The sequence below is a fragment of the Mesorhizobium tianshanense genome (assembly GCF_007830515.1).
GTDB lineage: Bacteria > Pseudomonadota > Alphaproteobacteria > Rhizobiales > Rhizobiaceae > Mesorhizobium > Mesorhizobium tianshanense.
Genome location: NZ_VLKT01000008.1, coordinates 1 through 54,547, shown reverse-complemented (window position 1 = coordinate 54,547; position 54,547 = coordinate 1). Strand labels below are relative to the sequence as shown.

Below are 54,547 nucleotides of genomic sequence, written 5' to 3'. Positions count from 1 at the left end.
TCCTTTGCCGGCTTTGCAATGCTCGTTGCCGCCGGCCTGTTCGGCAGCCGCGACCCGCTCTCCAACCCGCTGCCCCTTGCGATATGGACGCTGCTTTGGGTTGGTCTGGTTTTGCTGCAGGGGCTGCTCGGCAATCTCTGGTCATGGCTAAACCCCTGGTACGGGCCATGGCGTGTCGTTTCGCGGCTGTTCGGGGAGCGGGAAATGAAGCGCCCGCCCGCATGGCTCGGCTACTGGCCGGCTTTTGTGCTGTTCTTCGCCTTCGCCTGGTTCGAGCTGATCGACCCGGCGCCCGACGATCCGGCGCGGCTTGCCTGGGCCGCCGGCCTCTATTGGCTGCTGAGTTTTGCCGCCATGATGATGTTCGGCTATCGCGACTGGAGCCGCAGCAGCGAGTTCCTGACCGTCTTCTTCACCATGGTGGCGCGGTTCGCCGTTATCGAGCGCGACGCAGGCGGCCGGCTCAATTTCTGCTGGCCAGGCGCCAAGCTCATCTATGCCGCGCCGCTGTCGCTCAGCGGCACCGCTTTCCTGCTGCTAGCGCTGTCGTCGGTGTCCTTCGACGGGTTGTCGAAAACCTTCTTCTGGTTCGGCCTGTTCGGCATCAATCCGCTGGAGTTTCCGGGACGTACAGCGGTGATCGGCATCGGCAGTCTCGGCCTGGTTCTGATGTTTGTCCTGCTCGCAGCCGCGTTCATCCTTGCAATCGTCCTTGGCCAACATCTTGCCGGCAGCAAGCATTCCCTCGGTCAGGCCGCCGGGCTGCTGGTGTGGTCGATCGTGCCAATCGCGCTCGCCTATCATGTCGCGCACTATCTGACGGCGCTGCTCGTCGATGGCCAATATGCGGTGGCTGCGCTTTCCGACCCGTTCGCGCTGGGCTGGAACCTGTTCGGCACCGCCGATATGCAGATCGAAGCCGGCGTCGTTGCCGGCGCCGGCTCGGCATGGTGGCTGTGGAATGTCCAGGCCGGCGTCATCATCGGTGGACACATGCTCGCCGTGCTCGTCGCCCATGGCCTCGCCTGGCGGTTGCACCCAGTTCCCGCCCGCGCCGCGCTCAGCCAGTTTCCGCTCACCGTGCTGATGATCGCCTATACGGTTTTCGGCCTGTGGTTGCTTGCCACGCCGGCGGCCGGATGAGACAAAGGCCGGCCTTTATACCCGTCGATTGATCCTTGGGGAAAGCCCGCTTGCCACATCAGGGCTTTGGTGATTTAGTTTGTACACATGCAATTTCGGCCACTTGCCAAGAGTGGCTCGCCTCGCTCCAGCCATTGGTCAAAACTAAAAAACAGGGGAACTGCCGTGACTGACAAGAATGGGTTTTTCGATCTCTCCAAAACCGGTCTCACCCGCCGCACGGCGCTGAAGGGATTGGCCGCGGGCGCCGGCCTTGCCGTCGCGCCTGGGTTCGTCCGTTACAGCCAGGCGCAGAGCTCGGCGCCGATAAAAATCGGCTTCCAGTCCCATCGCACCGGCATCGGCGCCGCCTATGGTCGCTGGTATGAAAAGACCACCGCCGCCGCGGTCAAGGCGATCAACGATGCCGGCGGCATCAACGGCCGGCCGGTCGAGGTGATCATCGAGGATGACGGCACCGATCCCGGCCGCGGTGCCGAAGTGGTCGGCAAGTTCGCCACCCAGCACAAGACCGACATCGTCTACGGCACGCTGTTTTCGCACGTCGTCATCGGCTCGGCGCCCGCCGCCGGTGAGGCCAAGATGCCCTATTTTGTCGTCAGCGAAGGTCACCACGTCGCCTCGACCAAGCTCAATCGTTACGTCTTCCAACCCGGCATCACCGACGTGAAGAGCCAGATCCAGGCGATGGCGCCGTGGATCGCGGCGAACGCCGGCAAGAAGGTGACGCAGATTTTTCCTGATTTCGCCTTCGGCTACGACCATCGCGACTACCTGCCCCCGGCGCTGAAGGCGCAGGGCGCCGAGGTCATCGCCCAGATCGCCATCCCGCCGACGGAATCGTCCTTCACCAAATATTTCCCGCAGATCCCGGCCGAGACCGAGGTGATCTACCACGTCATGGTCGGCCCGGCGGTGCTCACCTTCGTCAAGGAGCTCGGCGAATTCTACGGCTCCAACCGGCCGCAGCTGTTCGGCTTCATCGATTCGCTCGAAGCCACCGACATCAACAGCCCCGGTCTCGAATTCCTCGACGGCAGCCATTTCTGGGAGGGCTCGCCGCGCTACGCCCAACCAGATGATTCCGCCGCGCAGAAGGCTTATCGCGCCGCCGTCGGCATCGATGACAATGGCGCTGCCGTCGGCGATCCGAAGGACGTCTCCACCGCCGCGCACATGTTCGGCTGCTGGGAAACGCTCTATGTCGTCAAGAAGGCGATGGAGGATGCCGGCTACAAGGGGCCGGAAGACCGCGCGAAACTGGTCGAGGCGACCGAGGCCTTGACCGAGTTCGCCGAGGGGCCCGAGCATCCGCAGGGGCCGAAGACCTTCAACGGCAAGATCCACCAGTGTTTCGGCATCCAGAACATCTCCAAGGTCGAAGGCGGCAGGCTGAATGTCGTCCACAAGACCAAGATCGAGGACGGCCTCTACGAGCCGGAAGGGGATTACACGACCCAGCCGCTGTGACGCGCCTTACCCTCCCCTTTGTGGGGAGGGTCGGCACACAAGCTTCGCGTTTGAGACGGGGTGGGGGTCGCGACGATCCGAGCCCCACTCCCCCCACCCGACCGCTTCGCGGTCACCCTCCCCACAAAGGGGGTAAGGGCTCCCTGAATGGCCTTCGGACCTCATCTTCTCCTTGCCGCCCTTGAAGGCCTCGTCACCTCCGCCGTGCTGGCGCTGACTGCGCTCGGCCTGTCGCTGGTGTTCGGCGTCATGCGCGTCGTCAATGTCGCCCATGGCGAGTTCTTCATGCTGGGCGCGGTGCTTGCCTGGGCGATCACCACGGCGATTTCAGGCCATCCGTCGCTCGGCTTCCTGGCCGCCCTGGTGCTGGCGCCGCTGATCGTCGGCCTGATCGCGCTCGTCGCCGAACGGCTGGTGCTGCGCCGGCTGAATTACAATCCGGAAGCCACCATCGTCGCCACCATCGGCATGCTCTATATCATCCAGCAACTGGCGCTGACCTTCTACGGTCCGGAGGCACGGCCGGTGGAGCCGCCCTTCAGCTACCGCATTCTTTTGCCGTGGTTCGGCTACTCCGGCTACAAGCTGTCGATCATCGCCGCGTCCGCGCTTCTGCTTGTCGCGACGTGGTTCGTGCTGACACGCACCAAAATCGGCCTCGTCATGCGCGCCACGCAGTATGACAGCGAGACGGCGCAGGCCTTCGGCATTCCGGTCACCAGAGTCTACGCCGGCGTCTTCGCGCTCGGCGCCATGCTGGCGGCGGTGGCCGCGGTGCTGATCGTGCCGATCAGCCAGGCACATTATCTGATGGGGCAGGACCCGCTGCTCCTGTCCTTCATCGTCGTCATCATCGGCGGCCTCGGCTCGCTGCGCGGCACCGTCGTCGCCGCCGTGCTGATCGGCCTGTCGGACGGCATCATCTCGGTGTTCTTCTCGCCGACGCTGGCCAAGATCATCGCCACCCTGCTGGTTGCCATGGTGCTGGTGTTCCGGCCGCAAGGCCTGTTCGGGACGGCATCGCGATGAAGGAAGCTTCGCCGGCAAAGGCTTATGCCCTGCATTTGGGCGTCATCGCCCTGCTTTTCGCCTTGAGCTTCGTCCTGCCGGAGTATCACCACGGCCTGCTCGCCCGCATCATGGTGCTGGCGGTCTTCGCCATGGGCTACAACATGCTGTTCGGCTATGTCGGACTGCTCAGCCTCGGCCACGCCATGTTCTTTTCGGCTGGGCTCTACGGTGCAGGCCTTGCCGTCATCCATCTCGGCTGGAGCGTGCCGGCCGCCTTCACCGCCGGCCTCGCCTGCGGCGCGCTTCTCGCGCTGGTGATCGGTCTGCTTGCGCTGCGCACCACCGGCGTCGCCTTCATGATCGTTACCATGATGTTCGCGCAGGTCTTCTATCTCATAATCCTCTATTTCGCGTCCTGGACCGGCGGCGACCAGGGCCTGGTGGTGCCGCAGTCGGCGCGTGTCCTCGTCGTTGGCAGCACGTCGCTCGGCCTCACCGAACCGACCGTGCGCTACATGAGCGCACTCGCCCTGTTCTCGATCGTGCTGCTGGTGACGCTCGTCATCGTCCGCTCCAGATATGGCCGTGTGCTGGTTGCCATCCGTGAGAACGAGGAGCGGACCAAAATGCTCGGCTACGACACGCTTTCCAACAAGCTCGTCGCGGTCGTCGTCTCCGGCACCATCTGCGCGGCTTCGGGCGCCGCTTACGCGCTGCTGTTCGGCTATGTCGGCTCGACTTTCGCCTCGGTGCAATATTCCATCCTGCCTCTGCTCTGGGTGCTGCTCGGCGGTGCTGCCACCACGCTCGGTCCGCTGATCGGCACGCTGTTCATGTACTATGTCGTCGACATCACCAGCGGCTACACCTCGGCCTATCTGCTGATCGTCGGCATCGCCCTCATCCTGCTGGTGCTGTTCTTCCCCAAGGGCATTCTCGGCACCATCCGCCAGCGCTGGCTCGGGTGGCTGCCATGATGCCGCTGCTGACCACCAAAGGCCTGTCCCGCCATTTCGGCGGCCTGCGCGCCGTCGACGGCGTCGACTTCACGCTCATGCCGGGCGAGATCCGCGCCGTCATCGGCCCCAACGGCGCCGGCAAGACCACCTTCGTTAGCCTGGTGAGCGGTCGCATCCAGCCCTCATCGGGCATGATCGTCTTCGACGGCGCCGACATCACCAACCTGCCGGCCTACGCGAGGGTCCGCCTCGGCGTCGCCTACACCTTCCAGATCACCAGCGTCTTTGCCAATCTCACCGCCTACGACAACGTCGCGCTGCCGGTGCAGCGCACGCTGACCGATGGCCGCTCGAAAGGCGCCGTGCATGCCGGCGTCATGGCGGCGCTGGAGCGCACCGGCCTTGCCGACCGCGCCCACATGCCGGCCGGGCAATTGTCCTATGGCCATCAGCGCCTGCTTGAAGTGGCCATGGGGCTGGCGCTGAAACCGCGCCTGCTGATCCTCGACGAGCCGACGCAGGGGCTGGCCGACAGCGAGATCGATAATTTCATCGGGCTGGTGCGCGAGATCGCCAAAAGCGCCACCGTGCTTCTGATCGAGCACAACATGCCGGTGGTCATGCATCTGGCCGACCGCATCACGGTCTTCAACGTCGGCAAGATCTTGGCCGAGGGCACGCCCGAGCAGGTCCGCGCCAATGCCGAGGTGCAGGAAGCTTATCTCGGAGCGACGCCCCCATGACTGAAACACGGGCTGAAGCGCTGACCATCTCCGGGCTCGACTGCTTCTACGGCGAGGTCCAGGTGCTCTACGGCCTCGACCTCATGCTGAACAAGGGCGAGGTGCTTTGCCTGTTCGGCCGCAACGGCGCCGGCAAGACGACGACGCTGAAGGCGATCATGGGCCTCGTTCCATCACGCGCCGGTTCGATCAGGCTCGAAGGGCGGGAATTGACCGGCCTGCCGGCGCACGACGTGCCGAAGGCCGGCGTCGCCTATGTGCCGCAGGGCAGGCGGCTGTTCGCCGAGATGACGGTGGCGGAAAATATCGAGATCGGCCTGATGGCCCGCGGCAAGGGCAAGGCGACGCGCGAAAACGTGCTCGACCTCTTCCCGCTGCTGCGCCAGCGGCTCAGGCAGCGCTCCGGCACGCTGTCGGGCGGCGAGCAGCAGATGCTGGCCATGGCACGGGCGCTGTGCCTCGAACCGCAGGTGCTTCTGCTCGACGAGCCGACCGAAGGATTGATGCCGGCGATGATCGCCAGGATCCGCGAGACGGTGTCGAAGCTGCGCGACCTTGGCGTCTCGACGATCCTGGTCGAGCAGCGGGTCGATGCCGTGCTGTCCGTCGCCGACCGGGTCTCGTTCATCGAGAACGGCCGCAACCGCGAGACCGTCGATGTCGAGGAGCTGCGCGCCGATCCGTCGGCGGTCCGCCGCTATGTCGGCGTCGGCTGATTAGCCAAGGAACAGAAAACCCGCGATCAGGAATGTCGGGATCAGCACCGCGCCAGACCACGCCATATAGCCGAAAAAGCCCGGCATCTTGACGCCGCGATGCCTGGCGATGGCGTACACCATGAAGTTCGGCGCATTGCCGATATAGGTGTTGGCGCCCATGAACACCGCCCCGGCCGAGATCGCCGCCAGGGTCGAGGCGAAGGTGGTCATCAGGTGCTGTGGGTCGCCGCCGGCGAGCTCGAAGAACACCAGGTAGGTCGGCGCGTTGTCGAGGAAGGACGACAGCGCCCCGGTCAGCCAGAAATAGGCAACGTCGTTTGGTTCGCCCGTGGGCGAGCTGACAAGCGCGACCAGCGGCGCCAGCGCACCGTCGAGGCCGGCCCTGAGAATGGCGACGACCGGCACGATGCAGATGAAAATGCCGGCGAACAGCTTCGCCACCTCGGCGATCGGCTCCCAGTGGAAGTTGTTCGCCTGCCTGTGGCTCTTGCGCGAGACCGCGAGCGAAAGGAAGGCAAGCGCCAGGATGATGGCGTCACGCACGAGGTTCTGTAATTCGAGGCCCACGCCCTGGACGGAGAAAGCCACGCCCGGCTTCCAGGTCGCAGAAAGCAGGATCGCGCCGATCACCCCGGCCAGCAGCGGGACGTTGGCCAGGCCGCGGATGCGTACCTTCGAGTCTGGCGTCGGGTCCTTGATCTTCGGCGCGCCGGCCTCGCGGCGATGCAGGATCATGTCCATGGCCAGGAAGACAGCCAACACCAGGCCGCCGACGAACAGTGTCTCCTGATAGAGATTCGCAGTGGTCCAGAAGAAATCGACGCCGCGCAGGAAGCCGACGAACAGCGGCGGGTCGCCGAGCGGCGTCAGTGAGCCGCCGATGTTGGACACCAGGAAAATGAAGAAGATGACGACATGGGCGTTGAACGGCCGGTTGTCGTTGGCGCGCAGGATCGGCCGGATCAGGATCATCGAGGCGCCGGTCGTCCCGATGACCGAGGCGAGCATCGCCCCGATCAGCAGCAGTCCGGCATTCACCAGCGGCGTACCATGGATGTTGCCGGCGACGAGGATGCCACCCGAAATGGTGAACAACGCGAACAGAAGGATGATGAACGACATGTATTCGGTGAGCAGCGCATGCAGCACCGCCTCGGTGGCCGAAGGCATGCCGAACGCAACCGCCAGCGGCACGACCGCAAGCGCCGCCCAGATGACGGTGATCTTGCCGTAGTGATGCTCCCAGACACGGTGGAAGAGCAATGGCCCGGTGGCGATCGACAGAAGCAGGCCGACAAAGGGCAGCGCCCACCACAGCGACATTGTCTCGCCCGGCAGTTCATGGGCCTCGGCTGCGAACGCTATTTCTGGAAACAGGGTTGCGACTGTCACCACAGCGCCCGCCGCCAAAGCCGCCGCAAACCGCATAAAGCCCCCTTTGGAATTGTGTCGGATGCGATTGGTGTTCAAGCCAGTGTCACGCCGGCATCGCGCATTCGGTTCAGCATTGTCTCGAGGGAGCCATTGAGATTGATGCCGCGGCAAGCGTCGAGCCGCACTGTGGTATGAAAGCCGTGCTTGACCGCATCGAGCGCCGAAAAGGCGACGCAGAAGTCGGTCGCTAGGCCGACCAGGGTTAGTGTGTCGATGCCGCGCTCGTGGAGATAGCCGGCAAGGCCGGTCGGCGTCGTCCGGTCGTTCTCGAAGAAAGCCGAATAGCTGTCGATCTCCGGGTGGTAGCCCTTGCGGATCACCAGTTCGGCCTTGGTCCAGGCAAGGCCCGAATGGAAATCCGAGCCGAGGCTGCCTTGGATGCAGTGGTCCGGCCACAGGGTCTGCTGGCCATAAGGCAGATCGATCGACTCGAAGGGCTGCTTGCCGGGATGGCTGGAGGCAAAGCTCGAATGGCCGGCGGGATGCCAGTCCTGCGTCAGCACGACATGTTCTGTCCGTCGGATCAGGTCGTTGACCAGCGGCACGATCTCGTCGCCGCCGGCCACCGCCAGCGCGCCGCCCGGGCAGAAATCGTTCTGCAGGTCTATGATAACAAGCGCTTCGTCGGCCATGGAGCCTCCCTCTTGTCTGTCCCGGAAGCATGACCCGAACGGATGGTCTGCCGAACGCGGAAAAATGCCGCTGACACAACGGATGCAGAAACTTGACCAGATGGCCGGCTGCGTCAACCTCCAACGGCATACAAAGGCTTGCCGCCGCGCCGATGCGACCGGCCGGCGCAAACTCCGGCTTTGACAATTCCAGCCGGCTTGATATCATTTGCATACGAATGAATTTGCCCGGTTCGGACGCCGGCAGGATCCACCGGAAGACCCCTTTTGGGAAGGCAAAGCGTGATCCGTTACGCGAAACCCACCACGGTCGACGAGGCGCTGGCTTTGCTGGGCGAGGGCTCGTGGCGCATCCTTGCCGGCGGCACCGATTTCTATCCGGCGCAAGGAGCCAAGCCTTTCCGCGAAAATATCCTCGACATCAACGGCCTGGCGGTTCTGAGCGGAATCGCTGAGACCGAGGACCATTGGGTCATCGGCGCGCGTACCACTTGGACCGACTTCGTCCGCCATCCCCTGCCGGCGGCCTTCGATGCGCTGAAGCAGGCAGCGCGGGAAGTGGGCTCGGTGCAGATCCAGAACGTCGCCTCCATCGCCGGCAATCTCTGCAATGCCTCTCCGGCCGCCGACGGCGTGCCGGGGCTGCTTGTTCTCGACGCCGAGGTCGAACTGCGCTCGATGGCAGTGGCCCGCCGTCTGCCGCTGGAAAAATTCATCCTGGGAAACCGCCGCACGGAACTTCGGCTGGGCGAAATGGTCACCGCAATCCGCGTGCCGAAAAACGCAACCACCGGCACGTCGGCTTTCGTGAAGCTCGGCGCGCGTCGCTATCTCGTCATTTCCATCGCCATGGCGGCCGCCCGCTTGAGCATTGAGGACGGCATCGTCGGCAACGCTGCCGTCGCCGTCGGCTCCTGTTCGGCGGTCGCCAAACGTCTAGCAAATGTCGAAGCAGCGTTGCGCGGCGTCCCGGTCGGCCACGCTCTCGCCACTGCGATCCAGTCCGCACCGATGGACGAGCTTTCGCCGATCGGCGATGTGCGCGGCAGCGCCGAGTACCGGCTGGACGCCGCGCGCGAGATCGTCGCCCGCGCCGTGCTCGGTGCCGCGGGTCATATGCCTATGGAAAAGGTGGCGGCAGCATGAGCGAAGCTAAGCCTGGCATAAGGATGGAACGCGCTGACATCGCCTTCGAGGTCAACGGCGCTGCCGTTTCTGTCTGCGTGCCGCCGGTACGCCGTCTCTCTTCGGTGCTGCGCGACGAATTGCGCCTGACCGGCACCAAGATCGGCTGCGATGCCGGCGACTGCGGCGCCTGCACGGTGCTGGTCGACGGCGAACCCGTCTGCGCCTGCCTGATGTCGGCGGCTTCTGCCGCTGGCACCGCGGTGACGACCGTCGAAGGCCTCGCCAATGACAGGCTGTCGGCGCTGCAGGCCTCGTTCCTCGACCACGGCGCGGCGCAATGCGGCATCTGCACGCCCGGCCTGCTAATCGCGGCAACCGCGCTGCTGGACCGCAAACCCAATCCAACCGAGGCTGAAACCCAGGATGCGCTGGGCGGCGTCCTCTGCCGTTGCACCGGTTACCGAAAGATTATTGCCGCGGTGATGGATGCGTCGCGCCATGCCGATGACCTCGATTTCCGTTTGCCGCAATCCGGCCACGCCGTTGGTTCGTCCCCGATCAGGCTCGACGGCCTGCCGAAAGTCACCGGCGGCGAAAAATTCGGTGGCGATTCCTTCCCAGCCGACGCGCTGGCGGTGCTGGTGGTCCGCTCGCCGCATCATCATGCCCGCTTCGCCTTTGGCGATCTCGACGCCTGGGCGAAAACCCATCCTGGTATCGTCGGCGTCTTCACGGCTGCCGACATTCCGGGAAAGAACAGCTTCGGCGTCATTGCGCCTTTTGCCGACCAGCCGGCGTTGGCCGGAGGTTTTTCGCGCTTTCGCGGCGAGGCGGTGGCGCTGGTTGCCGGCGAGCGCGAGGCCATCCTCGATCTCGATCTTTCGGATTTTCCTGTTCGTTGGACCGAGTTGCCGCATGTCCTGCAGCCTTGCGAGGCGCAAGCCAGCGGCGCGCAACTGATTCACGACAACCGGCCGGCAAACCTGCTCACATCAGGCTTTGTCGAGCGCGGTGACCCGGAGGCCGCCCTTGCCGGCGCTGCCTTCATCGTTTCCGGCGCCGTCGACACATCCTATGTCGAGCATGCCTATGTCGAGCCGGAAGCCGGCTATGCCTATATGGACGGCGACACGCTCGTCGTCGTCGCCTGCACGCAGGCGCCCTACATGGACCGCGACGACGTGGCAAAGGTGCTTGGCCTTGCCGTCGACAAGGTGCGTATCGTGCCGACCGCGACAGGTGGCGGCTTCGGCTCCAAGCTCGACGTTTCGTTGCAGCCGTTGATCGGCCTGGTCGCGATGAAGACCGGGCGGCCGGCGGCACTCGCCTATACCCGCAATGAATCGATGATATCGACGACCAAGCGCCATCCCGCCGAGATGAAGGCGACCATCGGCGCCGATGCCGATGGACGCGTCACCGGCATGGTCTTCGCAGGCGATTTCAACACCGGCGCCTATGCGAGCTGGGGGCCGACCGTCGCCAACCGCGTGCCGGTACACGCCTCCGGTCCCTATGCGACGCCGAACTATCGCGCCGAAGGCCGCGCCATCCACACAAATGGGCCGATCTCCGGCGCCTTCCGCGGTTTCGGCGTGCCGCAGGCGACGATCATGCAGGAAACGCTCTATGACGAACTGGCCGAAAAGCTTGGGCTGGACCGGCTCGATTTTCGCCTGAAGAACTGCCTTCGGAACGGCTCCGAAACGGTCACCGGCCAGAGGCTGGAATCGGGCGTCGGCATCGCCGAGTGCCTTGAAGCGCTGCGACCGCATTGGGCGCGCGCGCTTGCCGATGCGGATGCATTCAATGCTGCAAACGACGACAGGAAACGCGGCGTCGGTGTCGCCTCCTGCTGGTATGGCTGCGGCAACACCTCGCTGCCCAATCCCTCGACCATCAAGGTCGGCATCTCCGCTTCTGGCGATGTCGTCCTGCATCAGGGTGCCGTCGATATCGGGCAAGGCTCGAACACGGTCATCGCCCAGATCTGCGCCGACGCGCTTGGCCTGCCGCTCGAAAAATTCCGTCTGAAAAGCGCCGACACGGCAATCACGCCGGACGCCGGCAAGACGTCCGCTTCGCGCCAGACCTTCGTGACCGGCAAGGCCGCCGAAAAGGCTGGAAGCGCCTTGCGCGAGACCATGCTGCGCTTCGCTAATGTCTCCGGAAAGGCAGCGATAGCTCTGGATGGCACAAGCCTGGTCATCCGCGAGGGCGAAGCGACACGGCACATCGATCTGTCTGCGCTGAAGGCCGATGCCGATGGTTTCGTCTTCCGCGCCGAGGAAAGCTATGATCCGCCGACGCTGCCGCTCGACGCCAAGGGCCAGGGCAAGCCCTATGCAGTCTATGGCTATGGCGCGCAGATCGCCGAACTGGAGGTCGACCTCAAGCTCGGCACGGTGAAGCTGATCAAGATCACCGCCGCGCACGATGTCGGCAAGGCGATCAATCCGCTGCTCGCCGAAGGCCAGATCGAGGGCGGCATCGCGCAAGGCATCGGCATGGCGCTGATGGAGGAATACATCCCCGGCCGCACGGAGAATCTGCACGATTACCTCATCCCGACCATCGGCGACGTGCCGCCGATCGAGACCATCCTGATCGAAGTTCCGGATCCGGAAGGACCCTTTGGCGCCAAGGGTCTGGGCGAGCATGTGCTGATCCCGACGGCGCCCGCGATCCTCAACGCCATCCGTCATGCCGCCGGCGTCCTGGTTACCAAAATTCCGGCGACGCCGACCCGCATCCGCGCTGCGATACGCGACAAGGAGGCACGCCGATGAGCGAGCTTGCCGAACGCTTCGAGACGCATGATCCCGGCGAGAAGCAGGTGGCGGAAAAGATCCGCTGCGATGCCTGTCCGGTCATGTGCTATATCGCCGATGGCCGCACCGGCGCCTGTGACCGCTACGGCAATGTCGGCGGCAGGATCGTGCGGATGGATCCGCTGACCATCCTCGATCACGCGGCCGAAACCGGCGCTGCGGTCGTTCCCTTTGTCGCCGAAGGCGAGGCCTGGGATGGCGAACTGGTCAACACCGGCCGCCGCTTCGTCACCGCGATCGGCGCCGGCACCACCTATCCCGACTACAAGCCGGCGCCTTTCATCGTCAGCCAGGAGGTCGAGGGCGTGGACCTCGTCACCGTGGTCACCGAGGGCATCTTCTCCTACTGCGGCGTCAAGGTGAAGATCGACACCGACCGTCATATCGGTCCCGAAACGGCGACGGTCCGCGCGGCGGGTGAGGCGATCGGCCATGTCACGACAGGCGAATACGGCTCGCAGATGCTGTCGCTGGGTGGCGTGCATCACTTGACCGGCGGCTCGAAAGCCGAAGGTCGTGCCACCTGCGATGGGCTGCTTAACCTATGCAACCGCAAACCGGTCGAACTCACCATCGACGGCGGTGCTGCGATCATCGTCGAAGCCGGCAAGCCGCCGGTCATCGATGGCAAGGTCGAACATCGCATGCGCGTCGGCTGCGGCTCGGCCACCATCGGCATGTTCGCCACTCAGTGGCGCGGCCTGGTCGACGAGGTGGTGGTGGTCGACGATCACATCACCGGCGTCGTTTCCGAGCATCAGGCAGGCAAGGTGCTGGGCTGGCAGGATACCGGCATCAAGATAATCGGCCGCCGTTCGACGCCGGGCCGCTATTTCAAGGTGTCGGAGCCCGGCCTCGGCTGGGGTGGCACCAACATTTCCGACCCGCTGTCGATCCTTGGCGAATGGAATGCGAAGAAAGGTGCGCGGCCGGGCCTGTCGCTGCTGATGGTCTCGACCACTGGCGAGCAGTTCGCCTATTACGAGCTCGACGACGAGTTGAAGCCGGTGCAGAAACCGTTCCCGGAGCGGCTGCAGAAGTCGGTCGGATTGATCGAGGACAATTGCGAGCCGGCGCTGTGCACCGTGCTGTTCATAGGCGGCGCCGGCGGCTCGCTGCGCGCCGGTGTCACCGAGAACCCGGTCAATCTGACCCGCTCGGTGCAGGGCCTGACGACTTATGTCACGGTCGGCGGTGCACCGGTCTATGTCTGGCCGGGCGGCGGCATCACCCTGATGGTCGACGTCACCCGCGTGCCTGAAAACGCCTTCGGCTATGTGCCGACGCCGGCGCTGGTGGCGCCGATCGAATTCACGCTGCGCCGCGACGACTATGTCAGGCTCGGTGGCTACGAAGCCGAGATCCGCAGCGTTGAGGACATTCTTGCCAAGGGCGGTGAATATCTCAATCCGCGTCATGGCACGGGCGCGCCGGCCAGCAATCCGTGGCCGCCGCTGGCGCAGTTGCGGCGCGCAGCGGGCAATGGGGTCGGGTGATGAACGGCCCGCAGGCGCATTGGCTTGAGGACGGCAGACGGCTGCATCTCAATCATGGCCCGATCGACCTGATCATCGAGGCATTCGGCGATGCGGGCGAATGTCGCGCCGCCTATGAGCAGGCGGTGGCGCGATTTCAGACAATCCTGCCGGAACTCGTCGGCGAACTGCCAGAGCTGAGCCGCCCGGCCTCGCTGCGGCCACGTGCTTTCGCTGGGCCGACGGCGCGCCGCATGGAAGCAGCGGTCGTTCCGCTAGCGAAACAATTCATCACGCCGATGGCCGCTATTGCCGGTTCGGTAGCCGACGAAATTCTTGCAGCTATGCTGGCCGGGCGCCGGCTCGATCGCGCCTATGTCAACAATGGCGGCGACAGCGCGATCCATCTCGGCAGCGGCCGGTCCATGACCCTCGCCATTGCCGGGACAGGTCATGGGCTGGCGGACCGCATTACGATCCGCGCTGGGGATGGGATTCACGGGGTCGCGACAAGCGGCTGGCGCGGCCGTTCCTTTTCGCTAGGCATCGCCGACGCCGTCACCGTGCTGGCGCGGACAGGCGCAGAGGCCGATGCTGCCGCGACCCTGATCGCCAACGCCATCGACCTGCCCGGTCACCCTGCCATCGAGCGCGTGCCGGCGCGCGATCTGGCGCCTGACAGCGACCTTGGCGATCGCCTGGTCGTCCAGAGCGTCGGCGCGCTTTCCCCTGGCGAAATCGCCGCTGCGCTGGACAGCGGGTTCGCCGTCGCCGAAGATTTTCGGCGACATGGCCTGATTGCCGCTTCAGCGCTGTTCCTTGCCGGTCAGGCACGGATCGCCGGTCCCATGGCGCTTGCCGCGCCCAACGAGAAATCAAGGAAGGAAATTGCCCATGCCTGAGTTCGCGATCCGCAAGATTGCGGTTCTGACCGAAGAGATCTTTCACGAGGGCGGGCCGGTGGCGAAGGTGCCGCGTCGCCGCGCTGCCGCCATGGCGGTGGTGAAGAACCCGTTCGCCGGGCGTTATGTGGAAGAGCTGCAGGGCGCCATGGACGATCTGAAGCCGCTCGGCCTGCTGCTCTCCGACAAGCTCATCGCGGCGTTGGGCGGCGACGTGAAACAGATTGACGGCTACGGCAAGGGCGCCATCGTCGGCACAGCGGGCGAGCTGGAGCATGGTGCGCTGTGGCATGTGCCGGGCGGCTACGCCATGCGCGAGCGGCTCGGCGACGCCAAGGCGATCGTGCCGTCGGCAAAGAAGGTCGGCGCCTTCGGCTCGCGGCTCGACGTGCCGCTCGGCCACATCAATGCCGCCTATGTACGCGGCCATTTCGATGCCATGGAGGTCGGCATCAGCGACGGGCCTCGTCCCGACGAGATCCTGTTCTGCCTCGCCATGACCTGCGGCCCGCGCGTGCACGACCGTATGGGCGGCCTCGCGGCGAAAGACATCAAGGCTTGGGACGGGCTGCGGTGAGCGGCGAGGACAATCTGCTCAAGCTCGTCGAGGCCGAGGAGCCCGACGAAAACGACTACCGCTTGCAGGAGCAGGTCGGCTTCATCCTGCGCAAGGCGCACCAGCGCCATGTCTCGATCTTCGCGGCGCATATCGCCGATCTGACGCCGCCGCAATTCGCCGCCCTGGCCAAATTGCACGACGTCGGCGAGACCTCGCAGAACCAGCTTGGCAGCCTGATCGCAATGGACGCAGCGACGGTGAAAGGTGTGATCGATCGGCTCAAGGCGCGCGGCCTGGTAGAGCTTTCCAAGCATGAGGTCGACAAAAGGCGCCTGCTGGTCAATCTGACCGCCGAGGGCCGCGATGCCATCGAGCAGCTGATCCCGATCGCCCGCGAGATCACTGAAGAGACGCTGGCGCCGCTGTCCGCCAAGGAGGTCGCCACCTTCATGCGGCTTTTGGCCAAGCTGACGTGAGTGCTGCCTTGGTCGGTCTGCGCTGCCCCTCCAGCCGCAACTGACCACGGTTGCACAACCGGTCAAGGCGATCGGCGAGCAGGCGGCCAATCTCCTCGACCGGCGCGCCGGGAACCGGGACGCGCCGCCGCGCAAGCTGGCGCCCAAGGGACGCCTGATGATCCGCAATTCATGCCGGCCACTGGGGGCGCCCTTTGGGGCGATCGCACAAAGCGTTAGCGACTGATGCATGTTGCCCAAAAGTGTGCAGCGGTTTTGGGATAACGACATGCATCAAATGAGAAAGACCATCAGGCCGCTTGCGACAGCGATTTGTGGACTTCGGCCAGGATCTCGAAGGACCGCACCCGCGCTGTGTGATCGAAAATCTGCGCGGTGACCATCAGCTCGTCGGCGCCGGTGCGGCGCACGAACGCCTCAATGCCTTGCCGGACCGTTTCAGGGACGCCGACAACGGTGCAGGACAGCGCCTGGCCAAGCATGGTTTTGGCCATCGGGTCGAGGTCGCGCTCATATCCCTCGACCGGCGGCGGCAATCGGCCGGGCCGGCCGGTGCGCAGATTGACGAAGGCCTGCTGCAGCGAGGTGAACAGCAGCCGCGCCTCGGCGTCGGAGGGAGCAGCGAAGACGTTGAGGCCGAGCATCACATAGGGCCTGTCGAGCTGTTCCGACGGCTGGAAGCGCGAGCGGTAGATCTCCAGCGCATGGTCGAGTTCTGCCGGCGCGAAATGCGAGGCGAAGGCGTAGGGCAGGCCGAGCATGGCGGCAAGTTGCGCGCCATAGAGGCTTGAACCCAGGATCCAGATCGGCACCTTTTCGCCCCTGCCCGGCACGGCACGGATACGCTGGCCGTCTTCGGCCGGCTGGAAATAGCCCATCAGCTCGACGACATCCTGCGGGAAACTGTCGGCGCCGGCCTCGAGGTTGCGGCGCAGCGCGCGCGCCGTGCCCATGTCGGTGCCCGGCGCCCGACCGAGGCCGAGGTCGATGCGGCCGGGATGCAATGCGTTAAGCGTGCCGAACTGCTCGGCGATGACCAGCGGCGAATGGTTGGGCAACATGATGCCGCCGGCGCCGACGCGTATCGTCCTGGTGCCGCCGGCGACATGGGCAATGACGACTGAGGTGGCGGCGCTGGCGATGCCCGGCATGTTGTGATGCTCGGCCAGCCAGTAGCGCTTGTATCCCAGCCGCTCGGCATGACGGGCGAGATCGAGCGAATTGGCTAACGATCGCGAAGCGCTGCTGCCTTCGACGATCGGCGACAGGTCGAGAACGGAAAGGGCGGTCATGGGCGGGGATCCTGTGGACGGGTAGGATGTAGGAAGCGACCGCCACGGCCACAAATTCAAAAAATTGAACAGACGCCGCGCGTCCAAGTAGGCGCAAAGGACATTTGAACTCGAAGATCCCGTCCGGAACTTATCCCGGTGTCCGGACTATGCGCCCGCCGCTTTCTCGGTGTCGGAAATCTCTTCGTCCTCAATCACGGTATGCTGCGCCGCCAGGAAATTGCCGACATGGCTGAGGCCGTCGAAGTGATCGCAGAACACCTTGATGACGACCAGCAGCGGCACCGCAAGCAGCGCGCCGACAAAACCCCACAGCCAGGACCAGAAGGCGATGGCGATGAGGATTGCCACGGCGTTGATCTCGAGCCGCCGGCCGACCACCGTCGGCGTCACGAACTGACCTTCGACGGTATCGCACAAAATCACGAAGGCCGGCGCCAGCAGCGCGTAGGAGATGCTGTCGAAGCTGATCAGCGCCATGATCGCGACAAGCGTGATCGTAATCGCCGCCCCGATATAGGGCAGGAAATTGAGCAGAGCCGCAGCCGCACCCCAGACCTGCGGGTTGGGCACGCCGAGCGCCCAGAGTCCGAGTCCGATGACCACGCCCAGGCATGTATTGATGACGGCGACGGTAAGCAGGTAGTGCGAGATTTCACGTTCGACGTCATAGACGACGCGCAGTGCCCGCTTCTTTTCGCTGAGACTGGGGAAGGACTGGACGATCTTCTCATAGAACATCGTGCCCGAGGCGAGCAGGAACAGCGACAGGACGAAGACGATGAGGACGCTGGTGCCCGCCGACAGCAAATTGCTGGCAGCTTGCGAGAGAAGGCCGGATTGCGCCATGGATTGCGCTATGGCTACCCTCTGAACGCCCGGTTCCTGGGACGGCTCCGTCAGTCCCTCTATCTGACGCGAAATCTCCACGATCCTTTCGAAAGGACGGCGCAGTTGCGCCAGACGCTCTGTAAGCTGCTGGCCAATCGAGGAAGTGTTGTTGATGAGGTCGATGACCGGGCCGCTGAGCAGATAGCCGGCCACCGCAAGGACGCTGACCGACAGCACCACCAGCAGTGTCGCCGATATCACGTCGGGCATGCCGTGCTTGCGCAGAAAGCGGACGATCGGCGTCAGCGTCAGCGCCAGCAGGAAAGCCAGAATGACCGGCATGAAGAAGGCTTTGGCGAAGTAGAGCGCGTAGATCGCCATCAGGATGAAGATGCCGACGAGCAACGAACGCATCAGATGCGTGTCGTTATGCGCCTCGACGCGCGAATCTGTGCTCTCGGCAACACCTGCGGCCAAAGCGGCGGGTTCGGCTTTCATTCTGGCCCTCGGCGGCACATCGCGACTGGTGTGCGCTGCTTGCGAAAACGCCTTTGCGGCTTCAAGGTTCCGTTAGCCGGCGTTGATGCATTGGCGGCAAGGCCGTCACGACCTTGCCGATAAATCAGGTGACCAGGAATCAGGCGACTGGGATTCAGGCGGCCGGCGCAGCCACGGCAGGGATGGTCTTTGCCGTTTCCTTGCGCACGATCGGCGCCACCTTGGTGCCGTAGAGCTCGATCGCCTTCATGATCTTGGCGTGCGGCATGATGCCGATCGCCATCTGCAGCAGAAAGCGGTCGTTGCCGAATATCCTGTGCTGGGCAACAATCTTCTCGGCCACCTGTTCGGGATTGCCGACGAACAGCGCGCCGTTCGGGCCGCGCGACTGGTCGAAATGTGCCCTCGACGTCGGACCCCAGCCGCGCTCGCGGCCGATGCGGTTCATCACCTCGGCCTGCGGCCCATAAAAATCGTCGGCCGCCTGGTCGGGGGTGTCGGCGATGAAGCCGTGGACGTTGAGGCTTGTGGCGAGGCTGGCTGGATCGCTGCCGGCCCGTTTGGCCGCCTCCCTGTAGATATCGAATAGCGGCGCGAACCGCGCCGGCTCGCCGCCGATGATGGCCAGCGCCAGCGGCAGGCCGAGCGCGCCGGCCCGCGCGGCGGATTGCGGCGTGCCGCCAATCGCGATCCAAATCGGCAATTTGTCCTGGAAGGGGCGGGGATAGACGCCGCGATCGTTGATCGGAGCGCGCAGCCTGCCCGACCAGGTCACCTTGACATGATCGCGGATGGCAAGCAGCAGGTCGAGTTTTTCGGCAAAGAGCTCGTCATAGTCTTCGAGGTCGTAGCCGAACAGCGGAAAGGATTCGATGAACGAGCCGCGCCCGGCCATGATCTCGGCTCGGCCGCCGGACAGAAGGTCGAGCGTCGCAAACTGCTGGAAGACGCGAACCGGATCGTCGGAGGACAGCACGGTGACCGCGCTGGTCAGCTTTATGCGCCTGGTCCGTTCGGCCGCCGCGGCCAGCGCTACGACCGGCGCGGAAGCGGCATAATCGGGACGGTGATGCTCGCCCAGCCCAAACACGTCGAGGCCGACCTGGTCGGCCAGCTCGATCTCCTCGATCAGGTTGCGCAGCCGCTCATGCGCACCGATGGCTCCAGGGCCCGGTTCCGGGCTGACGTCGGCGAAGGTGTAGAGACCGAGTTCCATAATGTGTCATCTTGGCGTTTCGTTTTCGCGCTACAGGTAGCGATCCGGTTGTCGCATCGCCAGAGGGGCGGATGGTGAACAGTGCATGTCGGTTTCAGCCGAATTCAGCCGGAATGGCGTCTCCCGGCTGCAACAGCCCAGAATTTCATGGCTGGCATACCGTTTTGGCGCTTGAACTCTCGGTTTTCACGCGTATGTAAGCGTCGCGAATTGACTTCAGGGAAGTGGACTTGGCTATCTACAGGGAAAAAGACATTTTTGAGCGGCGCAATGCCGCGAACGAGGCAAAGAAGGCGCTTCTGGAGCGCTTCAAGTCAAAACCGGCAGCAGACGATCCAGCGGTGCTGGCACGGCAGGCCGAACGCAAGGCAATCCTCGAAGCTCGTGCGATACGCGAGGCAGAAAAGGCTAGGCTGAAGCAGGAAAAGCTGGCGCGCGAGGCGGCAGAAAAGGCCGAGCGCGAGGCTGCTGCCGAAGCAGCGCGCATCGCCGCCGAAGAAGCGGCCCAGGCGGAAGCGAAGATCCGGGAAGCCGAAGAGAACGAGCGCATCGCTCGTTTGCTTGCCGACGAGGCCGAGCGCAAGGCCAAGCGCGACGCGCGCTATGCGGCGCGCAAGCAGCGCACCGGCAGGACGCCTCCGGGCTTTTCCGCTCGCTAGCGCTCCTACAGCGCGATTTGCAAATCGCCTTCAGGGCCGCCTAGCAGCGGCCCTGAAGGCGTTTGTGCTGCGACCTTGCAGCAAAACTAGGCCGCGAGTTTCAATCCCATAATGCCGCAGACGATGAGTGCGATGCAGGCCAGCCTGATGGCGGTCGCAGGCTCGCCGAGCAGCCAGATGCCAAGCAACGCCGTGCCGACGGTGCCGATGCCGGTCCACACCGCATAGGCCGTGCCGACCGGCAGCGTCTTCAGCGCCAGTCCGAGCAAGGCGAGACTGACGACCATCGAGGCAACGGTCAGGACGGTCGGCAACGGCTTCGAGAAGCCGTCGGTGTATTTGAGGCCGATCGCCCAGCCGATCTCGAACAGGCCGGCGAAGAAGAGAAGAATCCACGACATCGGAACGCTCCATTGGATTGCGGGTCGTCCCGGTCGATTTCGGGGAAAGCGCGAAGCCGTCTTCGCTGCATGGATATAGAAATTTCGCGCGCCCAATCAACAGCAACACCGGCGGCATTTCAGGACCAATCGTTGACTATCGATTGGTCCTGAAATGCCACCGGTCATGACCTTGCGTCGAAACGCCGAAGCTTACCTGTCCTTGAGCTTGATCGCCTTGACGGGCGGTGCCTTCAGGGCCGGGGCAGCGGCGGGTTTCTTCGCGTCCTTCTTCGGCTTGCGGGCCTCTTTGCCCGCCTTCATCGCACCTTTAGCCATGATTCGTTTCCTCCGATTGTGGCAAGCGAAATGAACCAAGAGAAACGCCCGACCGCAAGAGGCATAATCTGGCGCCGTCGCCAGCCGGCGGCTGTCAACCGGTTTCTAATTCGCTCGTAAACCGCGCCGGTCTGTGCGATGATCTTTTTCGCACTGCAGCATCGGCCCGTGCCTTCGCCGGGTGATGATCCGGCAGGCCGGTCAGGACGACAATGCGAATCCATATCGGCTGCGAGATGAGCTTCGACTTTCCGCAGGAAACGCCGCTGATCGCGATGCTCAACGTCCACTATTCTCGCGCGTCCGATCTCGAGCGGCCGGATTTCCTGACCTCGAACCCACCGGTGCCGATCGAGAGCTACCGCGACAGTTTCGGCAATTGGTGCAACCGTCTTGTCGCGCCGCCGGGTCGCTTCACCTTCGGCACGGACGCGGTGATCCGCGATCCGGGAACCTTCGAGATGGGCGACCTGATGGCATGGCAGCACGAAGTGCGCGACCTGCCGTCCGACACGCTGTTGTTCCTGCTGCCGAGCCGCTATTGCGAGAGCGACGTGCTGGCGAACGAGGCGTGGCGGCTGTTCGGCCACACACCGCTCGGCATCCCACGCGTGCAGGCGGTCTGCGATTTCGTCCACAATCACATCATCTTCAACTATGGCAATGCGCGGCCAACACGCACGGCGGCCGAAGCCTATCGCGAGCGAAGCGGCGTCTGCCGCGACTTTGCTCATCTCGCGGTCGCCTTCTGCCGCGCCTTGAACATCCCGACGCGCTATTGCACCGGCTACATCAGCGACATCGGCCTGCCGAAACCGTGGTCGGACATGGATTTCGCCGCCTGGATGGAGGTCTATCTAGGTGGCCGCTGGCATGCTTTCGACCCACGCAACAACGCGCCGCGCATCGGCCGCATCCTGATCGCCTCCGGCCGCGACGCAGCCGACGTGCCGCTGACCCATATTTTCGGGCCGGGCACGCTGGCCGGTTTCAAGGTCTGGACCGACGAGGTCGTCGAACAGGCGTCGGCGCAGCAGTGTTGAACGACTGGATGGTTCGCGCGTTGTGAATGCCTGTGGAGCTTCGGCGGGTGCACCGTTAAGCTCGAACGCACCGAGGCGCGGCTGAAGGGAGGAATGAAGATGAAAATCGACGGTGGGTGCCACTGCGGCGCCATCACTTACGAGGCGGAAGTCGATCCGGAAAAGACCAATATTTGTCACTGCACCGATTGCCAGAAGCTGACGGGCACGGCATTTCGAGTGACCGTGCCGGCGCCGGAGGATCACTATCGGATCACCATGGGCGCGCCGAAGGTCTACATCAAGACAGGATCGAGCGGCGCCAGGCGCGCCCAGGCCTTTTGCGGCGAGTGCGGTTCGCATCTCTACGCCACGTCGGTTGGCGACGGGCCGAAGGTCTACGGCATCAGGGTAGGCACGGCGCGGCAGCGCGACGAACTGGTGCCGAGGCGGCAGCTGTGGCACCGCTCGGCGCTGCACTGGCTGCCGGAATTCGAAGGCACGACGATCGTCGAGGAGCAGTAAAGGCAGATCCGGCGCCCAAGCTTCGATCCCCTAGGATTTGGCTCCCTAGGATTGGCTCAATGTCTCAGTCGTCGCCTTCGACGACCCTTAGTCTCAACTGACCGGTCTTGGAGTCGGCGACGCGCGCACCAGCTTCGGCCTTCACGCCGGCCCCATGTGTCGTCTCGGCCGATCCGGCGGCGCCCTCCGTCGGCTGCGCGCCGAACTCCAGCGCCTCGATCTTCTGGCCGCGCTTGGTCACCTTCGACGTCGAGACGAGAATATCGTCGATATCCTTGGCCGACTGGCCGAAATGGCTCTGCAGCTTGCGCACCCGCTCGTCGAGGCGCGAGACATCCTCCATCAGCCGGATGACTTCGCCCTGGATCAGATGCGCCTGCTCGCGCATGCGTGCGTCCTTGAGGATCGCCTGGATAACCTGGATCGACAGCATCAGCAGCGACGGCGAGACGATGACGATCCGGGCGCGGTGCGCCTTGTGGACAATCCCCTCGAAATTCTCGTGGATCTCGGCGAACACGGATTCCGACGGCACGAACATGAAGGCGGTGTCCTGCGTCTCGCCCTGGATCAGGTATTTTTCGGCGATATCGCGGACATGCACCTCGATGTCACGCCGAAACGACTGTGCGGCGACCTTCTGCAAATCGGCGCCTTCGGCGGCACGGATGGCGTTCCAGGCTTCCAGCGGAAACTTTGCGTCGATGGCAAGCGCCGGCGCGCCGTTCGGCATCTTCACCAGGCAGTCGGGCCGGCTGCCGTTCGACAAGGTCGCCTGGAATTCGTAGGCACCGTGCGGCAGGCCGTCGGCGACGATCGCCTCCATGCGCGATTGGCCGAAGGCGCCGCGCGTCTGCTTGTTGGAGAGGATAGCCTGAAGCTGAACGACCTGGCCGGCGAGCGACTGGATGTTGCCTTGCGCCATATCGATGACCGCCAGCCGTTCCTGCAGTTTGGCGAGGCTCTCATGCGTCGATTTCGTCTGCTCGGTCATGGTCTGGCCGAGACGGCCGGTCATCGCGTCGAGGCGCTGGCCGATCGACTGTGTGAGTTCGGCCTGCCGCGCCCCGAACACTTCGGCGATGGCGCCCATGCGGCCCTGCATTTCGGCCTGGCTTGCCAGGATGCCGGCCATCCGCGCCTCGGCGTCGCGGGCATGGTCGGCGGCTTCCGCGGCCGCCACCGCACGCGCCTTGGCCGACCGCCAGAGCGCGACGACGAGCGCCATGAACAGGCCCAGGAACAGGATCGCGCCAAATGCCAGAGCGTGGCCGAGCGTGATCGTGGTGGCGCCGAGCCGGGCGATTGGTTCGGACAGGATGGTGGTCAGGTCGTTCATATGGGGCAACATAGATGATTCGGCCTGATGGCACAGATCAAAACGTGAACGGCGCTTCAAACGCCCCGGTTGACGCTTTTCGTGCGAGGTCTTAGGTGAGACGCCATGTCGATCAAGCCGCTCATCATCCTTCCCGATCTCGTCCTGCGCCAGGTTTCGAAGCCGGTCGAACGCGTCGACGGCGCCTTGCGCAAGCTGGCCGACGACATGCTGGAGACCATGTACGATGCGCCGGGCATCGGCCTGGCGGCGATCCAGGTCGGCGAACCGTTGCGCATCCTGGTGATCGACCTCGCCAAGGAGGACGAGACGCCGGCGCCGCATGTCTTCATCAATCCCGAGATCCTCGAGAGCGCCGATCAGCGCTCGGTCTACGAGGAGGGCTGCCTGTCGATCCCGGATTACTATGCCGAGGTCGAACGCCCCGCCGCTGTCCGCGTGAAGTACCTCGATCGCGATGGCAAGCTCCAGGAGATCGAGGCCGAAGGGCTGATGGCGACTTGCCTGCAGCATGAGATCGACCATCTCAACGGCGTTCTGTTCATAGACCACATCTCGAAGCTGAAACGCGACATGGTGGTGAAGAAGTTCAAGAAACTCGCCAGGGAGAAGGCACCGGGCAACAAGGCGCCGGGCAAGCTGGTGGGGTAGGGCTGAAAAATGCCCCTGCGCGTCATCTTCATGGGTACGCCTGAATTCTCGGTGCCGACGCTGCGGGCGATCGCCGAAGCCGGGCATGAGATAGAGGCCGTCTACACCCAGCCGCCGCGCGCCGCCGGCCGCCGCGGGCTGGAACTGACGCCGTCGCCGGTGCAGCGCGAGGCGGAGCGGCTGGGCATCGCGGCGCGAACGCCGGTGTCGCTGAAGAGCGCGGCCGAGCAGCAGGCGTTTCGCGCCTTGCGGGCCGATGTCGCCGTCGTGGTCGCCTATGGATTGCTGTTGCCCAGAGCCATTATCGAGGCGCCGCGGCTCGGCTGCCTCAATGGCCACGCCTCGCTGTTGCCGCGCTGGCGCGGCGCCGCACCCATCCAGCGCGCCGTCATGGCCGGTGACACCGAGACCGGCATGATGGTGATGCGGATGGAGGAAGGTTTGGACACCGGCCCGGTGGCGATGGTTGAAAAATGCGCCATCGGCCCCGATATGACGGCCGGCGACCTGCACGACCGGTTGATGATCATTGGTGCCGCGCTCATGGTGGAAGCACTGGCCCGGCTGGAAAGAGATGCCCTGACATTTACCACACAGGCGACGGCGGGGGTGACCTACGCCAAAAAGATCGATAAAGCGGAGACGCGCGTGGACTGGACGCGGCCTGCTGGCGAAGTCCACGATCATATTCGCGGCCTGTCGCCCTTTCCCGGCGCATGGTGCGAAACCGAAATTGGCGGCCGCTTGGAACGGCTGAAACTGCTTCGCTCGACGCTTTCGGATGGCGCCGGCGAGCCGGGAGGAATTCTCGACGACCGGCTGACGGTCGCCTGCGGGTCAGGCGCGATCAGGCTGGTCGAAGTTCAACGTGCGGGCGGAAGGCCCATTGCCGGGCAGCAGTTCTTGCGAGGGGCCAAGCTCGAAAAAGGAATGAAATTCTCATGAGCATGATGTCTATACGCGCGGCCACGCCGCGTGACCGCGAGGCGATCCGCCTCGTCGAGGAACATGCATTCGGCCAGCAGGCGGAGGCCGGACTGGTCGACGCGCTGGTCACTGGCGGCGATGCCGTCGTCGAACTGGTGGCGGACGAAGACGGGCAGGTGGTGGGTCACATCCTGTTTTCGCGGCTTTTCGTGCAGAATGGCGGCAAGAGCTTTCCAGCGGTGGCGCTGGCGCCTCTGGCGGTCGAGCCGTCGTTCCACGGCACCGGCATCGGCGGCGCGCTGGTCCGTGAGGCGCATATCCGCCTGAAGGACGCCGGCGAGGTGCTGGCCGTGGTGCTTGGCGACCCCGCCTATTACGGCCGTTTTGGCTACAGCCATGCGCGCGCCGAAAAGTTCGAAAGCGAATACCAGGGCGAAGCGCTTCAGGCGCTGGCCTGGGGCGAAGCGCCAGAGACCGGCAGGCTGGTCTACGCTTCGGCCTTTGGCTCAGCGCTCGCCGCCTAACCTCATCCTGCTTTAGGAATGCCGCGGTTTCGCCTCGACATCGAATATGACGGCAGCCTCTATGCCGGCTGGCAGCGTCAGGCAGACCAGCTTTCGGTGCAGCAGGCGATCGAGCAGGCGATCGAGAAATTCTGCGGCGAGCAGGTCTCGCTGCGCGGCGCCGGCCGCACCGATGCCGGCGTCCACGCGACCGGCCAGGTGGCGCATGTCGATCTCATCAAGGCATGGCCTGATGACAAGGTGCGCGATGCCGTCAACGCCCATCTGCAAGCGGCCAAGGCGCGCATTGCCATTCTCAAGGCGGCCGTCGTGCCGGATAGCTTCGACGCGCGTTTCTCGGCGATCGGCCGCCACTATCTCTACCGCATCGTCAACCGGCGCGCGCCGGCGGCGCTCGACAAGGGCAAGATCTGGTGGGTGCCGAAGCGTCTCGACACCGAAGCCATGCACGAGGCGGCAAAAGTGCTGCTGGGGCGGCATGATTTCACCACGTTCCGCTCGACCCAATGCCAAGCCGACAGCCCGGTTCGCACGCTCGACCGGCTGGACGTCAGTCGTCTGGCTGACGTGATCGAAGTGCGAGCCTCGGCGCGCTCGTTCCTGCACAATCAGGTGCGCTCCATGGTCGGCTCGCTGAAGCGCGTCGGCGAAGGTGGCTGGACAATTGCCGACCTGAAGGCGGCGCTCGATGCGCGCGACCGGGCAGCCTGCGGCCAGGTGGCGCCGCCCGACGGGCTTTTTCTCGTCGGTGTGGACTATCCGACGGACGGTTGATTTGGTGCACCGATCCCGAGCAGTGCCTCCATGCCGAACCAAACCGCCAGCGACGCCACGAACATGCCGGCGAAGACAGCGGTGCCGACGGCGGCGCCCCTGCCGATGGCGACGTTCGTCATCCGCCAGGTCATGACCATTGACAGCGCAAACAAAAGCAGCGCTGTCAGCACGGCGAACTCGTTGGTGGACGGCAGGAAAAGTCTGATCAACGCCGCCGGCAGCATCATCCAGGCGATGACCGCCGACGCCCAGTTGCTGGCGACGACATAGTGGACGAAGCGCCCGCCGATGCCGGCACGCGGTGCGACAAAGGCAAGGCCGACAAGCGGCAACACCCAGGTGCCGATGTCGACCGTCGCCAGACGGACCAGCATGCTGAAGCGCCCCGCGAATGCATTCGGATCGCCGATCTCGTTGGCAAGGCCGACCCAACCGACAATCAGCGCCGGTGCTGCGACGACGATGGCGAAGAAGGAATTCCAGAAGCCGTCGGCCGAAAGATCGAGCAGGCGCAGTCCGTCGGGCTTGCCGAGCATCAGTCGCCAGGCGCCGGTCAGCGAAGCATAGGTTTCATCCGACGAAAGCATGACTACGATACGCCTCGCTCGAACCAGTCTTCGATGAAGCGGCGATAGATCTGTGTCAGCGTCTCCAGGTCGGCAAGCGCGACGCGTTCATCGACCATGTGCATGGTCTTACCGACCAGCCCGAACTCGACCACCGGACAATAGTCCTTGATGAAGCGCGCGTCGGAGGTGCCGCCGGAGGTGGAAAGCGCCGGTTTCCTGCCGATCACCGCCTTGACCGAACCGCTGAGCGCTTCGATCAGCCGGTCGTCGCGGGTGAGGAAGACGTGGCTCGGCCGGTCGCGCCAGACGAGCTCGTAGTCGACAGCCGTTGTCTTGCCGGTCCGGTATTTCTTGCGCTTGGCCGCCTTGTCGAGACGGTTGTGGATTTCCGCCTGGATGGTCTCGGCGGTCCATGTGTCGTTGAAGCGGATGTTGAAGATGGCGGTCGCCTTCGCCGGAATGACGTTGGTGGCCGGATTGCCGACATCGATCGAGGTCACCTCCAGGTTGGTCGCCTGGAAATCCTTTGTGCCTTTGTCGAAGACGGGATGCAGCAAGGCGTCGGCCAGCGTCATCAGCCCGCGCACCGGGTTGTCGGCAAGCTGCGGATAGGCGGCGTGGCCCTGCCGCCCATTGACGATGATGCTGCCGGACAAAGAGCCGCGCCGGCCGATCTTGATCATGTCGCCGAGCGCGTCGGGGTTGGTTGGCTCGCCGACGATCGAGGCGTCCCATTTCTCGCCCCTGGCAGCCGCCCATTCGAGCAACTTTATCGTGCCGTTGATGGCCGGTCCTTCTTCATCGCCGGTGATCAGCAGCGAGACCGAGCCTTTCGGGCCGCCTTTCGACTCGACATGGCGCGCCACCGCGGCGATGAAGCAGGCGATGCCGCCCTTCATGTCGACGGCGCCGCGACCGAACATCTCGCCCTTGGCGACCTCGGCGGCGAAAGGCGGATGCGTCCATGAGGCCTCGTCGCCGACCGGCACTACGTCTGTGTGCCCGGCGAACATCAGATGCGGCCCGTTGCCGGAGCGGCGCGCATAGAGATTTTCGATATCGGGCGTGCCGTCCTCGGAAAACACCGGGCGCTCGACGGAAAAGCCGAGTGGCTTCAGCATTGTCGCCAGCGCGCCCAGGGCTCCACCTTCGGCAGGCGTCACGGAGGCGCAGCGGATCAGGGCGGCGAGGTTTGCGGCGGGGTCGGTCGGCAAGGTCATGGGCAAAAGCGATAGTCGAAAGCGGAAGGCCTGTCACGGCCAGACATGAGGGCCAGTCATGCCGCCGACATTATGGTTTCATGTCGTATAGTTGCAGGCCAAGGCAGAACTATCGGATGGCCAACGAGAATAAAACGATCGTCGTTGCCGGAGCCGGCAGCATTGGTTGCTATGCCGGCGGTTGCCTGGCGCTCGCCGGACGGCAGGTGATTCTGCTGGCTCGGTCGCGCATTGGCGAGGCCTTGCGGAAGCATGGGTTGCGGGTCACCGACCTTGATGGCCGTGACCGCCTCATCAGGGCTGATGCAACTTCGGTCACCACCGATCCGGCGGTCGCCTTGCCCGGTGCCGAAATGATCCTGGTAACGGTCAAGAGCGGCGCGACGCAAGAGATGGCGGCGCTCATTGCCGCCCATGCCCGCCCGGACGCGGTGGTGGTCAGCCTGCAGAACGGCGTCGACAATGCCGACAGGCTGCGGGCCGGGCTCGCCGGGCGGTTTGTGCTCGCCGGCATGGTGCCGTTCAACGTGGTCCAGTCGCCGGGTGGCGAATTGCCGCTTCGCGTGCATCGCGCCAGCGAAGGCAAGGTGATGATCGAAGACGGGGTAGCTGGCCTCGTCGATCTCCTCGATGTCGACGGGTTTGCCGTAACCGAGCACGGCGACATGACAGCGGTGCTGTGGGGCAAGCTGCTGCTCAACCTGAACAACGCGCTGGTGGCGCTTTGCGGCCTGCCGCTGGCAGCGCAATTGACAGACCGCCGCTGGCGGCTGATTTTGGCCGGCCAGATCGACGAGGCGTTGGCCGCAATGCGGGCTTCGAACATTGAGCCGGCACGGATCGCCGGCCTGCGTCCCGCGCTGTTGCCAAAAGTGCTCCGTCTGCCCGACTGGCTGTTCAAGATTCTGGCGCGGCGTATGCTCGCGATCGATCCCGAAGCGCGCTCGTCGATGTGGGACGATCTGCAGCGCGGCCGACCGACCGAGATCGACGAATTGCAAGGCGCGATCCTGCGCCTGGCGAACAGCGGGCACGCCGGCACCACTGATAAAGCGGATCACGGCGCTGGTGCGCAAGGCAGAGCAGGAAAGGCGTGGATCGCCCGGCCTGACGCCGGAGGCCATCATGGCGGCGGGCAGGCCCCAATGATCGGTGGATTGTCAGTTCGCGGCCCGCACATGCGCCCGGTAACGGCCCTTGCCGGTGCGCTTGGCTTCGTAGAGCGCGTGATCGGAACAGGTGAGGAGAACTTCCGGCTCGCCGCCGTCGGCAGGCGCGAAGGCGCTGCCAATGCTCAACCCGATGCGTATTGCGATGCCCACGCCAAGGTCGAAAGGTACCGAAATCTTCTCGATGGCCCGCTTTGCCAGATAGGTGGCTTCGATCTCGGATGTGCCGGGCAGCAGGATGACGAATTCGTCGCCGCCGATGCGGAAGACCACATCTCCCGCTCGGAAAGCGCGTTTCAATCGTTCGGCCACCTTGCGCAGCAGCATGTCGCCGACCGCGTGGCCGAAGCGGTCATTAACGTGCTTGAAGCCGTCGAGTCCATGCTGAGAACGGCAAACGGCCTGCCGCCATTCGCGGCCGGCGCCGCAAGCTCGCCGCACATTTCGCGCAGTTTCTCCTGAAGGAAGATGCGGTTTGGCAGGCCGGTCAGCGCGTCCTTGATCGCCAGATCGCGATTGTCCAGTTCGGCGCGGATCATGCGGGCGTTGATCGCATGGTTCTGAAGCAGCACGACGATGACGCCGGCCACATAGAACGGCATTTGAATTCCGACGATCGACATCCCCGAGGCCGGAGAAAACAGCGCGCCAACCAGATAGGGCAGGCTAACGGCAAGCATGACGAATATGGCGTAGCGTGGGGTCGCTGCGTTGCGTGACGACACCACGCCGACGACGCCTGCGACGTTCAAGCCAGCCAGCACGGCGAGCGCCATATGCCCGCTGGCGACGCAGCCATAGCAGCCGAGGCCGAAAATCACCGACCACACGCCGCCGGCGGCCATCAGGACTGCCAGCGGTCCCTTTGCCCTGCGTTTGCGGGCCTGCTCGCACTCCCGCATCAGCAGGAAGCGGACGGCAAATAGGATGAGGTCGGCCGCGATCCAGGCATAAGGCCACCGGTCTCCGGTGATGATCGCGGCGCTGACTGCCAGCACCAGGACGCTGATGGTGCCGAACAGGACAGCGAATTTGCGGTCGAAGGTGGTGTCGAGAAGCCGCGCGCGGACAGCTTCCGGTTCCGCTCTCATCGGCGAAGAAAACCAGGCGAACAGCCGCGCGCCAGCGCTTCGCCTTCCGCGCGTTCTTGGGTTGGCCAGGGGTTCCTCGTGTGCCAGTCGAGTGCTCCGTGTCGGTCGACACAGTCTCCACCGGCATGCTGGACCAAGGTGATTAAGATTCGCTTAGGTATCTGGATGTGCCGACCGCGAGGGACCGTCGATCAGCGTGATCTTTTGCCAGATATTCCGCGACAGGTTGGAGGCGAGAGTCTCGATATCGTTGACACCATCGACGACGACATTGTCATTGACCGACTGGGCAAACAGCGCGGCGATCTTGCCGGTGATCGACAGCATTTCGGAGCAATAGTCGAGGTAGCGGGCGAGATCGCCACGGTCGGTTATGCGTGCCGGTGAATGCGACGCCGGCTTGAAATTGGTTGAAAGCACTGCCGGATCCTTGGTCAGCTGATGCATGTCGATGACGTGGATCAGCGATCGCAAGCCGTGAAGCTTGCGAAACACCTGTTTGCGCTTGATACGCTCCTCGGTTCGGATCAAGGCCAGGAAGCCGAGCACCGCGAGGATGATCATGTTGATCGAGGATTCGATGCCTTGCACCGATTGGATGGCATCGTGGTTCCCCGAAATACGACCGAGCGGCAGGATGGTGCCGACGAACAGGAACATCATCGCGCCGGCGGCAATGGAAGCGATGACGATGCCGCGCAGCCACCAGATCGGCGCTTCCAGCGCCTTCGCCGCCTTGGCCAGATCGCGCGACAGCGACACAAGCTCGATGGCGACGCCACGCAAGCCTGCATCGGGAAAACGGTCGGCGACGCGTTTTTCCAATCGCTCGGCGGTTTCGATGATCAGCTTCGAATCAAGCGTGCGGTAGCGCATGATGAGATACCCGACCGACCCTCAGCGTTCGGCCGGTGCATTGGTGCGTTTGCCGTAGCGGTTGGGTCCGGGATCACTTTTGAAAAAGGCCAGGATGACAAGGAGAATGGCGCCGACAACGAGAGAGATCAATGCGTAGTAGGTAGGCTTGCCGAAATCATGGAACCGCTTCGCCGTCAGCGCAAAGGTCGACCATGTCGAGACAATCACGGCGATCCACCAGGCGAGCGCCCAGTACTGACTTGCGGCCGTGCCGAGTGGCGTTCGCGAGAACTGGTAGAGCAGGAAAAGTTGAACGAGGAGGGGCAAAAGACCAGCCAAAACATAGGCACTGGGGTTCACTCGCCCGGAAAGGCTGAAGAAAAGCCATAGAAATCGCGGTCTGTCGGGCAATCGGGTGCGTCCTTTTTTCAAGGATCAATCGCGAAGCAGTTCATTGATCGAGGTTTTGGAACGGGTCCTGGCATCCACCCGCTTGACGATGACGGCGCAGTAGAGGCCCGGCCCGGGCTCGCCGCTGGGCAATGGCTTGCTGGGCAGCGAGCCGGCGACGACGACGGAATTGGCCGGCACTTCGCCGTAGAAGACCTCGCCGGTGGCGCGGTCGACGATCTTGGTCGACTGGCCGATGAAGACGCCCATTCCGAGCACCGAGCCCTCGCGCACGATGCAGCCTTCGACCACTTCGGAGCGCGCGCCGATGAAGCAATTGTCCTCGATGATGGTGGGGCCGGCCTGCATCGGCTCCAGCACGCCGCCAATGCCGACGCCGCCCGACAGATGCACGTTCTTGCCGATCTGGGCGCAGGAGCCGACCGAGGCCCATGTGTCGACCATGGTGCCGCTGTCGACATAGGCGCCGACATTGACGAAGGACGGCATCAGCACGGCGCCGGGCGCGACATAGGCCGAACGCCGCACGATCGACGACGGCACGGCGCGGAAGCCTGCCTTCTCGAAATCGACGGCGCTCCAGCCGTCGAATTTCGACGGCACCTTGTCCCACCACACGGCCTGGCCGGGACCGCCCTCGATGATCTCCATCGGATTGAGCCGGAACGACAACAGCACCGCTTTCTTCAGCCACTGGTTGACATGCCATGTGCCGTCGGCCTGGCGTTCGGCGACGCGGACGATGCCGCGGTCGAGCAGGTCGAGCGCCGACTGGATGGCTTCGCGTGTCGCGCCCAGGGTTGCTGTCGAAATCGCGTCGCGTTCCTCGAAGGCTTTTTCGATGGTGTTTTCGAGGCTCGCCAGATCGGGGTTCGACATGAATTCGCTCCATTACCAAGCTGTTAAGGTGCCGCGCCTTAACCTGTTTGAAAGTCGCGCGGACCCTATGTGAAGGTCGAGTAGGGGTCAATCGCGGCTGCGTCACGGGACGGCGCAAGTGAATGATTTGGACGGGTAGGTAATATGAACCCCATGGAAAAGGCGGGGTGGACGCCGCTGCCGCATTCGGACGAGGATCTGGAGCGGTCGAAAAGCGTGCCGGACACGCCGCAGACGCGCGCCGAGACCTACCGGCTGGCCTGGAACGATCCCGATTTCATGACACGGCGCGAATTGCGTGCGGTGCGGCTGCAGCTCGAACTCCTGAAGCCGGAGATGATCCTGGCCGAACGCGGCATCCATTCGACCGTCATCCTGTTCGGCGGGGCGCGTATCCCCGAGCCGGGCGGTGAAGCCTGGGCGGCCAAGAACGAGACGCAGAGGAAGAACCTCGAGGAAAACAGCAAATATTACGAGGAGGCGCGCAGGTTCGCCCGCCTCTGCTCGCAGCAGTCGGCCGCCTCCTATTATCGCGAATTCGTCGTGGTGACAGGCGGCGGACCCGGCGTCATGGAAGCAGGCAACCGCGGCGCCGACGATGTCGGCGCACCGTCGATCGGCCTCAATATCGTGTTGCCGCACGAGCAGGCGCCGAATGCCTATGTAACGCCGGAACTCTGTTTCAATTTCCACTATTTCGCGGTCCGCAAGATGCATTTCGTCATGCGCGCCAAGGCTGTCGCGGTATTTCCGGGCGGCTTCGGCACGATGGACGAATTCTTCGAGACGCTGACCCTGATCCAGACCGGCCGCATGGAACGCGTGCCGGTGATCCTGTTCGGCAAGGCTTTCTGGAAAAAGGCGATTGACCTCGACTTCCTCGCTGAGCAAGGCACGATCACCCCCGGTGACCAGGACATCATCGATTTGGTCGACACCGCCGACGAAGCCTGGGGGATTATCAGCCGCTTCTACGAGCTCTAAGGGCTGCCGGTCGCGTGGCCGACCGGGCTATCTTTCTTGTTTGAAGCGGTTGCCCTGGCGTGGTCAAGCTTCCCGATGAAACAAGCGCCGATCAGGCGGGAGGCGGCTTCAGGCTGGAATCTCGACGATCGCGGTGAGGAATTCGGCAAGATCGTCGGTGACGAAATCCACGTCGTCCTCGTTGGCCGGGTCACGTTCCCAGATTTCCGAGAATGTGGGCTCGAAGTTGCGCGGCACGACCAGCACCGTGGTCATGCCCAGCGATTTCGGCACGGACAGGTTGCGGGCCAGATCCTCGAACATCACCGCATTGTGGCCGGTGATGGCGTGGAGTTCCGCAAACTTCTCGTAAGTCCGGCGCGCCGGCTTGGGGTTCAGCCCGGCGGCGACGATATCGAAGATGTCGTCGAAATGGTCGAGGATGCCGAGTTGGCGCGCGGTGCGTTCGGCATGCCTGCGGTCGCCGTTGGTGAAGATGAACTTGCGGCCGGGAAGCTGGCGGATGGCGGTGCCGAGAACGGGATCTGGCACCAGCCAGGAATAGTCGATGTCATGGACCTTCTCGAGAAAGTCATCGGGATCGATGCCGTGGCGCGTCATCAAACCGTTCAGCGTCGTGCCGTATTCCCGGTAAAGTTCCTTCTGCAGCTTGCGAGCATCGTCGCGCGGCAGCGTCAGCAGTTCCCCGATGTAGGCGGTCATCTTCACGTCGATCTGCGAGAACAGATTCGAATGGTGCGGATAGAGCGTGTTGTCGAGGTCGAACACCCAGTCGGTGACATGGGCAAAGCGGGCGGGTTCCGGGAACGTGGTCATGCATTCCTTATGGCACGAAACGGTGCTTTTGGCAGAGGCTTTATCCACAACTTATGCGCGTTGCGAGGCGCCAAAGTGGCGCAACGATTCAAATTTTAGGCATCGCCGAAAGGTGGCATTCAGGGCTTGCTGGCACAGAGGCAGTCCAGTGGGAGCAAGCGATGAGCCGCATATTTCTGAAGTCCGCCGCCGTCGCTTTCACCTCCCTCGCGGTCTCGCTTCTGTTGACGCTGATCGTCGTCCCGGCGATGGGCTTTCCGTTCAACCGCACGATGTGGCTGACATCCACGGTCTGCCCGCTCGCGCTTGCTTGGATCGCCAGCGGGCATACGTTCTGGCAGGGCGAAAGGCTGAAAAGTGCCCATCGCGACCTTGCCCGCGCTCATGCGCAACTCGCCGCCGCGCATCGGCGCCTTTCCGAAAAGGCGAGCCGCGACGACATGACAGGCATGCTCAACCGCGAGAGCTTCTTTGCGGCGCTCGACGCCTCCCGGCGTAAATCCGATCGCGGTACGTTGCTGATCATCGATGCCGACCATTTCAAGATCATCAACGACAGCTACGGTCATCTGACCGGCGACGACGCGCTGCTGCTCATCGCAAACGCGATCGAGCGCGGCGTGCGTAGCGGCGACGTGATCGGCCGCATCGGCGGCGAGGAATTCGGCGCGTTTCTGGTCGGCGCCACCGAACAGGAAGCCAAACGCGTCGCCGAGCGCATCCGCCGTGAAGTCGAACTGATCCGCTTCCGCCCCGTCGATGAGCGGACCATCCCCCTCACCGTCAGCATCGGCGGCGTCACCTGCGGCGAAGATGCCGCCGTATCGGATCTGATGCGTGCCGCCGACCAGCGCCTTTACCAGGCCAAGCACAGCGGCCGCAATCGGACCATCCTGGACAGGGACGTTTCCGAAGCGGCCTGAGCGGTCTCGCTCGTTAAGAAAATCCTAACGTTGTTTGCACGCAGCCGGACCGTTTACACTGCTTAAGCAGGTGTGCCGCTAGGCTTGGCACGGAACTGGCTTTTCTTGGCGAGCATGTGCCTTTCAGGGAACGCCATGCGTGGATCGAAGCCCCCATCGAGAGCGTGTCATGAGTTTCTTCACCAGGAAGATATCGCGCCGCACGGTCATGCAGGCGCTGATCGCGTTGCCGGCACTGTCGCTGGTCCGCAAGCTGCCCGTTGCCGATCCGGAGGCGATCGTCGAGGTCAATGGTTGGATCCTCAAGCGAGGCGACCTCACGTGATCTTCGACAGCTACGAGGCATTTCGAGCCGTGAATTTCACCGCCAAAGTCTGCATTCTCGGCTCCGGGCCGGCCGGCACCACGATCGCCAGGAAGCTTGGCGCGGCCGGCATTCCGGTTGTGGTTCTGGAGGCCGGCTCCCGCGAGTTCAGCGATGACTCACAGGATTTCTACCGTGGCGTCACGGTCGGCGACCCCTATTTCGATCTCGACATCACCCGGCTGCGTTTCATGGGCGGTAGCTCCAATCACTGGGCCGGCTGGTGCCGCGTGCTCGACAGCCAAGATTTCGAGCCGAAGGCATGGGCGCCGGATACAGGATGGCCAATCAGCCGCGCCGACATCGAGCCCTATCTGCCTGAAGTCCACGAAATCCTCGAACTTCCCGATTTCCGGCCGGATGTGCTGGTCTCGGACGACATTCGCTGGGTGCAACTGATCAAGAGCTCGGCCGTGCGTTTCGGTGAAAAATTTGCCGACGAACTCGACAGGAGCAGGAACGTCGCCGTGGTGCTCGACACCTATGCCACCGAACTCGCTGGTGACGGCAAGAGAGTGACCGGCGCCAAACTGTGGTCGAACGGCAAGGATCCCGGTTCCTTCACCGCCGATTATTTCGTCGTCTGCACCGGTGGCTTGGAAAACTCACGGTTGCTCCTATGGTCGAACCAGCGCTCGAACGGCGGTGTGGTGCCGAATGCAGCGGCACTCGGCACCTACTGGATGGAGCATCCGACCTTCGAAGGCGGCAATGCCATCCTCGCCGATTATAGCGAGTTTGAAGTCGACGCCACCAACGAGGCCTTCTTCTCGCCGACGCTGGCGGCCATGGAGCGCCTTGAGATCATGAACTTCGGCATCAGGCTGATCGAGACGCCGTATCCCGGCATCAAAAGCATCATCGCCGACCTTGCCTGCACGGTGCCTGAGATGGCCGAGTGGGTGTCCCATCAGCTCAGCCAGAATCTGCGCTGCGCCGCCCAGCTCTATGTCACCTGGGAACAGGCGCCGCTGGCCTCGAACCGGATCCTATTGTCGAAAACCGATGTCGACCACGCCGGCGTGCCACGCATCGAGCTGCACTGGAAAAAATCGGAACTGGAGCGCCGCACGCTCCTGGAGGGCCTGAGGCTGTTTGGCACGACGTTTGTCCAGAAGGATCTCGGCCGGGTGCGCATCGCCAACTGGCTCACCAATGGCGGGGACTATCCGACAAACGAGGAATTGGCTGGCCACCACCATATGGGCGGCACGCGCATGGGCACGGACATGACCAAAAGCGTTGTGGACGCCAACTCAAAGGTACACGGCATGGATAATCTCTATGTCGGCGGCTCCTCGGTGTTTTGCACGTCCGGCGAATGCAATCCAACGACGACGATCGCCGCATTGGCCTGCCGGCTGGGCGACCACCTCGGCAAGGTCATCGGCGCATAGCCGGCCGGCGAGCAATCGACGCTCAAGCAAAAGTAGAGCGTCGGTCGTTCTAAAGTTCCGCAGGGTCGAGCGCCGGCTTTCCCTTGTGGCGTCCGACGATCGCCGCCAGGCCGGCGACGTCCTGGAAGGCATCGCGCAAGACGTCGAAGGACGGCAGCACAAAATAGGCGCGCTGGAACTTGTCGATCTCGTAGCTGGTGCGCATCATCGTTTCCAGATCGAAGGGGACATGGTGCGCGTCCTTGCTTTCGATCGCGAACTGAAGTTCCGCAAACGATGACATCAATCCAGCGCCGAAAGCCTTCACCGGTTGGCCTGTTTCCTGAATCAACCCGTATTCGACAGTGTACCAGTAGAGGCGGCTGATCATCTCGTCGCCGCCGAGCGCGATCAGATGTTCGGCCTTCTCACCATACATCTGCATGAAGTCGGCAAAGACCGGCTGGGTCAGCGCCGGCACATGGCCGAAGAAGTCGTGGAACATATCCGGCTCGACGATGTAGTCGAGCTCCTGCCGCGTCCGCAGCCAGTTGGTGACCGGAAAGCGGCGATCGGCGAGATGGTCGAAAAACGGGGCGGCCGGGATAAGACCCGGCACGGCGACGATTTCCCAGCCGGTGAGCTTGCGCAGCTTTTCGCTGACCGCGCCGAAATCCGGGATCTTGTCGAGCAGACCAAGCGCGGCGACGCCGTCGAGATAGGACTGATGCGCCAGCTTCTGCGTCAGCTTCGTCTGGCGGTCGCACAATGTGCGCCACACGGCCTGCTCGTCAGCGCTGTAATCGTAGTGTTGCGCTACGGTGAAGTCGGCACGGCAGACCGAATAGTCGCCGCGAAGGCCTTGCGCCGCGCATTCCTTTGCATAGTCGGCAACGCTTATCGTCATGGCTCTTCTCCTCGCAACTCATGAACCGGCGAATTCTCCTAAGAGATAGCTGAATGCGGCGAGGCAAATCAGCTTTGATGATGGTCCGAATGCAGGATTGGAGGTAAAAGTCGTCACCGAAACGCTATTGGAGAGGTGAAAATGCCTCAGTTTGACGATTTCGAGATCAAGATGCTCGATATCCTGCAACGCGATGGGCGCAAGCCGGTATCCGAACTGGCGCAGGAGATCGGCCTGTCGACGACGCCGTGCGCGCGTCGCTTCGAGGCCCTTCAGGGCGCCGGCATCATCAAGGGTTTTGCCGCGTTGCTTAGTCGCCGCGCTGTCGGCCTGATGGTCGAGGTGTTCATCCAGGTGCGCCTGGTGAGCCACAGCGACGGCTCGCCCGAAACCTTCATCGCCGCCGTGCAGCGCATGGACGAGGTCTCGTCATGCTGGACGATGACCGGCGACCACGATTTCCTGCTGCATGTGATGGTGCCGTCGGTCGACGACCTCAATGCCTTCGTCATGCACCGGCTGATGCGGCTCGATGGTGTGCGCGACGTTCACACGCAGCTTGTGCTGCAGAACATCAAGGGGCCGGGCCACGTCCCGCTTGGGCACCTCAAGCGATGAGCCTGCCGGACGCCTGAGCCCTGGATCTCCGGCTACGAAACATCCGTCAGCCTTCGCTCACGGCACGATCAGCGTGCCGGCGCCGTGTTCGGTAAACAGCTCGAGCAGCACCGAATGCGGCGTCTTGCCGTTGAGGATGACGACGCCTTCGACGCCGCGCTCGATCGCCTCGATGCAGGTCTCGACCTTCGGGATCATGCCGCCCGACACCGTGCCGTCCTTGATCAAGGCCTTTGCCTCGGCCACGGTCAGCTCGTCGATCAGCTTCTTGTCCTTGTCGAGCACACCGGGCACATCGGTCAGGAATAAGAGGCGTGTCGCCTGGCAGGCGCCGGCAATGGCGCCGGCGAAGGTGTCGGCATTGATGTTGTAGGTGTGGCCGTCGCGGCCGGGCGCCACCGGTGCCAGCACCGGGATCATTTCGGACCGCGCCAGAAGGTCGAGCAGCGTGCGGTCGACCTCGATCGGCTCGCCGACGAAGCCGAGATCGAGCACGCGCTCAATGTTGGAATCCGGGTCGATCATGGTCTTGCGCGCCTTCTCGGCGAAAACCATGTTGCCGTCCTTGCCGCACAAGCCGATCGCCCATTCGCCCTCGGCATTGATCAGCGCGACGATCTCCTTGTTGATCGAGCCGGCCAGCACCATCTCGACGATCTCGACCGTCTTCTGGTCGGTGACGCGCAGGCCGCCCTCGAATTTCGATTCTATGCCCATCTTGGCCAGCATGGCGCCGATCTGCGGCCCGCCGCCATGCACGACGATCGGGTTGACGCCGGATTGTTTCAGAAGCGCGATGTCGCGGGCGAAGGCCTTGCCGAGAGCATTGTCGCCCATGGCGTGGCCGCCATATTTCACCACGACCGTTTTGTTCTCGTAGCGCTGCATGTAGGGCAGCGCCCTCGAAAGCAGCGCGGCCTGCATTTCGGCGGTGGCGGCGAGGTCCGTCATCGGCATGTTTCCCAGCTTGGCATGAACGGCGGCGTCTTAGCGGGAATTGCGCCGGGCCGCAAACGACTTTGCTGTCACATCAGGTGAAATCGGGCCGCTTCTATATACCGGCACCTTGAGCGGCGCTTGCCGCTTCAGCCATCCCGAAATCTTTTCCATCTGCGCGGCAAACGACAAAAGCGTCTATTCGTCGCCGGGGCGGCCGGCGGCCTGGACGCCGAGCGGCAGGCCGGCATCGGTGACATAAATGGGCAGCGCGGTCGACGGCTGGCCGCTGACGTTCTGGATAGCCGGCCAGTGGGTGAACCACAGGCTCTTGTCCATCAGCTGGCCGAACAGCGGCTTGATTTTCAGCAGGCGGGCAAGGTGCAGTTTGTCGAGCACGTCCTCTATGAACGCGTCGGCGCCCTTCGGGTCCATGGCGCCGCAGGCGAGCGCGGATGAGGCTCCACAGCTAGAGCCATCGGACCCAAACGTGGAAAACCGGCTTTGGGAAAATCCGGTTGCCAAAATGGTCGGCTACTTTCTTGGCAGTCGAAGTCCGCGATGATCCCGCCCTCAAGAACACTTCTGCCGTTGCAAATACATTCCAATCGCCTAATTTGGCGGCCGATGACGCCGCGGGACATCAGCAACCTGATCGTTCGGACCTCGATGAAGGACCGAGCTGCGTTCGATCTGCTCTACCGGCAGACCAGCGCGAAACTTTTCGGCGTCTGTCTTCGTGTATTGAAGGATCGGGGGGATGCGGAAGAGGCTCTTCAAGAGGTCTTCGTCAAGATATGGACGAAGGCGGACCGTTTCGCCGTCTCGGAGCTAAGCCCGATTTCCTGGCTGGTGGCCATTGCGCGCAATCATGCGATCGATCGGATAAGGGCGCGGCGAGAGCCTGCTGCCTACATCGATGCCGCGCTCGACGTGGCCGATCCGGCAGCGGGACCGGAGGCGGCGGCTGTTGCGGGAGGTGAATCCGGGCGCATCCATCATTGTCTCGATGAATTGGAAAAAGACCGGGCGGCCGCCGTCCGGGGTGCCTATCTGGACGGAGAAAGCTATGCCGACTTGGCCGCACGCCATGGCGTGCCGCTGAACACGATGCGAACCTGGCTGCGGCGCAGCCTGTTGAAGCTCAGAGAGTGTCTGGAAAGATGACGCTGGCAGACGATAACGGACCGGAACCTGAGGGCGACGACCTGTTCGCCGCCGAATACGTTCTCGGCGTGCTGGATGCGGACGAACGCGAGATCGCGTCGCGCCGCATCGACGCGGACGCCGCTTTCGCGCACCTTGTCGATGCCTGGGAGGTACATCTTTCGCCGATGATTGCCGCCTGTCCGGAGACGGAGCCTCCGATCAGGGTCAAGGAGGCAATAGATAGCCGGCTATTTGTGGCGGAGCCTCGCGCGGGCCTCTGGTCAAGTCTTGCCTTCTGGCGCGGTCTTGCCGCCGCTGCCGTTGCGGCGCTGGCGATCTATGTCGCCGTGCCTTACCTCAACCCGCCGCTCGAGCAACCGCGGCTCGTCGCCTCGCTGGCTGCCGACGGCAGCGATGTCAGATACCTTGTCGTCTACGACGCCGCCGATCGCGAAGTCGGCTTGTCGCATGTCTCCGGCGAACGTGCCGCCGGCAAGGATTTCGAACTGTGGATGATCGAAGGCAAGAATACCCCGGTCTCTATGGGCGTCATCCCGGCCGGTCAGACCGCGCATATGACGATTGCGCCGGCCGTGCAGGAGAAACTTGCCCGGGGCGCCGTGCTTGCGGTCAGCCTCGAGCCGGCCGGCGGTTCGCCGACCGGCCAGCCGACAGGCCCTGTGGTCGCTGCGGGCGATCTGAAGGGAATCTGACCGCTGGTACCCATTCTCTTCAAGGAGATTCATAATCGATCTCCCGCAGTGGCGCGAACCCAGGAAGCATTTAGGTTTAAGTCCTCGAATGGTATGGAGCGCGCAGTTCGACGCTGCGAAATATTTTTTTGCTGAACGACGAAACTCACGCACTTATCTAGCGTATCTCCTGCGCCCCCAAAAGAGGGGGAAAATATAAACTAAGGAGATTGAGATAATGCGTAAATTCGCCACTCTTTTGCTTGCCGGCACGGTCGCCGTCTCCGCGCTCGCCACCGCCGCCTATGCCGAAAACCCGATGGTCGGCGGCGCCGCCATGTATGCCACCAAGACCATCGTCGAGAACGCCGTCAACTCGAAGGATCACACGACGCTGGTTGCAGCCGTCAAGGCCGGCAGCCTGGTCGAGACGCTGCAGAGTGCCGGTCCCTTTACCGTGTTCGCGCCGACCAACGACGCCTTTGCCGCGCTTCCAGCCGGCACGGTCGACACGCTGCTCAAGCCCGAAAACAAGGACAAGCTGGTCAAGATCCTGACTTGCCACGTCATCGGTGCCAAGGCGATGGCCGCCGACGTCGCCAAGATGGCCATGGACGATGGTGGCGCGCACAAGGTCAAGACGGTTGGCGGCTGCGAGCTGACGCTCAAGGCCGATGACGGCAAGGTCACCGCGACCGACGAAAACGGCAATGTCGCCAATGTGACGGTCGCCGATGTCGAGCAGTCGAACGGCGTCATCCACGTCATCGACAAGGTTCTGCTGCCGAAGATGTAACGAAGGGCCTTCTGCCAGCGAAGATATTGCTGAGGCTCTCCGAACACACTTCGCGCCGTTTCCACCAAATGTGGACCGGCGCGGAGTGTTTTGCGATGCTGATCGTCACCGGCTTTTGATTTCCGTATGGCGGTCGAAACTGGCAAAGAAATAACAGGAGGAATGGTCATGAATCGTCGCGATCTTCTTTTGAGCGGCGCGGCCGCCATTGGCGCTGTTGCAGGCGCCACCGCTCTGATGCGCATGGGCCGGCCGCAGGATGCACACGCGGCCGAAACCTTCGAGATCACCAAGACCGAGGCCGAGTGGCGCGCCATCCTGTCCGACGCGGCTTTCAATGTGCTGCGCAAGGAAGGCACCGAATATCCGGGCACCAGCCCGCTGCTCAACGAACACCGCAAGGGTATCTTCGCCTGCGCCGGCTGCGACCTGCCGCTCTACTCGTCCGAGACCAAGTTCGATTCCGGCACCGGCTGGCCGAGCTTCTGGCAGGAGATTCCCAATGCTGTCGGCGAGACCGTGGACAGGTCTCTCGGGATGACCCGAACCGAGGTCCACTGCCGCCGTTGCGGCGGCCATCTCGGCCATGTCTTCAACGATGGCCCGCCGCCGACCGGCTTGCGCCATTGCATCAACGGCGTCGCCTTGACCTTCAAGCCGGCCACCGCCTGATGGCCTGCGAGCTGTCTCCTAACCTTGGCCCTAGTTGAGGTCTAACAGGGTGATGCTGGGTTTGGTCAACATCAGCCAAAAGATCGCGATCACCGCGAAAAAGGCTGGAGAGCCGAAAGCAAACCAGATGCGATAGAGCCGATGGAAGCCGGGTGGCAGGGTGGCCGCCTCGGCGGCTGCATACTTGCCATGTCGCGCAAGCGGATCTGGATCCAGACCACCGGTAACCAGAAAAGGCCAATGAAGACGTAAAGCACCAGTGACAGGATGAGCCAGCCTTCGTTGAGCGGCCAGCCGATAACACGCGCCAGCCCGTATCCTGTCAACGGCTGGAGCACAACAGCTGTTGCCGTGAAGACGGCATCGGCGATGACAACGATGCCGGCGACATGGGCGATAATGCGAGGGTCGCGGGTTCGCACTGCCATAACCATGAAAAAGGCTATCCCGGCGCCGGTGCCGAACAGCACTGTCGCGCCGAGTAGGTGGACAAGCCGAAGAAAGTCTTCGACCGCCATCAGCGTTCATCCAAAGTGGCAAGAGCTGCAAGCGTCAGCAGAATCGACGGCACCACCTTGACGAGAACTCCGAGCGGATCGAGCCAAAGTGCGGGTTCGGTGAGCGTTGCGGCAACAAGATAGGCGAGCGTCAGGAAAAGCATGCCGACAAGCGCGCGTCTTGTCCACGGTCGGTATAGGACGGTAAGCCCGAGAACGATATCGGCGAGGCATGTCGCGACCACCATGATGCTTGCAAGACGATCAGGCAGAAGGGTGGCGAAATGGTTTCGCGCCGCCTCGAACCTGAGGAAGGGCACCAGGCCGGAGATCAACCAGAACAGCGACAAGACAATGATGGTTGGCGATTTCAGCAGATAGAGGCGGGCGAACCAGATATCCTGGACCCCTGAAGGGGCGGCGGCCAGGGACTCGGCCGCCGACGAGAGAGGCGGATCGTTGTCCCGTGGCCGCCGGGTTTCGACACCACCTGACATGACCGCCATTGCTGTCGAGCGGAGCGGCGAACGCCACCCGAGCCTGCCGGCCATATCGGCGAGCCATGTCACCGGTCGCGCGACCGCGGACGGCACGGCAATTACCGGAGCTGAAGGGAGGCCGAGCCAGCTACGGTGTAATAGAACTAGTTCCTTCAGCGTGAGCCTTTCATCGCTGCCGAGAGCAACATCGGATCCGGGTGGCAGGGTGCCCTGAATGGCCGCGTTGACGGCGCTCGCGACATCGTCAAGGGCAACTGTCGTGACGAGGCTGTTGGCGTACACCAGCGGGATCGCCAATGGAAAGGCTGCGAGAGCCCTCAGCAATGCGGAGCCACCATGCGCATTGCGGCCGAGGACAAGCGCCGGACGAAGGATGACATAGGGTATGCCGCTTGCGGCGAGAGCCGCGTCTGCCCGCCGCTTGGTGCTAAGAAAGGCAATGTCGCGGCCAAGGGTTTCTGTTTCCGCCGATATCTGGACGATCAGCAGTTCCCGATCCCGCGCTGCCTCGTAGAGCGCCAGCATCGCCCTTTCCTGGGTGGCATATAGGTCGTCGGAAAGCCCATCCTGCAGCCCGCCGGCGCAATTGACGACAACGTGCTGGCCCTCCAACACTTGCTGCCAATTGTCGCTCTGCGTCATGCCGGCAAGATCAGCAGCCAGCCAGCGAACATGCGGCATCTTCAGCGCGGCACGCGCGGGATAGCGCCCAAGCCCCGTGACCTGATGACCTTCGTCCACGAGTTTTCTTGTAACGGCGGAACCGATGAAGCCGGTCGCGCCGAGAATCAGGATGTTCATGCCGGAATTCTAGCCGAAACCAGGTAGGATGGCTCCTGTCGGCTTCCGGCAACGCCATGCAGCAGACGTCGGGCCGAACGATGGTTCGATCCCCCTATCAGTGTCCGCTGCCGCCTCCGCCGCCCGGTTCCGCCGGCTTGCGGATGAACAGGACGAAGATCGCCAGCGTGGCGAACAGCGCCGTCAAGAGGTAGAACACGTCCATGAAGGACAGCAGCGACGCCTGCTGCTGGACCATGGCGGACAGTCTGGAGATCGCCGCCTTGGAGGCGTCCAGGCCGGCATTCTGCTCGAAGTCGAGCGTCATGTTCTGCAGCTTGGTCTGCGCCTCGGCACTACCCCATTGCACATGCTCGGCCAGCCTTGCGTAGTGGAAAGCGTTGCGGTCGATCAGCACGGTGTTGATGACGGCAAGGCCGACCGCGCCACCGAGGTTGCGGGTGAGGTTGAACAGGCCGGAAGCGTTCTTCAACCGCTCGGGCGGCAGCGTCCCCAGCGCGATGTTGTTGATCGGCACCATGCACAGCATCATCGAGGCGCCGCGCAGGATCTGCGGCACCAAAAGTTCCCAGAAATCCCAGTCGGCGGTCAGATAGGTCATGCGCCAGGTCCCGGCTGCGAAGCCGAGGAAGCCGATCATCATCATCAGCCGCGGATCCATCTTGCGCGACAGGATGCCGGAAATGGGCGCGGTGGCGAACATCGCCAGGCCGCTGACGAACAGCGCCTCGCCGATCATCAGGGAATCGTAGCCGCGGATGCGTCCGAGGAACACCGGATAGAGATAGGTCAGGCCGTAGAGGCCGATGCCGATGACGAAGGAGAAGAGCGAGCCGAAGGCGAAGTTGACGTTGGTGAAAGCCTTGAGGTCGACGATAGGCTCCTCGGCGGTGAAGGCGCGCCAGAAGAACAGCACCGCACCGGCCGTCATCAGGATGGCGCAGATGAAGACCGCCTGGTCCTGAAGCCAGTCATTGTTCGGGCCTTCCTCGAGCACATATTCCAGCGAACCGAGGAAGGCCGCCATGCCGGCAAGGCCCCACCAGTCGAACTTGCGGAACAGGCTGAGATCGGGCTTGTCGAAATCGATCAGCGACCACGCCGCGGCAGTGACCAGGATGCCAGGCACCACATTGATCAGGAACAGCCAGTGCCAGGACATGGCATGGCTGATATAGCCGCCGACGGTTGGACCGATGGTCGGCGCCAGCGTCGCCACCAGACCGATCATCGGCGAAACCATGGCGCGGCGCGACGGCGGAAAGATGGTGAAGGCGGCAGCGAAGACACTCGGGATCATGCCGCCGCCGATGAAGCCCTGGATGGCGCGGTAGACGATCATCTGGTCGATGTTGGTGGCGGTCGCCGCAAGTGCGCTCGCGGCGGTGAAGCCGGCCGCGGAGACGGTGAACAGCACACGCGTCGACAGCATCCGGCTGAGAAAACCGGACAGCGGGATCATGATGACTTCGGCGATCAGATAGGCGGTCTGCACCCAGGGGATTTCGTCGGAGCTGGCGCTCAAGCCCGCCTGAATCTCGGACAGCGAGGCCGAAACGATCTGGATGTCCAGGATCGCCATGAACATGCCGAACACCATAGCCAGGAAGGCTATGATGCGACGCGGCTCGATGTGGTCGACCGGCTTGGCCGGCGCCGATCCTGCGGTCAGGGTTGCGGTCGCCATGACGCTGCTCCGGGCCGCTTACTTCGACGCCGAGGGCGCAGTGCGGCTGTCGACGGCGACCACGACGCTCAAGCCCGCGCGCAGCCTGCCTGTCTTCAGCACGTCCGCCGGCACGTCGATGCGAACCGGGACGCGCTGCACGACCTTGGTGAAATTGCCGGTGGCGTTTTCCGGCGGCAGCAGCGAGAACACCGCGCCGGAAGCCGGCGCCAGCGACGAGACGGTGCCTTCGAAATCCTCGCCGTCGATCGCATCGACCGAAATCCTGACCTTTTCGCCAGGCACCAGCTGGGCAAGCTGGGTCTCCTTGAAATTGGCGACGATATAGAGCTTGTCCATCGGCACGATGACGGCGAGCTTCTGTCCGGGGCTGATCAGGTCGCCCTGCTCGACGGAGCGGTTGCCGACCACACCGTCATAGGGCGCGCGCAGCACGGTGAAGGACAGGTCCCGCGCGGCCTTGTCCCGGGCAAGCTGCAGCGACGCCAGCGTGCTTGCCGTCTCCGCGCGCTGCGCCTGAAGCACACCGATATTGGCCTGCGCCGCCGCGATCTGGGCGTCGGCACCTGCAAGCGCGGCATTGGCCTGCTCGACCGCGGTCTGGGCATCATCCAGCTGAGCCTGGGTGCCGACATGTGTCTTCAGCAATTGGGCGGCGCGCGCTTGAACACGCGCCGCATTGTCGGCGGCAGCCTGATCGGCGGTTTTCTGCGCCTGCGCCTGCTTGAGCGTTGCGCGCGCCGCCTCGGTCTGGGCGTCGATGCGGTCGAGCGTCTTGCTCAAGGTGGCGATCTGCGCCTCGGCCTGGGCGACCGCTATTTTGTAGTCGCCGTTGTCGACGATCAGCAGCGGGTCGCCGGCTTTCACCTGCTGGTTCTCGATCACCTTGACCTGATCGACGTAGCCGGAGATTTTCGGCGAAATGAACGCCATGTCGGCCTGGACATAGGCGTCGTCCGTTGAGATCATGAAGCGCCCGTCGGTCCAGTAGTCGTAGCCGTACCAGGCGCCTGCGCCCAGTAAGCCAAGCGCGATGATCGGCAACAGAAAGGAGCGCGCCGAACGCTTCTTTTTGGCCGGCGCCTCGGCTGGAGGGCTGATTGCGGGCTCGGTCGGTGCGTTCGGCGCCTCGGTTGCTGGCGCGACCTTGGCGTTGGGGAATGGACGGACTTCGGCGGTGACAGGCGCTTTCGAGGACATTGAGGATCTCTCTGGGAACATCTCTGGAAGATCAGTCAGACTGAACCGTTCGGTTCGATGTGAGCATTGACTTAGCGCTGAGAGAGGCCCATATCAAGGGTGATCGAACCGATCGGTTCGAATATTTTTCGAGGTGTGACCTTATGACCGACCCTGACGCTGGCCCACTGCCCGACACTGGCCCATTGCCTGACTCTGGCAAGGACCAGTGCGATTTGCTGGACAGCCTGCGTCGCGGCCGCCCGGCAGCGGGACAGGATCCGGTGAAGCGCAGCCAGATCATCGACGGCGCGCGCCGTGTCTTCATCGACAAGGGCTTCGAAGCTGCGTCGATGAATGACATCACCCGCGAGGCCGGGGTTTCCAAGGGCACGATCTATGTCTACTTCGCCAACAAGGAAGAGTTGTTCGAGGCGCTGATCGAGGAAGAGCGCGGCACGATCTTCAAGAACATGTACGATATGCTCGACCGCGCCGACGACCTTCGCGAGACGCTGGTGAAGTTCGGCAAGGTGCTGTCCCTCAAGATCACGTCGGCCAAGGTCATCCAGGCGCAGCGCACGGTGATCGGCGCATCCGACAGGATTCCCGAACTGGGCGCACGTTTTTACGAACGCGGCCCGAAACGCGGCCATGACAAGGTCGTGGCCTTTCTTAATGCCGCCATCGAGCGCGACCTGCTGAAGATCGACGACGTTGATCTTGCCGCCTATCAGTTCACCGAACTATGCTTGGCCGGTCTTTTCCGTCAGTGCATATTCGCCTACCGCACCAAGGCCCCCAGCCACGATGAAATCGACCACATCGTCAGGTCAGGCGTCGGCATGTTCCTGAAGGCTTACGGCACCGAAAGGCTTGCCACGGAAGAAAGCCACCAGATGATTGCACTAGAGGCGAAGTCCTAGCCGCCATTGGCCGCCAGCACGATCGCCGCGCGCAATTCCTCGAGGCCCTCGGTCTTTTCCGAAGACGTGGCGAGAACGAACGGAAACGCGGCCGGACGCTTCTTGATCTTCGCAAGCGTTTCTTCAATCAGTCGCGGTACCCCGGCCGTCTTGATCTTGTCGGTCTTGGTCAGCACGATCTGATAGGAGACCGCCGCCTTGTCGAGCAGCGACAGCACTTCGTCATCCTTGGCCTTGATGCCATGGCGGGCGTCGATCAGCACGTAGACGCGCTTCAGCGTGACGCGGCCTTTGAGGTAGTCGAAGACGAGTTTCGTCCAGTCGTCGACCTTTTCCTTGGGCGCGGTGGCGTAGCCGTAGCCCGGCATGTCGACCAGCGCCATCGGCGGCAGATCGGCGCCTTCGCCGGAAAATCCATCCGGAACGAAATAGTTGAGTTCCTGCGTCCGCCCCGGCGTGTTGGACGTGCGCGCCAGCCCCTTCTGGTTGACCAGGGCGTTGATCAGCGACGATTTGCCGACGTTCGAGCGGCCGGCAAAGGCGATCTCCGGCGGTCCTTCCGGCGGTAGGAACTTCATCGCCGGCACACCACGGATGAATATCCATGGTCGCGTGAACAGCTCGGTGCCGATTACAGTCTTGTTCAACGCGTTCAAACCGCTGCCTCCAGAAGAGAAATATCGGCGCCACGAATGGCATTGAGATTACGGCTGATCTTTTCCACCGGCCAGTCCCACCACGACACCGCCAAAAGCCGCCAGATGATCCTGTCGTCGAAGCGCATCTTCACCACCTTGGCCGCATTGCCGGCGACGATCGCATATGGTGGCACGTCATGCGTCACCACCGATTTTGCCGCAACGATGGCGCCATGGCCGATCGTCACGCCGGGCAGGATCACCGCTTCCATGCCGATCCATACATCATTGCCGAGCACTGTGTCGCCGCGCAATTCCTTCGACCAGGTCGCCGGATCGAAACCCTCTTCCCAACCATGACCGAAGATATTGAACGGATAGGTCGAAAAGCCGGACATGGCATGATTGGCGCCGTTCATGATGAAGCGCGCGCCCTCGGCGATGGCGCAGAACTTGCCGATGATCAGCCGGTCGCCGATGAATGGATAATGATGCAGCACGCATCGCTCGGCGAATTTGTCCGGCCCGTCCGGATCGTCATAATAGGTGAAGTCGCCGATCTCGATGTTTGGCGCCGTGACCAATCCCTTCAGGAAACCGACGCGCGTATGCATCGGGATCGGGTGTTTGATGTTGGGGTTGGGTCCGATCATGGTCTGGCTCCATCGGCGAATAAACAGGCAAGGGCAAAATAGCGCGATCCGCTCGGCAGCACCAACCGCGCGCGGAGCGGATCATCCTTACCTGTTCATCGACGGAGCGCTCCTGAAACGAGAGCGTGCTTATAGGGATGTGTCGCGGCGGCGTCTACCGCCGGGCCGACTGGATTCGCCGTTCGCCGGCAGCTCGGCTTCTGCGAAAAAGCCCCGGTCGGACCGGGGCTTTCCTGGATTCGCAAAAAAGGGCTCGCCGGCTATTCCGCCGGCGACGGTTTCTTCCGGAAAAGCGCGACCAGATTGTCCCACAACTCGATTTTGGCGCCCTGGCGCTTCATGATGACGCCTTGCTGGATGATCGAAAGCAGGTTGTTCCAGGCCCAGTAGATGACGAGGCCGGCCGGAAAGCCCGCCATCATGAACGTGAAGACCACCGGCATCCAGGTGAAGATCATGGCCTGCGTCGGGTCCGGCGGCGTTGGGTTCATGCGCATCTGCAGGAACATGGTCACGCCCATGATCAGCGGCCAAACGCCGATCATCAACATATGCGGCAGGGTGATAGGGATGAGGCCGAACAGATTGAAGAGCGAGGTCGGGTCGGGTGCCGCCAGATCCTGGATCCACCCGAAGAACGGTGCATGCCGCATCTCGATGGTAATGTAGAGCACCTTGTAGAGCGCAAAGAAGACCGGGATCTGCAGCGCCACCGGCCAGCAGCCGGCGAGCGGATTGATCTTCTCGGTCTTGTAGAGCTCCATCATCGCCTGTTGCTGCTTCATCTTGTCGTCCGCGTATTTCTCGCGGATCTCCAGCATCTTGGGCTGCACCTTCTTCATGTTCGCCATCGACGCGTAGGACTTGTTGGCGAGCGGATAGAAGACGGCCTTGACGACCACGGTGGTGGCTAGGATGGCAAGGCCGAAATTGCCGAAGAATTTGTACATCGTGTCGATCAGATAGAACATCGGCTTGGTGATCCAGATGAACCATCCCCAGTCGATCAAACGGTCGAACAGCCTGATGTTGCGGTCCTGCGCATAGGCGTTGACCTTGGCGACTTCCTTGGCGCCGGCGAAGATTTCGGTCTCGACCGTCGCCGACTGGCCGGCATCAACGGTGATCGGGTCGGTGAGGAAGTCGGCCTGGTAGCGAGGGCGGCCGTCCTCGAAATAGGCGTAATGCGGCTGGAACGGCTGCTTCTCGGTCGGCACCAGCGTCACCGCCCAGTATTTGTCGGTAATGCCCAGCCAGCCGTCGGTCGACTTGCCCGGCGTGTACTGCTTGTCGTCCTCGATGGCCGCGTATTTGTGTTCCTGCAGGCCTTCCGTGCCGGTGACGCCGATCAGCCCCTCATGCAGCACATAGATGCTGGCAACGGCAGGCTTGTCGAAGCGGGTGACACGACCGTAGTTCGACAGGGTGACGGCGGCCGAGCCCGAATTCTGCACCGTGTCCGAGACCGTGAACATGTAGTCGCTGTCGACTGAGAAGGTGCGCTTGAAGGTCAGGCCCTTGTCGTTGGTGAAGGTCAGCGTGACCGGTGTCGCCGGCGTCAGTGTCGCATTGCCGTCGACGGTCCACACTGTTGCCGGCCCTGGCAGCGCGCCGATCTCTTCGCTGCCGACAAAGCCGATCTCGGCATAGTAGCCAGTGGGCAGCGCCGCCGGGTTGAGCAACTCGATCTCGGGCGAGTTCTTGTCGACCGTCAGCGTGTAGTGCTTGAGCTTGAGGTCGTCGAGACGCGCGCCGGTGAGGTTGATCGAACCCTCCAGACTCGGCGTGTCGATCTTGACGCGTTTTGTCGACGCCAGCGCCTGCTCGCGGCCGGCCGGCGTCGTGCCGTCGGTTCCCGGTGCATTGGGAATGGCGCCTTGTTGCGGCACCGGCGTTTCGCTGCCGCCCGGACTGGCGCTTTCGGCCGCCTTCTTCTGCTCCGCTACCCGCTGCTCTTCGATACGGGCCGCCTCGCGTTGCGCCTCGCTGCGCGGCAGCACGTAAAAATACTGCCAAAGCGACAGGATCAGCACCGACAGCGCGATGGTGATGAAGAAGTTCCGGTTGTTTTCCATCGAAAGCCTTGGCCTATCGTGTTCCGCGCAGTCGGCGGGAGAGTTCGGCCTTCAGCTGGCCGAATGGAATGGTAAGCACATCTTCGCGTCCGACGATGACATAGTCATTGCCAGGCGCCATGTCACCCGCTGCATGCGTGCGCACGGCTTCCCTCAGCCGCCGCCGGATGCGGTTGCGGACGACTGCGTTGCCGACCTTCTTGGTGACCGTGTAGCCGACGCGAGGCGCCTCGCTGTCGCTGCGGTCCAGAACCTCGACGAGAAAAAGCCGCCCGCGGCGCTTCTCGCCACGCCGGGCAGCCAGGAATTCCGCGCGTTTCAGAAGCCGTTTGGGATGTGCTCCCGCTGGCTTGCCGGTTGCGGGCAACGATCTCGTCTTTCGCTCGGGTCAGGCGCTGAGCCGCTTCCGGCCGCGGTTGCGGCGGGCTGCGACGACGCCACGACCACCCTTGGTGGCCATGCGGGCACGGAACCCGTGCCGGCGTTTGCGGACGAGTTTGGACGGTTGGTAGGTACGCTTCATTTGTTTTAATACCGCGGGGTGCGGCCCTTCTTGATTCTGTCACTTTGTAACAGGAGCTTTGCCGGGCCGGTTTGGCGCGATCGAAACCGCGCCGGGACGAATGGCCCGAGCGTGAGCGGGCTTATAGAAAGAAGGGTTTTGGAAGTCAATCCGGCGCCGGCATCCGGCGCCGTCGGGCCGATGGCTGAAGTCTTGGCGGTCTTACCCCATGTTGGGACGAAGGACGAAATTGGCAAAAATGCCGCAATGGCCTAATCTTGGCTGATCAAGTGATCGTGAAGACAAAAGCAGCATGAGTGAAATACCACCCGCGGATGAAAGGATCGATCGGGCGGCGGCCGACGCCGGGACGGTGCCTTTGTCGCGTGGATTGTCGACAAAGCTCCTGCTGCTCACCATCGTCTTCGTGCTCCTGGCCGAAGTCCTTATCTTTCTGCCCTGGATCGCCAGCTACCAACTGAGCTGGCTGAAGGAAAGGCTGAGCACCGCCGCGGCCGTATCGATCGTGCTGGTGCAGGGAGAGCCCGCCTCGCTCTCCCGCGCCGCCCAGAACGACGTGCTGACGGCGATAGGCGCCAAGGCGATCGCCGTACGCGACGGCGGCGTCTCGCGCCTTTTGGTCGTGGCCGAAATGCCGCCGCAGGTCGACGAGCATATCGACATCGCCAATGTCGGCCTGGTCGAGGGCATGACCAGCGCTTTGGACACGCTGTTTTTCGGCGGCGAGCGGATGCTGCGCGTTTTCGGGCCGGTCGGCGACAGCGACAAGGAATTCGAGCTGATCATGCCTGATCACAGCCTGCGCAATGCCATGCTCATCTATTCGCGCAACGTCGCCTTCGTCTCGCTGCTGATCTCGCTGTTCACCGCCATGCTGGTCTACGCCGCCATAGACCTGATCATGATAGGTCCGATCCGGACGATGACGCGCTCGATGTTGGCCTTCTCAGAGGCACCGGACGACCCCGGGCGGATCATCCGCCCTGCCGCCCGCGCCGACGAGATCGGCGTCGCCGAGCGCGAGCTTTCGCAGATGCAGGAGCGGCTGCAAAAGATGCTCGCCGAGCAGAAACACCTAGCCGACCTTGGCCTCGCCGTGTCGAAGATCAATCACGACATGCGCAACATCCTGGCGTCGGCGCAGCTGATGTCGGATCGCCTGCGTCAGGTCCAGGACCCGACCGTGCAGGCCTTTGCGCCGAAACTGCTGCGCGCGCTCGATCGTGCCGTATCCTATTCGGAAGGTGTGCTCTCCTATGGCCGTACCCAGGAGCCGCCGCCGTCGCGCCGCAGGCTCAGGCTGCACCAACTAGTCGACGACGTCCACGGCCTGCTCGACACCGAAGGCGGCATCGAATTCGTCAATGCCGTCGATCTGGCCTTCGAGGTGGATGCCGATTCCGATCAGCTCTTTCGCGTGCTCACCAATCTTTGCCGCAACGCCGTGCAGGCGATGGCGGCGGACGCGGAAAGTGCGGTGGTGCGCCGGTTGGCGGTGTCGGCCGAGCGTCTGGGCAGCGTCAGCCGCATCACGGTCACCGACACCGGCCCCGGCCTGCCGCCGAAGGCGCGCGAGAACCTGTTCGCGGCGTTCCGCGGCTCGGCCCGCAGCGGCGGCACCGGCCTTGGCCTGGCGATCGCCTATGAATTGATCCGCGCCCATGGCGGCACGGTGGAGCTTGTCGAAAGCAGAGGCGGCCGCACCACATTCGCGGTCACCATTCCCGATGAGCCGGTCCGGCTCGACCAGGCCCGCAACGGCCTGCGCCGCCCGGCCTGATCGTCGCCCCGCCTGATCCTCGCCTTGGCCCGGTCCCCTCCGATCCTCGCCCTCTCCGATCCTGGCCAAGACATGAACAGCAAAACTTTTGCGGGATCGGCTTGCTTTTCGGAAATTCAGTCGCTAGGGAACACGTCACATTCGCGGCCGGTCGCCAGGATCGGATCGCGGGGCCATGCAAAGCATGGCCCGTTGCGCGCCCGTAGCTCAGCTGGATAGAGCACCAGACTACGAATCTGGGGGTCAGGAGTTCGAATCTCTTCGGGCGCGCCATATTTTCAATGACTTAGCGGATTCGCGGCGTAACCGGGGCAAAACCGGTGGCGGACGCGGCGTTATGACTCGGGTGTATCGGGTTAGAGAGGGTGGCGGTTTGGCGGGCGGCGTGATTCTGTC

56 protein-coding genes, 1 tRNA gene and 3 pseudogenes (1 of these 60 cut by a window edge) are annotated in these 54,547 nt (G+C 63.3%); 33 read left to right on the top strand and 27 right to left on the bottom strand.

Annotated features, from left to right (window positions below; translation table 11 throughout):
* From IQ26_RS08050 to IQ26_RS08025, 6 genes are all read left to right on the top strand, one after another.
* Positions 1–1,143: the 3' portion of a hypothetical protein gene (locus IQ26_RS08050; RefSeq protein WP_145715650.1), read on the top strand. It extends 300 nt beyond the left edge of the window; 1,143 of the gene's 1,443 nt are visible here — the last part of the coding sequence; its start codon lies off the left edge, out of view; the stop codon is at positions 1,141–1,143.
* Positions 1,144–1,308: 165 nt separating this feature from the next.
* Complete coding sequence (locus IQ26_RS08045; RefSeq protein WP_145715648.1) at positions 1,309–2,613, top strand: ABC transporter substrate-binding protein; 1,305 nt, start codon at positions 1,309–1,311, stop codon at positions 2,611–2,613.
* Positions 2,614–2,760: 147 nt separating this feature from the next.
* On the top strand, positions 2,761–3,642 hold the full coding sequence (locus IQ26_RS08040) for a branched-chain amino acid ABC transporter permease (protein WP_145715646.1): 882 nt from the start codon (positions 2,761–2,763) through the stop codon (positions 3,640–3,642).
* Positions 3,639–4,601: a branched-chain amino acid ABC transporter permease gene (locus tag IQ26_RS08035; RefSeq protein WP_145715644.1), complete on the top strand. Its 963-nt coding sequence runs from the start codon at positions 3,639–3,641 to the stop codon at positions 4,599–4,601. The genes IQ26_RS08040 and IQ26_RS08035 overlap by 4 nt, the downstream gene beginning before the upstream one ends.
* A complete protein-coding gene (locus IQ26_RS08030) occupies positions 4,598–5,326 on the top strand; it encodes an ABC transporter ATP-binding protein (protein ID WP_145715642.1) in 729 nt (242 codons plus the stop codon). Before IQ26_RS08035 ends, IQ26_RS08030 begins: the two co-directional genes overlap by 4 nt.
* Positions 5,323–6,042, top strand: a complete 720-nt coding sequence (locus tag IQ26_RS08025) for an ABC transporter ATP-binding protein (RefSeq protein WP_145715640.1) — start codon at positions 5,323–5,325, stop codon at positions 6,040–6,042. The genes IQ26_RS08030 and IQ26_RS08025 overlap by 4 nt, the downstream gene beginning before the upstream one ends.
* Here the strand turns inward: IQ26_RS08025 and IQ26_RS08020 are convergent, their stop codons facing one another.
* Positions 6,043–7,473: a sodium:proton antiporter gene (locus IQ26_RS08020; RefSeq protein WP_145715638.1), complete on the bottom strand. Its 1,431-nt coding sequence runs from the start codon at positions 7,471–7,473 to the stop codon at positions 6,043–6,045.
* 38 nt (positions 7,474–7,511) lie between these two features.
* Positions 7,512–8,111, bottom strand: a complete 600-nt coding sequence (gene pncA, locus IQ26_RS08015; protein WP_145715636.1) for a bifunctional nicotinamidase/pyrazinamidase — start codon at positions 8,109–8,111, stop codon at positions 7,512–7,514.
* 282 nt (positions 8,112–8,393) lie between these two features.
* Between pncA and IQ26_RS08010 the strand changes: the two genes are divergently transcribed.
* The 7 genes and pseudogenes from IQ26_RS08010 to IQ26_RS07980 all read left to right on the top strand — a co-directional run.
* Positions 8,394–9,257, top strand: coding sequence for an FAD binding domain-containing protein (locus IQ26_RS08010; protein ID WP_145715635.1), 864 nt, complete (start codon positions 8,394–8,396; stop codon positions 9,255–9,257).
* Positions 9,254–12,028: a molybdopterin-dependent oxidoreductase gene (locus IQ26_RS08005; RefSeq protein ID WP_145715633.1), complete on the top strand. Its 2,775-nt coding sequence runs from the start codon at positions 9,254–9,256 to the stop codon at positions 12,026–12,028. Before IQ26_RS08010 ends, IQ26_RS08005 begins: the two co-directional genes overlap by 4 nt.
* Entirely contained in the window at positions 12,025–13,566 is a 1,542-nt protein-coding gene (locus IQ26_RS08000) for a 6-hydroxynicotinate reductase (RefSeq protein WP_145715631.1), read from the top strand. Before IQ26_RS08005 ends, IQ26_RS08000 begins: the two co-directional genes overlap by 4 nt.
* Positions 13,566–14,447 carry a UPF0280 family protein gene (locus IQ26_RS07995; protein WP_145715629.1) on the top strand — a complete coding sequence of 294 codons (882 nt, stop codon included), beginning with the start codon at positions 13,566–13,568 and terminating at the stop codon, positions 14,445–14,447. Before IQ26_RS08000 ends, IQ26_RS07995 begins: the two co-directional genes overlap by 1 nt.
* Positions 14,440–15,024 carry an amino acid synthesis family protein gene (locus tag IQ26_RS07990; RefSeq protein ID WP_145715627.1) on the top strand — a complete coding sequence of 195 codons (585 nt, stop codon included), beginning with the start codon at positions 14,440–14,442 and terminating at the stop codon, positions 15,022–15,024. The genes IQ26_RS07995 and IQ26_RS07990 overlap by 8 nt, the downstream gene beginning before the upstream one ends.
* Positions 15,021–15,482, top strand: a complete 462-nt coding sequence (locus IQ26_RS07985; protein WP_145715625.1) for a MarR family winged helix-turn-helix transcriptional regulator — start codon at positions 15,021–15,023, stop codon at positions 15,480–15,482. Before IQ26_RS07990 ends, IQ26_RS07985 begins: the two co-directional genes overlap by 4 nt.
* Before the next feature lie 31 nt (positions 15,483–15,513).
* Positions 15,514–15,708 (top strand): annotated as a pseudogene (locus IQ26_RS07980) (substrate-binding domain-containing protein); the annotation flags it as partial.
* 64 nt (positions 15,709–15,772) lie between these two features.
* On the opposite strand, the gene IQ26_RS07975 reads toward IQ26_RS07980, so the two are convergent.
* The 3 genes from IQ26_RS07975 to IQ26_RS07965 all read right to left on the bottom strand — a co-directional run bounded on the left by IQ26_RS07975 (position 15,773) and on the right by IQ26_RS07965 (position 19,319).
* Complete coding sequence (locus tag IQ26_RS07975; protein ID WP_145715623.1) at positions 15,773–16,774, bottom strand: LLM class flavin-dependent oxidoreductase; 1,002 nt, start codon at positions 16,772–16,774, stop codon at positions 15,773–15,775.
* Positions 16,775–16,921: 147 nt separating this feature from the next.
* Positions 16,922–18,103: an AI-2E family transporter gene (locus tag IQ26_RS07970; RefSeq protein WP_145715621.1), complete on the bottom strand. Its 1,182-nt coding sequence runs from the start codon at positions 18,101–18,103 to the stop codon at positions 16,922–16,924.
* Between the two features lie 154 nt (positions 18,104–18,257).
* Positions 18,258–19,319, bottom strand: a complete 1,062-nt coding sequence (locus IQ26_RS07965; RefSeq protein WP_145715619.1) for an LLM class flavin-dependent oxidoreductase — start codon at positions 19,317–19,319, stop codon at positions 18,258–18,260.
* A 230-nt stretch (positions 19,320–19,549) separates the two neighbouring features.
* Between IQ26_RS07965 and IQ26_RS07960 the strand changes: the two genes are divergently transcribed.
* Positions 19,550–19,978, top strand: coding sequence for a DUF6481 family protein (locus IQ26_RS07960; RefSeq protein WP_097571857.1), 429 nt, complete (start codon positions 19,550–19,552; stop codon positions 19,976–19,978).
* Positions 19,979–20,064: 86 nt separating this feature from the next.
* Here IQ26_RS07960 and sugE read toward each other — a convergent pair whose 3' ends face one another.
* Positions 20,065–20,379, bottom strand: coding sequence for a quaternary ammonium compound efflux SMR transporter SugE (sugE, locus tag IQ26_RS07955; protein WP_091596354.1), 315 nt, complete (start codon positions 20,377–20,379; stop codon positions 20,065–20,067).
* Positions 20,380–20,571: 192 nt separating this feature from the next.
* Positions 20,572–20,697 (bottom strand): hypothetical protein, encoded by a 126-nt coding sequence (locus IQ26_RS41030; RefSeq protein WP_126036705.1) that lies wholly within the window; start codon positions 20,695–20,697, stop codon positions 20,572–20,574.
* 212 nt (positions 20,698–20,909) lie between these two features.
* Between IQ26_RS41030 and IQ26_RS07945 the strand changes: the two genes are divergently transcribed.
* On the top strand, positions 20,910–21,740 hold the full coding sequence (locus tag IQ26_RS07945) for a transglutaminase-like domain-containing protein (RefSeq protein WP_145715617.1): 831 nt from the start codon (positions 20,910–20,912) through the stop codon (positions 21,738–21,740).
* Positions 21,741–21,839: 99 nt separating this feature from the next.
* Positions 21,840–22,244, top strand: a complete 405-nt coding sequence (locus tag IQ26_RS07940) for a GFA family protein (protein ID WP_145715615.1) — start codon at positions 21,840–21,842, stop codon at positions 22,242–22,244.
* A gap of 64 nt (positions 22,245–22,308) precedes the next feature.
* On the opposite strand, the gene IQ26_RS07935 is transcribed toward IQ26_RS07940, so the two are convergent.
* The gene (locus IQ26_RS07935) at positions 22,309–23,583 is read right to left on the bottom strand and encodes a DNA recombination protein RmuC (protein ID WP_145715613.1); all 1,275 of its coding nucleotides are present in this window, start codon (positions 23,581–23,583) and stop codon (positions 22,309–22,311) included.
* 105 nt (positions 23,584–23,688) lie between these two features.
* Here IQ26_RS07935 and def point away from each other — a divergent pair, with 105 nt between their 5' ends.
* From def to truA, 4 genes are read left to right on the top strand one after another with little or no spacing between them, the layout of a single operon-like run.
* Complete coding sequence (gene def, locus IQ26_RS07930; RefSeq protein WP_145715611.1) at positions 23,689–24,234, top strand: peptide deformylase; 546 nt, start codon at positions 23,689–23,691, stop codon at positions 24,232–24,234.
* 15 nt (positions 24,235–24,249) lie between these two features.
* Positions 24,250–25,179 carry a methionyl-tRNA formyltransferase gene (gene fmt / locus IQ26_RS07925; RefSeq protein ID WP_208760122.1) on the top strand — a complete coding sequence of 310 codons (930 nt, stop codon included), beginning with the start codon at positions 24,250–24,252 and terminating at the stop codon, positions 25,177–25,179.
* On the top strand, positions 25,176–25,685 hold the full coding sequence (locus tag IQ26_RS07920; RefSeq protein ID WP_145715607.1) for a GNAT family N-acetyltransferase: 510 nt from the start codon (positions 25,176–25,178) through the stop codon (positions 25,683–25,685). The genes fmt and IQ26_RS07920 overlap by 4 nt, the downstream gene beginning before the upstream one ends.
* An 18-nt stretch (positions 25,686–25,703) precedes the next feature.
* Positions 25,704–26,459, top strand: coding sequence for a tRNA pseudouridine(38-40) synthase TruA (gene truA, locus IQ26_RS07915; RefSeq protein WP_145715605.1), 756 nt, complete (start codon positions 25,704–25,706; stop codon positions 26,457–26,459).
* On the opposite strand, the gene IQ26_RS07910 is transcribed toward truA, so the two are convergent.
* Entirely contained in the window at positions 26,441–27,049 is a 609-nt protein-coding gene (locus IQ26_RS07910; RefSeq protein WP_145715603.1) for a transporter, read from the bottom strand. The genes truA and IQ26_RS07910 overlap by 19 nt on opposite strands.
* Positions 27,050–27,051: 2 nt before the next feature.
* Positions 27,052–28,251, bottom strand: a complete 1,200-nt coding sequence (dapE, locus tag IQ26_RS07905) for a succinyl-diaminopimelate desuccinylase (protein ID WP_145715601.1) — start codon at positions 28,249–28,251, stop codon at positions 27,052–27,054.
* Between the two features lie 116 nt (positions 28,252–28,367).
* Between dapE and IQ26_RS07900 the strand changes: the two are divergent.
* Positions 28,368–29,400 (top strand): annotated as a pseudogene (locus IQ26_RS07900) (2-dehydropantoate 2-reductase).
* A gap of 11 nt (positions 29,401–29,411) precedes the next feature.
* Here IQ26_RS07900 and IQ26_RS07895 read toward each other — a convergent pair.
* From IQ26_RS07895 to dapD, 4 genes are all read right to left on the bottom strand, one after another.
* Positions 29,412–29,861, bottom strand: coding sequence for a GGDEF domain-containing protein (locus tag IQ26_RS07895; RefSeq protein ID WP_145715599.1), 450 nt, complete (start codon positions 29,859–29,861; stop codon positions 29,412–29,414).
* A gap of 803 nt (positions 29,862–30,664) precedes the next feature.
* Entirely contained in the window at positions 30,665–31,387 is a 723-nt protein-coding gene (locus IQ26_RS07890; RefSeq protein WP_145715597.1) for a hypothetical protein, read from the bottom strand.
* Positions 31,388–31,408: 21 nt separating this feature from the next.
* A complete protein-coding gene (locus IQ26_RS07885; RefSeq protein WP_276316408.1) occupies positions 31,409–31,780 on the bottom strand; it encodes a DUF805 domain-containing protein in 372 nt (123 codons plus the stop codon).
* A gap of 24 nt (positions 31,781–31,804) precedes the next feature.
* The gene (gene dapD, locus IQ26_RS07880) at positions 31,805–32,659 is read right to left on the bottom strand and encodes a 2,3,4,5-tetrahydropyridine-2,6-dicarboxylate N-succinyltransferase (protein WP_145715593.1); all 855 of its coding nucleotides are present in this window, start codon (positions 32,657–32,659) and stop codon (positions 31,805–31,807) included.
* 144 nt (positions 32,660–32,803) lie between these two features.
* On the opposite strand from dapD, the gene IQ26_RS07875 reads away from it, so the two are divergent.
* Positions 32,804–33,643, top strand: coding sequence for an LOG family protein (locus IQ26_RS07875; protein WP_145715590.1), 840 nt, complete (start codon positions 32,804–32,806; stop codon positions 33,641–33,643).
* 108 nt (positions 33,644–33,751) lie between these two features.
* Here IQ26_RS07875 and IQ26_RS07870 read toward each other — a convergent pair whose 3' ends face one another.
* On the bottom strand, positions 33,752–34,459 hold the full coding sequence (locus tag IQ26_RS07870; RefSeq protein WP_145715588.1) for a pyrimidine 5'-nucleotidase: 708 nt from the start codon (positions 34,457–34,459) through the stop codon (positions 33,752–33,754).
* Between the two features lie 161 nt (positions 34,460–34,620).
* On the opposite strand from IQ26_RS07870, the gene IQ26_RS07865 reads away from it, so the two are divergent.
* The 3 genes from IQ26_RS07865 to IQ26_RS07860 all read left to right on the top strand — a co-directional run bounded on the left by IQ26_RS07865 (position 34,621) and on the right by IQ26_RS07860 (position 37,143).
* Entirely contained in the window at positions 34,621–35,382 is a 762-nt protein-coding gene (locus IQ26_RS07865; RefSeq protein ID WP_145715584.1) for a GGDEF domain-containing protein, read from the top strand.
* Between the two features lie 169 nt (positions 35,383–35,551).
* A complete protein-coding gene (locus IQ26_RS39660) occupies positions 35,552–35,707 on the top strand; it encodes a hypothetical protein (RefSeq protein WP_167522672.1) in 156 nt (51 codons plus the stop codon).
* Positions 35,704–37,143: a GMC oxidoreductase gene (locus IQ26_RS07860; protein WP_145715582.1), complete on the top strand. Its 1,440-nt coding sequence runs from the start codon at positions 35,704–35,706 to the stop codon at positions 37,141–37,143. Before IQ26_RS39660 ends, IQ26_RS07860 begins: the two co-directional genes overlap by 4 nt.
* Before the next feature lie 49 nt (positions 37,144–37,192).
* Here the strand turns inward: IQ26_RS07860 and phhA are convergent, their stop codons facing one another.
* Positions 37,193–38,029, bottom strand: coding sequence for a phenylalanine 4-monooxygenase (gene phhA, locus IQ26_RS07855; RefSeq protein WP_145715580.1), 837 nt, complete (start codon positions 38,027–38,029; stop codon positions 37,193–37,195).
* A gap of 141 nt (positions 38,030–38,170) precedes the next feature.
* Between phhA and IQ26_RS07850 the strand changes: the two genes are divergently transcribed.
* Positions 38,171–38,647, top strand: a complete 477-nt coding sequence (locus tag IQ26_RS07850; protein WP_145715579.1) for an Lrp/AsnC family transcriptional regulator — start codon at positions 38,171–38,173, stop codon at positions 38,645–38,647.
* A gap of 57 nt (positions 38,648–38,704) precedes the next feature.
* On the opposite strand, the gene argB is transcribed toward IQ26_RS07850, so the two are convergent.
* A complete protein-coding gene (argB, locus tag IQ26_RS07845; RefSeq protein ID WP_145715577.1) occupies positions 38,705–39,598 on the bottom strand; it encodes an acetylglutamate kinase in 894 nt (297 codons plus the stop codon).
* Positions 39,599–39,781: 183 nt separating this feature from the next.
* Complete coding sequence (locus IQ26_RS40300) at positions 39,782–40,018, bottom strand: amidase family protein (RefSeq protein WP_240547030.1); 237 nt, start codon at positions 40,016–40,018, stop codon at positions 39,782–39,784.
* A 192-nt stretch (positions 40,019–40,210) separates the two neighbouring features.
* Here IQ26_RS40300 and IQ26_RS07835 point away from each other — a divergent pair, with 192 nt between their 5' ends.
* From IQ26_RS07835 to msrB, 4 genes are all read left to right on the top strand, one after another.
* A complete protein-coding gene (locus IQ26_RS07835) occupies positions 40,211–40,750 on the top strand; it encodes a sigma-70 family RNA polymerase sigma factor (RefSeq protein ID WP_145715575.1) in 540 nt (179 codons plus the stop codon).
* Positions 40,747–41,445, top strand: a complete 699-nt coding sequence (locus tag IQ26_RS07830; protein ID WP_145715573.1) for an anti-sigma factor — start codon at positions 40,747–40,749, stop codon at positions 41,443–41,445. The genes IQ26_RS07835 and IQ26_RS07830 overlap by 4 nt, the downstream gene beginning before the upstream one ends.
* 217 nt (positions 41,446–41,662) lie before the next feature.
* Positions 41,663–42,220 (top strand): fasciclin domain-containing protein, encoded by a 558-nt coding sequence (locus IQ26_RS07825; RefSeq protein WP_145715571.1) that lies wholly within the window; start codon positions 41,663–41,665, stop codon positions 42,218–42,220.
* A 168-nt stretch (positions 42,221–42,388) separates the two neighbouring features.
* Positions 42,389–42,892, top strand: a complete 504-nt coding sequence (gene msrB, locus IQ26_RS07820; RefSeq protein WP_145715569.1) for a peptide-methionine (R)-S-oxide reductase MsrB — start codon at positions 42,389–42,391, stop codon at positions 42,890–42,892.
* A gap of 30 nt (positions 42,893–42,922) precedes the next feature.
* Here msrB and IQ26_RS07815 read toward each other — a convergent pair.
* The 4 genes and pseudogenes from IQ26_RS07815 to IQ26_RS07800 all read right to left on the bottom strand — a co-directional run bounded on the left by IQ26_RS07815 (position 42,923) and on the right by IQ26_RS07800 (position 47,577).
* Positions 42,923–43,410: pseudogene (locus IQ26_RS07815) on the bottom strand (DUF2269 family protein).
* Positions 43,410–44,690: an SDR family oxidoreductase gene (locus IQ26_RS07810; protein ID WP_145715567.1), complete on the bottom strand. Its 1,281-nt coding sequence runs from the start codon at positions 44,688–44,690 to the stop codon at positions 43,410–43,412. The pseudogene IQ26_RS07815 and the gene IQ26_RS07810 overlap by 1 nt, the downstream one beginning before the upstream one ends.
* Positions 44,691–44,787: 97 nt before the next feature.
* Entirely contained in the window at positions 44,788–46,377 is a 1,590-nt protein-coding gene (locus tag IQ26_RS07805) for a DHA2 family efflux MFS transporter permease subunit (protein WP_145715564.1), read from the bottom strand.
* A gap of 18 nt (positions 46,378–46,395) precedes the next feature.
* Positions 46,396–47,577 (bottom strand): HlyD family secretion protein, encoded by a 1,182-nt coding sequence (locus IQ26_RS07800; protein WP_145715562.1) that lies wholly within the window; start codon positions 47,575–47,577, stop codon positions 46,396–46,398.
* A 143-nt stretch (positions 47,578–47,720) separates the two neighbouring features.
* Here IQ26_RS07800 and IQ26_RS07795 point away from each other — a divergent pair, with 143 nt between their 5' ends.
* The gene (locus IQ26_RS07795; protein ID WP_407660318.1) at positions 47,721–48,482 is read left to right on the top strand and encodes a TetR/AcrR family transcriptional regulator; all 762 of its coding nucleotides are present in this window, start codon (positions 47,721–47,723) and stop codon (positions 48,480–48,482) included.
* On the opposite strand, the gene yihA is transcribed toward IQ26_RS07795, so the two are convergent.
* The 5 genes from yihA to rpmH form a co-directional block, all read right to left on the bottom strand.
* Positions 48,479–49,138: a ribosome biogenesis GTP-binding protein YihA/YsxC gene (gene yihA / locus IQ26_RS07790; protein ID WP_145715559.1), complete on the bottom strand. Its 660-nt coding sequence runs from the start codon at positions 49,136–49,138 to the stop codon at positions 48,479–48,481. The genes IQ26_RS07795 and yihA overlap by 4 nt on opposite strands.
* On the bottom strand, positions 49,135–49,773 hold the full coding sequence (locus IQ26_RS07785; RefSeq protein WP_145715557.1) for a CatB-related O-acetyltransferase: 639 nt from the start codon (positions 49,771–49,773) through the stop codon (positions 49,135–49,137). The genes yihA and IQ26_RS07785 overlap by 4 nt, the downstream gene beginning before the upstream one ends.
* Before the next feature lie 260 nt (positions 49,774–50,033).
* Entirely contained in the window at positions 50,034–51,848 is a 1,815-nt protein-coding gene (gene yidC, locus IQ26_RS07780; protein ID WP_145715555.1) for a membrane protein insertase YidC, read from the bottom strand.
* Positions 51,849–51,861: 13 nt separating this feature from the next.
* Entirely contained in the window at positions 51,862–52,215 is a 354-nt protein-coding gene (rnpA, locus tag IQ26_RS07775) for a ribonuclease P protein component (protein WP_126036779.1), read from the bottom strand.
* 21 nt (positions 52,216–52,236) lie between these two features.
* The gene (gene rpmH / locus IQ26_RS07770; RefSeq protein WP_008833937.1) at positions 52,237–52,371 is read right to left on the bottom strand and encodes a 50S ribosomal protein L34; all 135 of its coding nucleotides are present in this window, start codon (positions 52,369–52,371) and stop codon (positions 52,237–52,239) included.
* A 292-nt stretch (positions 52,372–52,663) separates the two neighbouring features.
* Between rpmH and IQ26_RS07760 the strand changes: the two genes are divergently transcribed.
* Together IQ26_RS07760 and IQ26_RS07755 are read left to right on the top strand one after the other, a co-directional pair.
* A complete protein-coding gene (locus IQ26_RS07760; RefSeq protein ID WP_145715553.1) occupies positions 52,664–54,151 on the top strand; it encodes a sensor histidine kinase in 1,488 nt (495 codons plus the stop codon).
* Positions 54,152–54,347: 196 nt separating this feature from the next.
* Positions 54,348–54,424, top strand: a tRNA-Arg gene (locus tag IQ26_RS07755).
* Positions 54,425–54,547: the final 123 nt, after the last annotated feature.

What these genes read in the sequence shown, in the direction of transcription:
- IQ26_RS08040 (WP_145715646.1), top strand. Translation starts at nt 2,761, where the DNA reads ATGGCCTTCGGACCTCATCTTCTCCTTGCCGCCCTTGAAGGCCTCGTC.
- IQ26_RS08035 (WP_145715644.1), top strand. Translation starts at nt 3,639, where the DNA reads ATGAAGGAAGCTTCGCCGGCAAAGGCTTATGCCCTGCATTTGGGCGTC.
- IQ26_RS08030 (WP_145715642.1), top strand. Translation starts at nt 4,598, where the DNA reads ATGATGCCGCTGCTGACCACCAAAGGCCTGTCCCGCCATTTCGGCGGC.
- IQ26_RS08025 (WP_145715640.1), top strand. Translation starts at nt 5,323, where the DNA reads ATGACTGAAACACGGGCTGAAGCGCTGACCATCTCCGGGCTCGACTGC.
- IQ26_RS08020 (WP_145715638.1), bottom strand. Translation starts at nt 7,473, where the DNA reads ATGCGGTTTGCGGCGGCTTTGGCGGCGGGCGCTGTGGTGACAGTCGCA.
- pncA (WP_145715636.1), bottom strand. Translation starts at nt 8,111, where the DNA reads ATGGCCGACGAAGCGCTTGTTATCATAGACCTGCAGAACGATTTCTGC.
- IQ26_RS08005 (WP_145715633.1), top strand. Translation starts at nt 9,254, where the DNA reads ATGAGCGAAGCTAAGCCTGGCATAAGGATGGAACGCGCTGACATCGCC.
- IQ26_RS08000 (WP_145715631.1), top strand. Translation starts at nt 12,025, where the DNA reads ATGAGCGAGCTTGCCGAACGCTTCGAGACGCATGATCCCGGCGAGAAG.
- IQ26_RS07995 (WP_145715629.1), top strand. Translation starts at nt 13,566, where the DNA reads ATGAACGGCCCGCAGGCGCATTGGCTTGAGGACGGCAGACGGCTGCAT.
- IQ26_RS07990 (WP_145715627.1), top strand. Translation starts at nt 14,440, where the DNA reads ATGCCTGAGTTCGCGATCCGCAAGATTGCGGTTCTGACCGAAGAGATC.
- IQ26_RS07975 (WP_145715623.1), bottom strand. Translation starts at nt 16,774, where the DNA reads ATGACCGCCCTTTCCGTTCTCGACCTGTCGCCGATCGTCGAAGGCAGC.
- IQ26_RS07970 (WP_145715621.1), bottom strand. Translation starts at nt 18,103, where the DNA reads ATGAAAGCCGAACCCGCCGCTTTGGCCGCAGGTGTTGCCGAGAGCACA.
- IQ26_RS07965 (WP_145715619.1), bottom strand. Translation starts at nt 19,319, where the DNA reads ATGGAACTCGGTCTCTACACCTTCGCCGACGTCAGCCCGGAACCGGGC.
- sugE (WP_091596354.1), bottom strand. Translation starts at nt 20,379, where the DNA reads ATGTCGTGGATTCTTCTCTTCTTCGCCGGCCTGTTCGAGATCGGCTGG.
- IQ26_RS41030 (WP_126036705.1), bottom strand. Translation starts at nt 20,697, where the DNA reads ATGGCTAAAGGTGCGATGAAGGCGGGCAAAGAGGCCCGCAAGCCGAAG.
- IQ26_RS07945 (WP_145715617.1), top strand. Translation starts at nt 20,910, where the DNA reads ATGCGAATCCATATCGGCTGCGAGATGAGCTTCGACTTTCCGCAGGAA.
- IQ26_RS07940 (WP_145715615.1), top strand. Translation starts at nt 21,840, where the DNA reads ATGAAAATCGACGGTGGGTGCCACTGCGGCGCCATCACTTACGAGGCG.
- IQ26_RS07935 (WP_145715613.1), bottom strand. Translation starts at nt 23,583, where the DNA reads ATGAACGACCTGACCACCATCCTGTCCGAACCAATCGCCCGGCTCGGC.
- def (WP_145715611.1), top strand. Translation starts at nt 23,689, where the DNA reads ATGTCGATCAAGCCGCTCATCATCCTTCCCGATCTCGTCCTGCGCCAG.
- IQ26_RS07920 (WP_145715607.1), top strand. Translation starts at nt 25,176, where the DNA reads ATGAGCATGATGTCTATACGCGCGGCCACGCCGCGTGACCGCGAGGCG.
- truA (WP_145715605.1), top strand. Translation starts at nt 25,704, where the DNA reads ATGCCGCGGTTTCGCCTCGACATCGAATATGACGGCAGCCTCTATGCC.
- IQ26_RS07910 (WP_145715603.1), bottom strand. Translation starts at nt 27,049, where the DNA reads ATGCTTTCGTCGGATGAAACCTATGCTTCGCTGACCGGCGCCTGGCGA.
- dapE (WP_145715601.1), bottom strand. Translation starts at nt 28,251, where the DNA reads ATGACCTTGCCGACCGACCCCGCCGCAAACCTCGCCGCCCTGATCCGC.
- IQ26_RS07890 (WP_145715597.1), bottom strand. Translation starts at nt 31,387, where the DNA reads ATGCGCTACCGCACGCTTGATTCGAAGCTGATCATCGAAACCGCCGAG.
- dapD (WP_145715593.1), bottom strand. Translation starts at nt 32,659, where the DNA reads ATGTCGAACCCCGATCTGGCGAGCCTCGAAAACACCATCGAAAAAGCC.
- IQ26_RS07875 (WP_145715590.1), top strand. Translation starts at nt 32,804, where the DNA reads ATGAACCCCATGGAAAAGGCGGGGTGGACGCCGCTGCCGCATTCGGAC.
- IQ26_RS07870 (WP_145715588.1), bottom strand. Translation starts at nt 34,459, where the DNA reads ATGACCACGTTCCCGGAACCCGCCCGCTTTGCCCATGTCACCGACTGG.
- IQ26_RS07865 (WP_145715584.1), top strand. Translation starts at nt 34,621, where the DNA reads ATGAGCCGCATATTTCTGAAGTCCGCCGCCGTCGCTTTCACCTCCCTC.
- IQ26_RS39660 (WP_167522672.1), top strand. Translation starts at nt 35,552, where the DNA reads ATGAGTTTCTTCACCAGGAAGATATCGCGCCGCACGGTCATGCAGGCG.
- phhA (WP_145715580.1), bottom strand. Translation starts at nt 38,029, where the DNA reads ATGACGATAAGCGTTGCCGACTATGCAAAGGAATGCGCGGCGCAAGGC.
- IQ26_RS07850 (WP_145715579.1), top strand. Translation starts at nt 38,171, where the DNA reads ATGCCTCAGTTTGACGATTTCGAGATCAAGATGCTCGATATCCTGCAA.
- argB (WP_145715577.1), bottom strand. Translation starts at nt 39,598, where the DNA reads ATGACGGACCTCGCCGCCACCGCCGAAATGCAGGCCGCGCTGCTTTCG.
- IQ26_RS40300 (WP_240547030.1), bottom strand. Translation starts at nt 40,018, where the DNA reads ATGGACCCGAAGGGCGCCGACGCGTTCATAGAGGACGTGCTCGACAAA.
- IQ26_RS07835 (WP_145715575.1), top strand. Translation starts at nt 40,211, where the DNA reads ATGACGCCGCGGGACATCAGCAACCTGATCGTTCGGACCTCGATGAAG.
- IQ26_RS07830 (WP_145715573.1), top strand. Translation starts at nt 40,747, where the DNA reads ATGACGCTGGCAGACGATAACGGACCGGAACCTGAGGGCGACGACCTG.
- IQ26_RS07825 (WP_145715571.1), top strand. Translation starts at nt 41,663, where the DNA reads ATGCGTAAATTCGCCACTCTTTTGCTTGCCGGCACGGTCGCCGTCTCC.
- msrB (WP_145715569.1), top strand. Translation starts at nt 42,389, where the DNA reads ATGAATCGTCGCGATCTTCTTTTGAGCGGCGCGGCCGCCATTGGCGCT.
- IQ26_RS07810 (WP_145715567.1), bottom strand. Translation starts at nt 44,690, where the DNA reads ATGAACATCCTGATTCTCGGCGCGACCGGCTTCATCGGTTCCGCCGTT.
- IQ26_RS07805 (WP_145715564.1), bottom strand. Translation starts at nt 46,377, where the DNA reads ATGGCGACCGCAACCCTGACCGCAGGATCGGCGCCGGCCAAGCCGGTC.
- IQ26_RS07800 (WP_145715562.1), bottom strand. Translation starts at nt 47,577, where the DNA reads ATGTCCTCGAAAGCGCCTGTCACCGCCGAAGTCCGTCCATTCCCCAAC.
- IQ26_RS07795 (WP_407660318.1), top strand. Translation starts at nt 47,721, where the DNA reads ATGACCGACCCTGACGCTGGCCCACTGCCCGACACTGGCCCATTGCCT.
- IQ26_RS07785 (WP_145715557.1), bottom strand. Translation starts at nt 49,773, where the DNA reads ATGATCGGACCCAACCCCAACATCAAACACCCGATCCCGATGCATACG.
- yidC (WP_145715555.1), bottom strand. Translation starts at nt 51,848, where the DNA reads ATGGAAAACAACCGGAACTTCTTCATCACCATCGCGCTGTCGGTGCTG.
- rpmH (WP_008833937.1), bottom strand. Translation starts at nt 52,371, where the DNA reads ATGAAGCGTACCTACCAACCGTCCAAACTCGTCCGCAAACGCCGGCAC.
- IQ26_RS07760 (WP_145715553.1), top strand. Translation starts at nt 52,664, where the DNA reads ATGAGTGAAATACCACCCGCGGATGAAAGGATCGATCGGGCGGCGGCC.